48 protein-coding genes, 2 rRNA genes and 1 pseudogene (1 of these 51 only partly in view) are annotated in these 56,427 nt (G+C 66.7%); 35 read left to right on the top strand and 16 right to left on the bottom strand.

Translation table 11 applies throughout. The features are described from left to right. The 3 genes from BLT68_RS02870 to BLT68_RS02880 all read left to right on the top strand — a co-directional run. A 23S ribosomal RNA gene (locus BLT68_RS02870) occupies nucleotides 1–1,738 on the top strand; the annotation flags it as partial. A gap of 188 nt (nucleotides 1,739–1,926) precedes the next feature. After that, nucleotides 1,927–2,043 (top strand): 5S ribosomal RNA (gene rrf / locus BLT68_RS02875). Between the two features lie 398 nt (nucleotides 2,044–2,441). Further along, nucleotides 2,442–2,963, top strand: a complete 522-nt coding sequence (locus tag BLT68_RS02880) for an NADPH-dependent FMN reductase (RefSeq protein WP_074632723.1) — start codon at nucleotides 2,442–2,444, stop codon at nucleotides 2,961–2,963. 120 nt (nucleotides 2,964–3,083) lie between these two features. Here BLT68_RS02880 and BLT68_RS02885 read toward each other — a convergent pair whose 3' ends face one another. After that, nucleotides 3,084–4,802, bottom strand: a complete 1,719-nt coding sequence (locus BLT68_RS02885; RefSeq protein ID WP_232618759.1) for a dolichyl-phosphate-mannose--protein mannosyltransferase — start codon at nucleotides 4,800–4,802, stop codon at nucleotides 3,084–3,086. A 148-nt stretch (nucleotides 4,803–4,950) separates the two neighbouring features. Here BLT68_RS02885 and BLT68_RS02890 point away from each other — a divergent pair. The 5 genes and pseudogenes from BLT68_RS02890 (at nucleotide 4,951) to rsmI (ending at nucleotide 9,463) form a co-directional block, all read left to right on the top strand. Further along, a pseudogene (locus BLT68_RS02890) lies at nucleotides 4,951–6,090 on the top strand (metal ABC transporter substrate-binding protein). Beyond that, a complete protein-coding gene (locus BLT68_RS02895) occupies nucleotides 6,090–6,806 on the top strand; it encodes a metal ABC transporter ATP-binding protein (protein ID WP_050695191.1) in 717 nt (238 codons plus the stop codon). The pseudogene BLT68_RS02890 and the gene BLT68_RS02895 overlap by 1 nt, the downstream one beginning before the upstream one ends. Next, nucleotides 6,803–7,693, top strand: coding sequence for a metal ABC transporter permease (locus BLT68_RS02900; protein WP_074632726.1), 891 nt, complete (start codon nucleotides 6,803–6,805; stop codon nucleotides 7,691–7,693). The genes BLT68_RS02895 and BLT68_RS02900 overlap by 4 nt, the downstream gene beginning before the upstream one ends. Continuing rightward, nucleotides 7,690–8,547 (top strand): metal ABC transporter permease, encoded by an 858-nt coding sequence (locus BLT68_RS02905; protein ID WP_050695189.1) that lies wholly within the window; start codon nucleotides 7,690–7,692, stop codon nucleotides 8,545–8,547. The genes BLT68_RS02900 and BLT68_RS02905 overlap by 4 nt, the downstream gene beginning before the upstream one ends. Nucleotides 8,548–8,557: 10 nt before the next feature. Then, complete coding sequence (gene rsmI, locus BLT68_RS02910; protein WP_082175889.1) at nucleotides 8,558–9,463, top strand: 16S rRNA (cytidine(1402)-2'-O)-methyltransferase; 906 nt, start codon at nucleotides 8,558–8,560, stop codon at nucleotides 9,461–9,463. A 293-nt stretch (nucleotides 9,464–9,756) separates the two neighbouring features. Here the strand turns inward: rsmI and BLT68_RS02915 are convergent, their stop codons facing one another. Continuing rightward, nucleotides 9,757–10,314 carry an isochorismatase family protein gene (locus BLT68_RS02915; protein ID WP_074632728.1) on the bottom strand — a complete coding sequence of 186 codons (558 nt, stop codon included), beginning with the start codon at nucleotides 10,312–10,314 and terminating at the stop codon, nucleotides 9,757–9,759. A 130-nt stretch (nucleotides 10,315–10,444) separates the two neighbouring features. On the opposite strand from BLT68_RS02915, the gene metG reads away from it, so the two are divergent. The 3 genes from metG to BLT68_RS02930 all read left to right on the top strand — a co-directional run bounded on the left by metG (nucleotide 10,445) and on the right by BLT68_RS02930 (nucleotide 16,083). Further along, nucleotides 10,445–12,286: a methionine--tRNA ligase gene (gene metG, locus BLT68_RS02920; protein WP_074632729.1), complete on the top strand. Its 1,842-nt coding sequence runs from the start codon at nucleotides 10,445–10,447 to the stop codon at nucleotides 12,284–12,286. A gap of 102 nt (nucleotides 12,287–12,388) precedes the next feature. Then, nucleotides 12,389–13,858: a glycoside hydrolase family 32 protein gene (locus BLT68_RS02925; protein ID WP_074632731.1), complete on the top strand. Its 1,470-nt coding sequence runs from the start codon at nucleotides 12,389–12,391 to the stop codon at nucleotides 13,856–13,858. Nucleotides 13,859–14,064: 206 nt separating this feature from the next. Next, the gene (locus tag BLT68_RS02930) at nucleotides 14,065–16,083 is read left to right on the top strand and encodes a sucrose-specific PTS transporter subunit IIBC (protein WP_074632732.1); all 2,019 of its coding nucleotides are present in this window, start codon (nucleotides 14,065–14,067) and stop codon (nucleotides 16,081–16,083) included. 67 nt (nucleotides 16,084–16,150) lie between these two features. On the opposite strand, the gene BLT68_RS02935 is transcribed toward BLT68_RS02930, so the two are convergent. After that, the gene (locus BLT68_RS02935) at nucleotides 16,151–17,176 is read right to left on the bottom strand and encodes a LacI family DNA-binding transcriptional regulator (protein WP_050695833.1); all 1,026 of its coding nucleotides are present in this window, start codon (nucleotides 17,174–17,176) and stop codon (nucleotides 16,151–16,153) included. A gap of 277 nt (nucleotides 17,177–17,453) precedes the next feature. Between BLT68_RS02935 and BLT68_RS02940 the strand changes: the two genes are divergently transcribed. Both BLT68_RS02940 and ptsP read left to right on the top strand, forming a co-directional pair. Further along, nucleotides 17,454–17,720 carry an HPr family phosphocarrier protein gene (locus BLT68_RS02940; protein ID WP_050695184.1) on the top strand — a complete coding sequence of 89 codons (267 nt, stop codon included), beginning with the start codon at nucleotides 17,454–17,456 and terminating at the stop codon, nucleotides 17,718–17,720. A gap of 4 nt (nucleotides 17,721–17,724) precedes the next feature. Continuing rightward, nucleotides 17,725–19,407: a phosphoenolpyruvate--protein phosphotransferase gene (gene ptsP / locus BLT68_RS02945; RefSeq protein WP_074632734.1), complete on the top strand. Its 1,683-nt coding sequence runs from the start codon at nucleotides 17,725–17,727 to the stop codon at nucleotides 19,405–19,407. Between the two features lie 82 nt (nucleotides 19,408–19,489). Here ptsP and BLT68_RS02950 read toward each other — a convergent pair whose 3' ends face one another. After that, nucleotides 19,490–20,170 (bottom strand): NfeD family protein, encoded by a 681-nt coding sequence (locus BLT68_RS02950; RefSeq protein ID WP_074632735.1) that lies wholly within the window; start codon nucleotides 20,168–20,170, stop codon nucleotides 19,490–19,492. 11 nt (nucleotides 20,171–20,181) lie between these two features. After that, entirely contained in the window at nucleotides 20,182–21,861 is a 1,680-nt protein-coding gene (locus BLT68_RS02955; protein ID WP_074632737.1) for a PspC domain-containing protein, read from the bottom strand. A 255-nt stretch (nucleotides 21,862–22,116) separates the two neighbouring features. Here BLT68_RS02955 and BLT68_RS02960 point away from each other — a divergent pair, with 255 nt between their 5' ends. The 9 genes from BLT68_RS02960 (at nucleotide 22,117) to guaA (ending at nucleotide 34,913) form a co-directional block, all read left to right on the top strand. Next, nucleotides 22,117–23,307 (top strand): ATP-binding protein, encoded by a 1,191-nt coding sequence (locus BLT68_RS02960; protein ID WP_074632738.1) that lies wholly within the window; start codon nucleotides 22,117–22,119, stop codon nucleotides 23,305–23,307. After that, nucleotides 23,304–23,954 (top strand): response regulator, encoded by a 651-nt coding sequence (locus tag BLT68_RS02965; RefSeq protein ID WP_050695180.1) that lies wholly within the window; start codon nucleotides 23,304–23,306, stop codon nucleotides 23,952–23,954. The genes BLT68_RS02960 and BLT68_RS02965 overlap by 4 nt, the downstream gene beginning before the upstream one ends. 131 nt (nucleotides 23,955–24,085) lie before the next feature. Further along, nucleotides 24,086–25,576 (top strand): DUF1846 domain-containing protein, encoded by a 1,491-nt coding sequence (locus BLT68_RS02970; protein ID WP_074632740.1) that lies wholly within the window; start codon nucleotides 24,086–24,088, stop codon nucleotides 25,574–25,576. 131 nt (nucleotides 25,577–25,707) lie between these two features. After that, nucleotides 25,708–28,425 (top strand): UvrD-helicase domain-containing protein, encoded by a 2,718-nt coding sequence (locus BLT68_RS02975; RefSeq protein WP_074632742.1) that lies wholly within the window; start codon nucleotides 25,708–25,710, stop codon nucleotides 28,423–28,425. 130 nt (nucleotides 28,426–28,555) lie between these two features. Then, nucleotides 28,556–29,743, top strand: a complete 1,188-nt coding sequence (sucC, locus tag BLT68_RS02980; RefSeq protein ID WP_074632744.1) for an ADP-forming succinate--CoA ligase subunit beta — start codon at nucleotides 28,556–28,558, stop codon at nucleotides 29,741–29,743. Between the two features lie 27 nt (nucleotides 29,744–29,770). Then, nucleotides 29,771–30,691 carry a succinate--CoA ligase subunit alpha gene (sucD, locus tag BLT68_RS02985; RefSeq protein WP_074632748.1) on the top strand — a complete coding sequence of 307 codons (921 nt, stop codon included), beginning with the start codon at nucleotides 29,771–29,773 and terminating at the stop codon, nucleotides 30,689–30,691. 82 nt (nucleotides 30,692–30,773) lie between these two features. Continuing rightward, nucleotides 30,774–32,120, top strand: a complete 1,347-nt coding sequence (locus BLT68_RS02990) for a cell division protein PerM (RefSeq protein WP_131800062.1) — start codon at nucleotides 30,774–30,776, stop codon at nucleotides 32,118–32,120. A gap of 143 nt (nucleotides 32,121–32,263) precedes the next feature. After that, nucleotides 32,264–32,851 carry a biotin transporter BioY gene (locus BLT68_RS02995; protein ID WP_074632749.1) on the top strand — a complete coding sequence of 196 codons (588 nt, stop codon included), beginning with the start codon at nucleotides 32,264–32,266 and terminating at the stop codon, nucleotides 32,849–32,851. A gap of 505 nt (nucleotides 32,852–33,356) precedes the next feature. Further along, complete coding sequence (guaA, locus tag BLT68_RS03000) at nucleotides 33,357–34,913, top strand: glutamine-hydrolyzing GMP synthase (protein ID WP_074632751.1); 1,557 nt, start codon at nucleotides 33,357–33,359, stop codon at nucleotides 34,911–34,913. Nucleotides 34,914–35,071: 158 nt separating this feature from the next. On the opposite strand, the gene BLT68_RS03005 is transcribed toward guaA, so the two are convergent. Then, nucleotides 35,072–35,623: a hypothetical protein gene (locus tag BLT68_RS03005; protein ID WP_050695173.1), complete on the bottom strand. Its 552-nt coding sequence runs from the start codon at nucleotides 35,621–35,623 to the stop codon at nucleotides 35,072–35,074. A gap of 231 nt (nucleotides 35,624–35,854) precedes the next feature. Between BLT68_RS03005 and BLT68_RS03010 the strand changes: the two genes are divergently transcribed. The 6 genes from BLT68_RS03010 to BLT68_RS03035 all read left to right on the top strand — a co-directional run bounded on the left by BLT68_RS03010 (nucleotide 35,855) and on the right by BLT68_RS03035 (nucleotide 40,067). Then, nucleotides 35,855–36,451: a TetR family transcriptional regulator gene (locus tag BLT68_RS03010; RefSeq protein WP_074632822.1), complete on the top strand. Its 597-nt coding sequence runs from the start codon at nucleotides 35,855–35,857 to the stop codon at nucleotides 36,449–36,451. After that, nucleotides 36,448–36,906: a hypothetical protein gene (locus tag BLT68_RS03015; protein ID WP_074632753.1), complete on the top strand. Its 459-nt coding sequence runs from the start codon at nucleotides 36,448–36,450 to the stop codon at nucleotides 36,904–36,906. Before BLT68_RS03010 ends, BLT68_RS03015 begins: the two co-directional genes overlap by 4 nt. A 233-nt stretch (nucleotides 36,907–37,139) precedes the next feature. Next, complete coding sequence (locus tag BLT68_RS03020) at nucleotides 37,140–37,589, top strand: DUF3290 domain-containing protein (protein ID WP_074632754.1); 450 nt, start codon at nucleotides 37,140–37,142, stop codon at nucleotides 37,587–37,589. Nucleotide 37,590: 1 nt separating this feature from the next. After that, a complete protein-coding gene (locus BLT68_RS03025) occupies nucleotides 37,591–38,271 on the top strand; it encodes a DUF421 domain-containing protein (protein WP_070779318.1) in 681 nt (226 codons plus the stop codon). Between the two features lie 53 nt (nucleotides 38,272–38,324). Continuing rightward, complete coding sequence (locus BLT68_RS03030; protein WP_070779317.1) at nucleotides 38,325–38,870, top strand: ClbS/DfsB family four-helix bundle protein; 546 nt, start codon at nucleotides 38,325–38,327, stop codon at nucleotides 38,868–38,870. 180 nt (nucleotides 38,871–39,050) lie between these two features. Continuing rightward, nucleotides 39,051–40,067 carry a Fic family protein gene (locus tag BLT68_RS03035; protein WP_074632756.1) on the top strand — a complete coding sequence of 339 codons (1,017 nt, stop codon included), beginning with the start codon at nucleotides 39,051–39,053 and terminating at the stop codon, nucleotides 40,065–40,067. On the opposite strand, the gene BLT68_RS03040 is transcribed toward BLT68_RS03035, so the two are convergent. Both BLT68_RS03040 and BLT68_RS03045 read right to left on the bottom strand, forming a co-directional pair. Continuing rightward, complete coding sequence (locus BLT68_RS03040) at nucleotides 40,015–40,440, bottom strand: SRPBCC family protein (protein WP_074632757.1); 426 nt, start codon at nucleotides 40,438–40,440, stop codon at nucleotides 40,015–40,017. The genes BLT68_RS03035 and BLT68_RS03040 overlap by 53 nt on opposite strands. Before the next feature lie 76 nt (nucleotides 40,441–40,516). Continuing rightward, entirely contained in the window at nucleotides 40,517–41,434 is a 918-nt protein-coding gene (locus BLT68_RS03045) for a DNA repair protein RadC (RefSeq protein ID WP_074632759.1), read from the bottom strand. A gap of 487 nt (nucleotides 41,435–41,921) precedes the next feature. On the opposite strand from BLT68_RS03045, the gene BLT68_RS03050 reads away from it, so the two are divergent. Beyond that, complete coding sequence (locus BLT68_RS03050) at nucleotides 41,922–42,728, top strand: class I SAM-dependent methyltransferase (RefSeq protein ID WP_074632760.1); 807 nt, start codon at nucleotides 41,922–41,924, stop codon at nucleotides 42,726–42,728. A 14-nt stretch (nucleotides 42,729–42,742) separates the two neighbouring features. On the opposite strand, the gene BLT68_RS03055 is transcribed toward BLT68_RS03050, so the two are convergent. The 5 genes from BLT68_RS03055 to BLT68_RS03075 form a co-directional block, all read right to left on the bottom strand. Next, nucleotides 42,743–43,414, bottom strand: coding sequence for a TetR family transcriptional regulator (locus BLT68_RS03055; protein WP_074632762.1), 672 nt, complete (start codon nucleotides 43,412–43,414; stop codon nucleotides 42,743–42,745). 31 nt (nucleotides 43,415–43,445) lie between these two features. Beyond that, entirely contained in the window at nucleotides 43,446–44,201 is a 756-nt protein-coding gene (locus BLT68_RS03060; protein ID WP_074632763.1) for an ABC transporter permease, read from the bottom strand. Beyond that, nucleotides 44,194–45,123, bottom strand: a complete 930-nt coding sequence (locus tag BLT68_RS03065; protein ID WP_074632765.1) for an ABC transporter ATP-binding protein — start codon at nucleotides 45,121–45,123, stop codon at nucleotides 44,194–44,196. Before BLT68_RS03065 ends, BLT68_RS03060 begins: the two co-directional genes overlap by 8 nt. Before the next feature lie 118 nt (nucleotides 45,124–45,241). Beyond that, a complete protein-coding gene (locus BLT68_RS03070; protein ID WP_074632766.1) occupies nucleotides 45,242–46,618 on the bottom strand; it encodes a replication-associated recombination protein A in 1,377 nt (458 codons plus the stop codon). Nucleotides 46,619–46,812: 194 nt separating this feature from the next. Next, entirely contained in the window at nucleotides 46,813–47,844 is a 1,032-nt protein-coding gene (locus BLT68_RS03075) for an alpha/beta hydrolase (protein WP_408641286.1), read from the bottom strand. Between the two features lie 223 nt (nucleotides 47,845–48,067). Here BLT68_RS03075 and BLT68_RS03080 point away from each other — a divergent pair, with 223 nt between their 5' ends. Next, nucleotides 48,068–48,667: a uracil-DNA glycosylase family protein gene (locus BLT68_RS03080; protein WP_050695160.1), complete on the top strand. Its 600-nt coding sequence runs from the start codon at nucleotides 48,068–48,070 to the stop codon at nucleotides 48,665–48,667. A 42-nt stretch (nucleotides 48,668–48,709) separates the two neighbouring features. Beyond that, nucleotides 48,710–49,150 (top strand): alternative ribosome rescue aminoacyl-tRNA hydrolase ArfB, encoded by a 441-nt coding sequence (arfB, locus tag BLT68_RS03085; RefSeq protein ID WP_074632768.1) that lies wholly within the window; start codon nucleotides 48,710–48,712, stop codon nucleotides 49,148–49,150. A 156-nt stretch (nucleotides 49,151–49,306) separates the two neighbouring features. On the opposite strand, the gene BLT68_RS03090 is transcribed toward arfB, so the two are convergent. Next, entirely contained in the window at nucleotides 49,307–50,149 is an 843-nt protein-coding gene (locus BLT68_RS03090) for a class I SAM-dependent methyltransferase (protein WP_074632770.1), read from the bottom strand. Between the two features lie 268 nt (nucleotides 50,150–50,417). Between BLT68_RS03090 and BLT68_RS03095 the strand changes: the two genes are divergently transcribed. The 3 genes from BLT68_RS03095 to BLT68_RS03105 all read left to right on the top strand — a co-directional run bounded on the left by BLT68_RS03095 (nucleotide 50,418) and on the right by BLT68_RS03105 (nucleotide 53,785). Then, the gene (locus tag BLT68_RS03095) at nucleotides 50,418–51,464 is read left to right on the top strand and encodes a threonine aldolase family protein (RefSeq protein ID WP_050695157.1); all 1,047 of its coding nucleotides are present in this window, start codon (nucleotides 50,418–50,420) and stop codon (nucleotides 51,462–51,464) included. A 144-nt stretch (nucleotides 51,465–51,608) separates the two neighbouring features. Next, nucleotides 51,609–52,340, top strand: a complete 732-nt coding sequence (locus tag BLT68_RS03100) for a nitroreductase family protein (protein ID WP_050695156.1) — start codon at nucleotides 51,609–51,611, stop codon at nucleotides 52,338–52,340. Between the two features lie 122 nt (nucleotides 52,341–52,462). Further along, complete coding sequence (locus BLT68_RS03105) at nucleotides 52,463–53,785, top strand: YkvI family membrane protein (RefSeq protein WP_050695155.1); 1,323 nt, start codon at nucleotides 52,463–52,465, stop codon at nucleotides 53,783–53,785. Here the strand turns inward: BLT68_RS03105 and BLT68_RS03110 are convergent. Together BLT68_RS03110 and BLT68_RS03115 are read right to left on the bottom strand one after the other, a co-directional pair. Next, the gene (locus BLT68_RS03110; RefSeq protein ID WP_083332354.1) at nucleotides 53,710–54,393 is read right to left on the bottom strand and encodes a methylated-DNA--[protein]-cysteine S-methyltransferase; all 684 of its coding nucleotides are present in this window, start codon (nucleotides 54,391–54,393) and stop codon (nucleotides 53,710–53,712) included. The genes BLT68_RS03105 and BLT68_RS03110 overlap by 76 nt on opposite strands. A gap of 220 nt (nucleotides 54,394–54,613) precedes the next feature. Next, nucleotides 54,614–55,186, bottom strand: coding sequence for a GNAT family N-acetyltransferase (locus BLT68_RS03115; RefSeq protein ID WP_074632773.1), 573 nt, complete (start codon nucleotides 55,184–55,186; stop codon nucleotides 54,614–54,616). Nucleotides 55,187–55,397: 211 nt separating this feature from the next. Here BLT68_RS03115 and BLT68_RS03120 point away from each other — a divergent pair, with 211 nt between their 5' ends. Beyond that, nucleotides 55,398–56,427 carry the 5' end (the start) of an ABC transporter ATP-binding protein/permease gene (locus BLT68_RS03120; protein ID WP_074632775.1) on the top strand. The gene runs 2,372 nt beyond the window's last position, so the window shows 1,030 of its 3,402 coding nt (coding positions 1–1,030); the start codon lies at nucleotides 55,398–55,400; its stop codon lies beyond the right edge, outside the window.

Raw genomic sequence — 56,427 nt, forward strand, 5'->3', positions numbered from 1 at the left:
CTAAGGGTTCCAGGGCTAGGTTTATCCGCCCTGGGTTAGTCGGGTCCTAAGGCGAGGCCGACAGGCGTAGTCGATGGATAACCAGTTGATATTCTGGTACCGCGTTGTGACCGCCCGTGTTGAAGTCATTGTGCTAACCGGTCCTGCTTCCTTGTGTGTTTGCTGCGCTTTTGTGGTGTGGTGAGCGCGCGGGTGTGGGTCGGGGTCCCGGTGATGGTAGGCAAGCGTGTTAACAGGGGTGACGCAGGAAGGTAGCTGCAGTGCGCCGATGGTTGTGCGTATTTAAGGTTGTGGCCCGTTCTCTTAGGTAAATCCGAGGGGGCTTGTGGGTGAGAACTGATGAGGGACACACGCGTGTGTGGACTTGTGGTGATCCTATGCTGCCAAGAAAAGCCTCGACGTGAGGGCATAACGCGCCCGTACCCGAAACCGACTCAGGTGGTCAGGTAGAGTATACCGAGGCGTTCGAGTGAATCATGGTTAAGGAACTCGGCAAAATTCCTCCGTAACTTCGGGATAAGGAGGACCCCGTGGTTTCTCCCTGCCGTGCGTGGGGTGGGGGCTGTGGGGTCGCAGAGAATAGGGAGAAGCGACTGTTTATCAAAAACACAGGTGCGTGCGAAGCCGTAAGGCGATGTATACGCACTGACGCCTGCCCGGTGCTGGAAGGTTAAGAGGAACTGTTAACACCCCCCGCGGGGTGTGAAGCGGTGAATTTAAGCCCCAGTAAACGGCGGTGGTAACTATAACCATCCTAAGGTAGCGAAATTCCTTGTCGGGTAAGTTCCGACCTGCACGAATGGCGTAACGACTTCTCCGCTGTCTCGACCGTGAACTCGGTGAAATTGCAGTACGAGTAAAGATGCTCGTTTCGCGCAGAAGGACGGAAAGACCCCGGGACCTTTACTATAGCTTGGTATTGGTGTTCGCTTGGGCTTGTGTAGGATAGGTGGGAGACTGTGAAACCATGGCGCCAGCCGTGGTGGAGTCGTCGTTGAAATACCATTCTGGTTCAAGCGGTCACCTTAACCTTGGCCCGTGATCCGGGTTGGGGACAGTGCCTGGTGGGTAGTTTAACTGGGGCGGTTGCCTCCTAAAAAGTAACGGAGGCGCTCAAAGGTTCCCTCAGCCTGGTTGGTCATCAGGTGGCGAGTGCAAGTGTACAAGGGAGCTTGACTGTGAGACCGACGGGTCGAGCAGGTGCGAAAGCAGGAACTAGTGATCCGGCCATGGCACGTGGGTGCGTGGTCGCTCAACGGATAAAAGGTACCCCGGGGATAACAGGCTGATCTTGCCCAAGAGTCCATATCGACGGCATGGTTTGGCACCTCGATGTCGGCTCGTCGCATCCTGGGGCTGGAGTTGGTCCCAAGGGTTGGGCTGTTCGCCCATTAAAGCGGTACGCGAGCTGGGTTCAGAACGTCGTGAGACAGTTCGGTCCCTATCCTCTGCGCGCGCAGGAAACTTGATGGAGGGCCGTCCCTAGTACGAGAGGACCGGGATGGACGAACCTCTGGTGTGCCAGTTGTACCGCCAGGTGCATGGCTGGTTAGCTACGTTCGGAAGGGATAACCGCTGAAAGCATCTAAGCGGGAAGCCTGCTCTAAGATGAGGTTTCCACGCCCCCCCTGGGGGGTGAGAGGCCCCCGCCAGACTAGCGGGTTGATAGGCCAGAGGTGGAAGCACCGCGAGGTGCTCGCGAGCCGACTGGTACTAATTACGGCCGACACTAAACAAAACCCCACACACCCACCCCCACCTGGAACACCAGAAAAAAAAGGGGGGGCGGGAGCGCGTGTGGGACACACATACGCGAACTGTTCGCAACCACTATGCAAACCACGATCAACCCACCCCCCCACGCACACCCACGCACGCGCGCGAGCGTTGGTGGCGTGCGGGATCGGTAAGGTTGGACACAAAGTTTGTGGTGGTCATAGCACCGGGGAAACGCCCAGCAACATTCCGAACCTGGAAGCTAAGCCCGGTAACGCCAATGGTACTGCGATCGACAGGTCGTGGGAGAGTAGGACACCGCCACAACACAACCACACAAAAACAACACGCCCCCCACCCCCCCTCCCAGCCAGGAGACCAGGGTGGGGGGCACCCGCATACCCACACACACCAACACGCGCACCCAGAGCGCACACAACACAACACAGCGAACCCAGAGCACACACAACACAACACCAGCGGGCGCACAACCACAACACGCACACACGCGCACGCACGCACGCGAACGCGCACGGTAACACAAGGGACACCCTCAACAACGACACCAACCCCCAACACCCACCAACCAAATACGCGCGACAACACTTAAGAAGCTATCCGTTGTGCGTGGACCTGTGTTCTAAGAGATACGTGGTGAGCTTGATCGGAGGTTAGTCCCCCACTAGAGTAGTTGATGTTTCAACGATTACTTGAAAGGGAACATCATGACGTCTGTTGCTATCGTTCTTGGCTCCGTTCGCCCCGGTCGCTGGGGCGAACAGGTTGCAAACTGGGTTCAGGGGAGCGCCCAGGAGGCGGGTTTTGAAGCTACGATCATCGACCTGAGGGACTTCGATCTGCCCGTCTTCGCCGAGGAGATGGCCCCGTCGATAGAGGCGCCGACTCAGCCGGAAGGCGTCCGTTTCCGCCAGGCCCTCGAGGCGCGCGACGCCGTCATCTTCGTGACCCCCGAGTACAACCACTCGATTCCCGGGGGCCTGAAGAACGCCATTGACTACCTGCCTCCGTCAACGTTGAAGGACAAGTCGGTCGGCCTGGTGGGCTACTCGTGGTCTGGAGCGAGCAAGCCCCTTCAGCACTTGCGAGAAATCCTGGGTACTTTTGGCACTGCGATTCGCGACCAACAGGTCGGGTTGAACCTCGGCTCCGACTTCGCAGACGGTGTTCTTAGCCCTGATGATGATGCTCGCGGGCAGGTTCGTCGTCTCCTGGCCTCCCTCGTCTAATAGGGGACTCATATAGCCGCCCGCATCCGCATGGGCCGACGCGGCCCTGGCGTGATGTGGACATGACGCGTGTGGGACAGGCAGTGAGCTGCCGGTCCCACACGCGTTTTCGTGGCGGCGCTAGATCCAGGAGGGAAGCCACATGTGTGCGCGCCAGAAGTCGTAGTCGACGACGTCCCCGCGCCACAGCGGCATAAAGTATGCTGCGCAGCCCAGGACCGCGACTGTGAGGAGCGCGGCGAGAACCCACCCGGTAATCCGAGTGTGGCGGGGGAGGGGTGCCGCGGCGGGAGCCCCGTCCGCGGTGACCCATCCGGCCAGCAACGCGACCATCCAGGCGACCGTAAGCGCGACGAAGGGAGCAAAGGCAACGGTGTAGAAGGTGAAGATCGTCCGATGGGCGTATCCCAGCCACGGCACGTAGAGGGCAATGTAGCCCAGCACGATGACTCCCGTCCGCCAGGATCGGTAGTAGCAGGTCGCCCACAGGAGGAGCAGCAGGGCGCCGATGCCAATCCACCAGAGGAGGGGATTACCGAGCGCGACGACGTCGCTCGCACACTTGCCGGAGGCGCATCCCGTGATTGCGTCGCCGTTAGCCCAGTGGAACGACGTGGCGCGGTACTGGAAGAGCCACGTAAAAGGGTTGGACTGATACTTGTGCGGCGTTTCCAATCCGTTGTGGAACGTCCACATCTCTTTGTGGTACAGCCACAGGTCGGCCAGGGCGCCACCGAAACCGTGGATGCCCGAGCGCCCATGTCCGTGCGCGGCCGGATGTGCGAACCATCCGAACCAGGAGGCGATGTAGGTCAGGACGGCGGTGGGGACCATGAGGATGAACGCCCACCAGATGTCGGCGAGGAGCGCACCGCGCACGGGCGCGGGGTGTCCGGCCCGCCACCGGACGGTAACCTCGCGGATGGCGACGAAAATGCCCAGGGCAGCCAGCGCGTAGATCCCGGACCACTTCACGGAACAGGCGAGGCCTGCGAGGAAGCCGGCGGCCAGCAGCCACGGGCGGTTGCCCGCGTTAGGGCCGATCGCGAAAGGACGCCGGTCGTGCAGCGTGAGGGAGGCGCGCAGAGCCGTCAGGCCCACTCTGGGGCTGCCCAGGCCGTCCCACTCGGATAGCTTGCGCTCCAGCATGGGCTGCACCATCTGTTGGTCTTTCACGACGCACAGGAACGCCCCTAGCACAAACATCGCGAGGAAGCCGTCGAGGATGGAAGTGCGGCTCATGACGATCGCCATGCCGTCGGTGGCCAAGAAGAGTCCAGCGAGCAGGGTCAGCGCGGGCGAACGGAAGAGATTCTGGGCGAGGCGGCACAGCAGGAACACCGTGATGACGCCGCATATCGCCGCGGCGATGCGCCAGCCGACGGGGTTGGCCTGCCCGAAGAGCTTTATGCCCAGGGCGACGAGCCATTTGCCGGTGGGCGGGTGGACCGGATAACCGCCCACCATGGACAGCCCGGAGACGTCGCCGGCCACGAAGGAAGCGTCGTATTCCTTGGGCCAGGTCCCCTCGTATCCAAGGGTGAGGAGTGACCAGGCATCTTTGACGTAGTAGGTTTCGTCGAAGATGAGCGTGCGGACATTATCGAGGCCCGGGAGGCGGATGGCTGCCGCAACCAGCGTCGCGATCGCGGTGGCTACCCATCCGGCGGCGGGCGTTCCGAGTGAATCGGTCCAACTGCGCGCGCTGCTGGTGCGTGCGGCGCTGGCGGTTGGGTCCGCGAAAGTCTGCTCGTGACAGGCGTCGACGGTCTCGGGGCCCGGGTCGGCCTGTGGCGCCTCGCCGGCGGGGGACTGGTGTGCGTTCGCTGTATCCATCATGAGTGAGTGTAGCGGGCAAAATGCCTCCGGCAGCATTGCTCGCAAACCTGATCGGGCACATGGGCGAGGACACAAAGAGAGTGTGTTGAGAATAGTTCTCGCCTGTTGTTATAATTTCGTGTACCCGAAAATACCATTAGGAGTATCAGTGATCCCCTCCACAGCTCGCGGCGCGACCGCCGCAGTCTTCAGCTTGGCTCTTCTTTCGCTGGGCGCATGTGCCCCCTCACCTTCGGCCCACGGCCTCAAGGTCGTCGCCACGACCACTCAGATTTGCGATTACGTGACCCAGATTGCGGCCGCCTCCAGCGACATCTCCCTCGATAAGACGGACGCCTCCGGCGCCAAGAGCCATGTCGGCGCGGACTCCAAGGGCGCCGCCCTCGCGATGAGCCTGACCTGCCTGCTCGCCCCCAACGCTTCCGCGCACGAGCACGAGATGACGCCGGCGCAGGCGGGCGCGCTCGCTGAGGCGGACGTCATGGCGGTCTCCGGTGTTGACCTCGAACACTTCCTGGACGACGCTGTTACCTCTTCCGGCTTCCACGGGCGCATGGTCGTCACCTCCGGCGTCCTGACTGCTTCCGACATTGATGACCCGAGCGCCGGGGACGGCGACCACCCCTATACGATCGACCGAGGCGATGAGCGCGTTGAGGTCGCCCCCTGGCCCTTCCCGCCCGAGGACGGCGAGGAAGAACCCGAGTTCCGCTTCGATCCTCACGTGTGGACGTCGCCCAAGCGTGCGCGCATCCAGGTGAGTAACCTCGGCGCTGGCCTCGCCGCCGCCTCTCCCGAGGCCGCATCGTCGATCAAGAAGGCCACGGCTGCGTACCTGGAGGACCTGGACGCCCTCAGCACATGAGTTGCCAACTCCATCGAGACCGTTCCCTCCTCCCAGCGCGTCCTCTTCACCTCGCACGACGCCTTCGGATACTTCTCCTCTGACTACGGCATCCGATTCGTCGGCGCCGCGCTGAGCGACTTCAACGAACAGCAGGACGCCACGGCCGAGCACATCGCGAACGCCGTGAAGCAGGTTCAGGAATCCGGCGCAGTCGCCATCTTCGCTGAGAACTCCAACAACTCCAAGTCCATCGAGGCGATCGCCCGGGCCGCCGGCGTGAAGCCAGTCATCGGTGATGACGCCCTCTACGGCGACTCGCTGGGACCCGACGGCAGCGAGGGAGCCACCTACGTGGGATCGATCATCCACAACGTGCGCGCTGTGACTGATGCGTGGGGAGGTAATGCCCCGCAGCTGCCAGAACGCCTCCAGGATAAGTGATGACGCATCTCGTCTCCTTCCGTGACGCAACGCTGGGTTATGCGACAACCCCGGCGTTGAGTGGCCTGACCCTCGACGTTGACGAGGGTCAGGCCCTCGCCCTCGTCGGCCCCAACGGCGGCGGAAAAACCACGCTCATGCGTGGCATCGCCGGCGGCTGCACGCTCCTGTCCGGCAGCGTTGAGGTGAATGCGAAACGCATCGGTCTGGTACCCCAGAGCGCCGACCTCGATCTGACCTTCCCCGTCAACGCCTCCGAAGTGGTCACGATGGGGCTCATCGCAGAAGCCGGGTGGGGCAGGCGTATCACCGCCGACATGCGACGCCGAGTCGACGAGGCGCTGGAGCGCGTCAACCTGATAGATCGGGCGTCCCACCGCTTCGGCACCCTCAGCGGCGGCCAGCGCCAGCGCGTCCTGGTCGCGCGCGCCCTCGTTGCCCGGCCGCAGCTGGTCATGATGGATGAGCCCTTCAACGGGCTCGACGCGCCCAGCCGCGACATCATCACCCGCCTCATCACGGAGCTCACCGCGGGCGGCGTCGGCATTGTCGTGTCCACACACGACCTCTCCCTCGCGCGCGACGTATGCTCGGATGCCTGCATCCTCGCCTCGCATCAGATCGCCCTCGGCCCCGTCGCCGATACCCTGGTGCCCTCCCACCTGGCACGCGCCTACGGTTCCGGGGCGGACGAAGCGATAGCGGCACTGTCATGATCGCGCCCTATCTGCTGCGTCCGATCATCATCCTCGGGCTGCTCGCCCTGGCCGTCGGCCCGGCCTCGACCCTGGTCAACCTGCGGCGAGCGGAGTTCGGCGCCGAAACGATGGTGCACGGCGTCTTCCCCGGCATCGTCGTCGGGATGGCCGTCGGTGGCCGCGACGCGATCATCCCCGGCGGCGCGCTGTGCGCGGCATTCGTCGCAGCCGCCCTGACGATCACCTCGCGCCGTCAACATTCCTCAGAGGCGACGACGGCCGTCGTCCTGACCGCCTTCTTCTCCCTGGGAATTGTTATCTCCCTGCGCGTCGGCGATTTGTCTGGACAGCTTGAGGCCCTCATGTTTGGCCGCCTTCTGGACATCACGACCTCACGTATGTGGGTCAGCGCGGTGGTGCTGGTCGTCGCTGGACTCTTCCTCATCGCTATGTGGCGCGCCCAGATCGCGGTCGCCTTCGACCGGGAGGCCGCGCGCGTCGGAGGTGTTCCCACGCTGCTGGTCGATGTCGTCTTCAACGCCGCTCTCGGGGCCATCGTGGTCGCTGCCTCGACGGCCGTCGGAGTCCTGCTGGTCGTCGGCTACCTCATCGTGCCCGGCGCGTTCGGTCGCCTTTTGGCGCCGGGAACACGATCCATGGCCTTGCTCGCGATCGGCTGCGCGCTGGTCGGAGGATGGAGCGGCTTCGCCGTCTCCCTCTTGCGCGCACCCAGGCCGCTGTCTCCGCAGGCGTGCGTCGCCCTCGGTGTGCTCATCTGTTTCGCCCTCGGGTGCGCGGCGCGACAGTTCGGTGCGCGGCGTGATCGACCTGCACGATTGGCGCGCGCCGCGCGTGAAACACAGCGTGAAACGACGACGGTCGCGCAGGTGGGGGGCGCGCAATGATCGCCAGCCTCCTCGTCCTTCCCGCGCTCCATGTGGCGCTGATCGGCGCCCTCGGCGGGCTGGTCGGCGCGTTCGCCTACCTCGATCGGAGAATCTTCTTCGCAGAATCCGTCACGCACGGCACGTTCCCCGGAGCGGTGCTGGGCGTCGTCATCGCGGCGGCGGTCGGGCTGGGACACTCGGGCAGGTCCACCGCCCTGTACATCGGCGCGTTCCTCGGAACGATCCCGCTGGTCGCGCTCATGCGCGCCCTGGCCAAGATCCCCGGCATTTCCTCCCAGGGGGCGGCGGGCATCGTCCTCACCGCCGGATTCGCAGCGGGCTACTTCCTGGCAACCTGGTTCAAACCCCTGCCCCTCGCCGTCAACTCCTTCCTGACCGGCTCCGTCATTACCGTCTCACCCGCGGACGTCGTATGGGCGGCGGCCATCCTGGTGCTCACGACGGTGACCGTCAGCGTGGGACACAGGCACCTGCTGGCCCACTGCTTCGATCCTTCGGCGCCAGCCGCTGCTTCTCATACCGCGCGCAACGAACACATCATCCTGACGATCATCCTCGCCGCAGTCACGGTCGCGATCCCCGCCGTCGGAACGGTTTTATCCATCGCGCTCGTAGCGGCCCCCGCCGCCTCCTTGGCCCCCATCGTCTCCAGCTCGCGGGCTTTCCTCATCGGCAGCCCGCTGCTCGGCGCCTTCCTGGGACTCGCGGGACTGGCAATCGCCGTCCCCGCGCGCCTGAGCGCCGGAGGGACGATCGCGCTCCTTTGCGCGGTGAGCGTCTTCGTCTCACGAGTTCCGGCGTGGATCGCCCGCGTCCCTCGCGCTCGTCGTGCGCGCAGACGCTGGGCGTGAGGCGGTGCCAATGGGTGACACCACCGACGCGCCCCCTGCCCCCGGGCCTGCGGGCGTGTCCCCCGTGACGCCCTCGCCGGGGCGCTACCGCCAGGAGCGCGGATCGATCCTGCTGGCAGCCACGCCGATAGGGGATGCGCGCGACGCGTCGGCGCGCCTGGTGTCCGCGCTCGAAGGCGCCGACATCGTTGCTGCGGAGGATACCCGTCGTGCCTTCGCGCTGGCCGCGCGCCTGGGGATCCGGATCGGTGGGCGCGCGATCGCCCTGCACGACCACAACGAGGCAGAGAAAGCCGCGGGAATAGTCGATGCGGCGAGAGGAGGGGCGCGCGTCGTCTACGTCTCTGACGCTGGCATGCCGACCGTGTCGGACCCCGGATTCCGTCTCGCCCGCGCCGCCATTGACGCAGGCGTACCCCTGTCCGCTTTGCCCGGCCCCTCCGCGCCGCTCGTGGCGCTCGCACTGTCGGGGCTGCCCTCGGATCGTTTCGCGTTCGAGGGGTTCTTGCCCCGCAAGGATGGTGAAGCGCGGCGTTACCTGCAGGAATTGGCCACCGATCCGCACACGCTGATCTTCTTCGAGTCGCCCCGGCGGGCCGCCTCAACGCTGGCGCGAATGGCCGACGTGTTCGGTGGTGATCGATGTGCCGCAATGTGCCGCGAGCTCACCAAGGAACACGAGGAGGTGCGTCGCGGAACGCTCGCGACCCTGGCCGCCAGCGACGGTGAGATCCTCGGCGAGGTCACCATCGTCGTGGCCGGGTATGAGAAATCGACCCGCGCCCAGGACCACGTTGGTGCGGTCCTCGCGCTGGCGGCCGAGGGCATGCGCCTCAAGGACGCCGCGGCCGAGGTGGCTGCGGCTACCGGCGCGCGCAAGAACGACCTCTACAAGGCGGCCCTCGCCGCGCGGTAGAGGCGCGGCGGCGCGAGGCTGGGGCTGGAGCGCAACGTGCGCTGGAACCCCGTGGGGGATGCCGAAGGGCATAATCTCGCTGCGCGCGTGGATAGGAAACGATGAACTGGATAGGTTATCGCGTTCTGGATAGGTTAATAACCTATCCAAATGCCCTGTTTCCTATCCAGAACAGCACAACCTATCCAGAAGCGTTCAGCGTCGTCGGCGATGCTCACGACACCGCGGCCTGCGCGCATCGACAGGTAACAGGGTCGTGCAACGTGCGCCGCCCGCGCCGGGCCAGGGGAGCCTCAGGCGAGGACGACTCCCTCCGCGCGCATCTTCTCGCGGGCGGCCACACCCAGCTCCTCGGTCACGGGAGCCGTCAGGTCGCGCAGGACACGCGTGGCAAAGCCCGCGTGCGCCGCGTCGATCGCCGTGCACGCCACGCAGTGAGACTCTGCCAGGCCCACGACATCCACCTCGGTGATTCCGGCGGCGGTCAGCGCCTGCTCCAGCGTCGAACCGTCCTGGCAGGTGCCCTCGAAGCCCGAGTAAGCGGCCTGGTACTGCCCCTTCTTGACGGTCACGTCCGCGCCCACCCGCGCCAGCGCCGGGTGCAGCTCGGCCTGGGCCGTGCCCGCCACGCCGTGCGGGGGCCAGGTGTCCACGAAGTCGGGGGTGTCGGAAAAATGCGCGCCCGGGTCGATGTGCCAATCCTGCGTGGTCGCGATGAGCGCGTAGTCGCCTCGGTGGTCGTCCACGAAGCGGGCCACGGCCTGGGCGACGGCGTTGCCGCCCTCAACGGGCAGAGCACCCCCCTCGCAGAAGGTGGGCTGGACATCGACGATAATGAGCGCGCGGGGCATGCATCCTCCCGGATAATTCGGCATTTTCCCCAGGATATCACTTCGGTCACACCCCGATAAGGGCGGATCGAATCCCGGTGGGATCGGACGGTTCCCCGTTTGTGGCAGGCAGGCAGTATTGTTAGTGGCTATGAGTCGTATTCTGTCCGCCGTCGCATGGCCCTACGCCAACGGCCCCCGTCATATTGGCCACGTCGCGGGGTTCGGTGTCCCCTCCGATGTTTTCTCCCGGTACATGCGCATGGCCGGGCACGACGTTCTCATGGTGTCCGGCACGGACGAGCACGGCACGCCCATCCTGGTGGCCGCGGACGGCGCGGGAGTCAGCGCTCGCGAGCTGGCAGACCGCAACAACCGGCTCATCGTCGAGGACCTGGTGGCCCTGGGTCTCTCCTACGACCTTTTCACCCGCACGACGGCCGGCAACCACTACCGCGTTGTCCAGGACATGTTCGTGACCGTGCGCGACAACGGCTACATGATCGAACAGGTCACGCGCGCCGCCATCTCGCCGTCGACCGGCCGCACCCTGCCCGACCGCTACATCGAGGGCACCTGCCCGATCTGCTCCGCCGAGGGTGCGCGAGGCGACCAGTGCGACAACTGCGGCAACCAGATGGATCCCACCGAACTCATTGACCCGCATTCGCGCATTAACGGCGAAACCCCGCAGTTCGTGGAGTCCACCCACTACTTCCTGGATCTGCCCGCCCTGGCGGGGGCCCTCTCGCAGTGGCTGGACCAGCGCGAGCGCTCGGGCACGTGGCGCCCCAACGTCATCAAGTTCTCCCAGAACTTCCTGAGCGACATCCGCCCGCGCGCCATGACGCGCGACATCGACTGGGGTATCCCGGTTCCCGGCTGGGAGGACCAGCCCACCAAGCGCCTGTACGTGTGGTTCGACGCCGTCATCGGATACCTCAGCGCCTCCATCGAGTGGGCGAGGCGCACCGGCGACCCCGAGGCATGGCGGGCCTGGTGGAACGACCCGGAGGCGCTGTCCTACTATTTCATGGGCAAGGACAACATCGTCTTCCACTCCCAGATCTGGCCCGCCGAGCTGCTCGGATACAACGGGCAGGGTGCGAAGGGCGGGCAGGCCGGGGACCTGGGCGTCCTCAACCTGCCCACCGAGGTGGTCTCCTCCGAGTTCCTCACCATGGAGGGCAAGAAGTTCTCTTCCTCCCACGGCATCGTCATCTACGTGCGCGACTTCCTGGAGCGCTACCAGGCCGACGCCCTGCGCTACTTCATCAGCGCGGCGGGCCCGGAGGCTTCGGACGCAGACTTCACGTGGGCGGAGTTCGTGCGCCGAACGAACGGCGAACTGGTTGCCGGATGGGGCAACCTGGTCAACCGAACGGCCTCCATGATCGCCAAGAAGTTCGCACAGATCCCCGCCCCGGGCGAACTGGAGGACATTGACCGCGCCCTGCTGGATGCCGTTGACGCCGGATTCGCCACGGTCGGCGACCTGATCCGCCGCCACCGCCAGAAGGCCGCCCTGTCCGAGGCGATGCGCCTGGTTGGCGAGGCCAACAAGTATGTGACCGACACGGAGCCCTTCAAGCTCAAGGCGCCCGAGCAGCGCGAACGCCTGGCCACCGTCCTGTGGACCCTGGCTCAGGCGGTCGCCGACCTCAACCTCATGCTCTCACCGTTCCTGCCCCACGCCGCTAACGACGTGGACCGCGTCATGGGAGGCGAGGGGCGGATCGCGCCCATGCCTCGCATCGAGGAGGTGGAGGAGCTGGACCCCCAGGTGTTGCCCGCCGACTTTACGGGCCGGTCCACGTACCCGATCATCACGGGAGACTACGCGAGCGTCCCCACCTGGGGGCGCCATCCGATCACCGTGGGCACCCCGATCGCCAAGCCCACGCCCGTCTTTGTCAAACTGGACGAGGCCATCGTCGAGGAGGAGCTGGCGCGCTATGCGAACGCGCGCCCCGACGACGTCACGGGCGCGTAAAGACGCCACCCCTCCTGTCGAGGCAGGGGGCGGGCTGTTCGCGGGGTGGGACTGGCCGGTCCCGCCCCGCGCGCATGTGGCAGAGGGTGTTAGGTTGAATGCATGGTCGAAGATTTTCTCGCGTCCGCCCTCGAAGCCGAGGCTGCATCACGCGCCCGCCAGGATCCCGACTACCCGCTCTTTCACGTCGCCCCACCTGTGGGGCGCCTCAACGACCCCAACGGGCTCATCGAGGTGGGTGGTACGTACCACGCGTTCTTCCAATACACCCCCCAGCACCCGCGCAAGCTCGTCTATTGGGGGCACGCCACCTCCACGGACCTGACCCGCTGGGACTACCACGATCCAGCGATCCTGCCCGATGAACGCCAGGACCGCAACGGAGCCTACTCCGGCACCGCGATCGACGTCGGCGACCACGTGGAACTGTGGTACACGGGCAACTACAAGGACGCGCAGACGGGGGAGCGTGAGGCGAGTCAGTGCGTCGTCACGACCCGCGACATGGTCCACTTCGACAAGCAGGTGCCCCCGATCATTGAGCGTCAGCCGCCGGGCTACACCGCGCACTTCCGTGACCCGCAGGTGTGGCGCGACTGTGATGGTTCCTACCGGATGCTGCTGGGGGTCCAGCGCGAGAACCTTACGGGCGCGGCCCTGCTCTATCGTTCGACGGACCTGCGCTCGTGGGAGTGCGAGGGGGAGATGAGCTTCCCCGATGCCTGCGGGGCCTTCGAGAGCTTCGGATACATGTGGGAGTGCCCGAACCTCGTGCGCCTCACGGACGAGCAGACCGGGCTGGCTCGCGACGTCCTCATCTTCTGCCCCCAGGGCATCGCCCCGGAGCGTGAGGGCTTCGAGAACGTCTTTCCGTGCGTCGCCGTCGTCGGCGAGCTGGTCGGCACCGAGTTTCGCCGGGCGGACGGTTCCTTCGAGGAAATCGATAGGGGGACGGAGTTCTACGCGCCCCAGATCATGGCACGCTCTTTATCGTCGGCCACCGGTGAGCCGACCATCCTCCTCGGGTGGGCGGGAAACGCGGGCGAGGACGAGCAGCCGTCGATCGCGTCGGGCGGGTGGGTGCACTGCCTCACCGCGCCGCGCGCCCTCGGCCTGCGCGGCGGTCGGCTGATCGCTCGGCCTCACCTTCCCGGCCTGCCGCTGGCCCCCGCGCAGCTAAGCGGAGCGGTGGGGGCCGAGGCCGGGGCGGCCATCGCGCAGCTGGCGGATTCTCGTTCGTGGCGCCTGGCCTTCGATGCGTCCTACGGGGGTGCGCCTTTATCGGTGCGCATCGGCGCAGGCTCGGGGCTGGAGATCACCCTGGAGGAGGAACGCCTGGTCGTGGACCTGACGGGCACGCGTTACCCCCACGGCGGGCGCCGAGTCGTCTCCCTTGCCCCGGGCGAGGCGTCCCGCGTCGAGATCCTCCACGACCGCTCAATCACCGAGGTCTACCTGGGCGATGGTTCCCGCGTCTTCACGACGCGCAGCTTCCTGCGTGGAGCGGGGGCCGGAGTGACGCTCGCCGGCGGAGCTTTAGTGACGAACCTGCGCGCCGCGCGCGCCGACTGACGCGGGGCGAGGACGGGGGCGCTTCGGCGGCCATCGCTTCGCCCGTGTGGGCCGACTCTCACCCTCTGACCTGAGAATACGTCCGAAAGGCCTTGCGCCTGCGAGCTTGCAGGCCCTAATATGTCAATCGATTGCTACACACAGCCCAGCGCGCTGCGTGACGATGACGTCGCGCGTGGAATCATGAGAAAGGAACGTGGTCGGCAATGGATCACGCCAAGGTGGCAGGAGAGGTCGTCGACGCCGTCGGCGGTGCCTCGAACATCAGTGCGGCAGCGCACTGCGCAACGCGGCTTCGCCTGGTGATTGCGGACGAGTCCACGATCAACCAGCAGGCCCTCGACGACAACGAAGACCTGAAGGGGACGTTCGCCGCCGGCGGCATGTTCCAGATCATCGTCGGACCCGGCGACGTCGACCAGGTGTACGCCCACATGGTCTCGGACCACGGCGTGCGCGAGGTATCCAAGGACGAGGCGAAGGAAGAAGCCGAGTCGGGCGGCAATCTCTTTTCTCGCTTCATCAAGATGATCGCCGACATCTTCGTTCCCATCCTCCCGGCCCTGATCGCCGGCGGTCTCCTCATGGCCCTCCACTCGATCCTGACGGCCGAGGGCCTGTTCGCGGAGCAGCCCGTCGTCAAGATGTACCCGTGGCTGGAAGACTACGACTCGCTCATCAACCTGGTGTCCTCCGCGGCCTTCGCCTCCCTGCCGGTCCTCGTCGGCTTCTCCGCCGCCAAGCGCTTCGGCGGCAACACCTACCTGGGTGCCGCCATGGGTGCCGCCATGGTCTCCCCGTCGCTGCTGTCCGCATACTCCGTGGCGAAACCCGAGGTGGCGGCCGGCTTCTGGGCATACACGGACCAGTCCTCCGTGTGGACCCTCTTTGGCCTTGAGGTCACTAAGGTCGGCTACCAGGCGATGGTCATCCCCACCCTGGTCGTCACCTGGATCATGTGCCTCATTGAAAAGAGCCTGCACAAGGTCCTCAAGGGAACCGCGGACTTCCTGCTCACCCCGCTCATCACGCTGCTCGTCACCGGCTTCCTCGCATTCGTGGTCGTCGGGCCCTTCACCCGCGAGGTTTCCAACCACTTAACCGACGGCGTCAACTGGCTCTACACCTCGCTCGGCCTCTTCGGCGGCCTGATCTTCGGCTTCTTCTACAGCGCCATCGTGGTCACCGGCCTGCACCAGTCCTTCCCCGCCATCGAGATCCCGCTGCTGCCCGTCAACGGCGGCGTCGGCGACTTCATCTTCCCGGTCGCCTCCATGGCGAACGTCGCTCAGGGCGCGGCCGCCCTGGCCGTCTTCTTCAAGACCCGCGACGGCAAGCTCAAGGGCCTGGCTGGTGCCGGCGGCGTCTCCGCCGTCTTCGGCATCACCGAGCCGGCGATCTTCGGCGTCAACCTGCGCCTGCGATGGCCCTTCTTCATCGCGATGGGCGCCTCGGCCATCGGCTCGGTGGGCGTCGCCCTGCTGAACGTGCGCGGACAGGCCCTCGGCGCCGCGGGCTTCGTCGGTTTCGTCTCGATCGTCCCCAAGTCAATCCCCGCCTACGTCGCGCTTGAGGTCCTGGTCTTCGCCCTCTCCTTCGGGGTGACCTTCGCCTACGCCGTGACGCGTGGCAAGGCCGACATGGCCGGGCGCGCGGCGGCCGCTCCCGCGAAGGCTCCCGCAGTTGCCGCCGCCCCCGCCTCGTCCGCTTCGACCGCGTCCGCCCCCGCCACTGCCCCTTCCTTCAGCGACGAGGCCGTCGCCGACCTGTCCGTTGGATCGCCCCTGGCGGGCGCCGTGGTCCCGCTCGAACAGGTCAAGGACGAATCCTTCGCCAAGGGAATGCTGGGCCCCGGCATCGGCATCGACCCCGCCGACGGCGTGGTTGTCGCCCCCTTCGACGGGACCGTGACCGTCGCGTTCCCCACTGGACACGCCTACGGCCTGAAGTCCGCCTCCGGTGTGCAGGTCCTCATCCACGTCGGCATGGACACCGTCAAGCTGGACGGCAAGGGCTTCACGCCCCGCGTGGCCAAGGGCGATGTCGTGCGTCGCGGTGACGTGCTCGCCGAGGTCGACCTTGATGTCATTCGGGCGGCCGGCTACGAGACCATCACCCCGGTGGTGGTGACGAACAAGAAGAAGTTCGCGGCCGTAGCCCCCGTCGCGAGCGGCCAGATCCGGCGCGGCGACGCGCTGCTCCAGGTGAGCCCCAAGGAAGCCTGAGACTCGGGCGACCCAGCGGGTGGGCGGCACCGGCGCAATGCCGGTGCCGCCCACCCGTCAAACCGGCTCAGAGCGTCAGCGACCGTCCCCGCAGCAGCGTTCCCGGGAACTCCACGGTGCGAGCGCGCCCCGCCCCGTCCTGGTCGATGGGGGAGCGTGGCTCGGTGCCCTCGATCTGCCCGAGCAGGATCGCGACCGCCGCCCGTGCGATCTGCTCAATGGGCTGGCGAATCGTCGCCAGGTGCGGCAGAGCGCGGCGCATCGTCTCCGTCCCGTCGAAGCCGATGACGGACAGGTCGCCGGGCACCGACAGATCGCGCATGCGTGCCCACTCCAGCACCTCGGCACCCGCCAGGTCATCCGTGGCGAAAACGCCGTCGATGGCTTCGTCGCCGTGAGCGGCATCCAGGGCGTCGCGCACCATCGCGAAGCGCTGCGGCGCGGGGGTGTCGAAGGGGACGGTCACTACCCGAGCGTGCAGCCCCGCGCGCTCGACCTCGGCGCGGTAGCCAGCCTCGCGCAGGTTACGAGGCCCCGAGCGGGACGTGAGCAGCAGCGGATGACGTGAACCCGCCTCGAGAAGCGCGCGCGTGGCCATCGCGCCTGCGTTCTCGTTCGCGCAGCGCACGTTCGGGATCGACGGGCTCAGCTCGCGATCGATCGTCACCAGCGGCATGCGGATCGTGTCGTACTCGCCGAGACCCTCGTTGTGCGCGCCCGAGATGATGCCGTCCACGCGGTTGCCCACCAGGAGGGACAGGTATTCGCGTTCGCGATCCGCCCGCCCCAACGAATTGCAGATGAGGATGCGATATCCCGCCTCGGCCAGCGCGTTCTCGACCTCGACGGCGAGTTCCCCGAAGAACGGCAGCGACACCGTGGGCACGATGAGCCCGACCGTTTGGGTCCGCATCCCGTGCAGCGCCCGAGCCAGTGAGTTCGGGCGGTACCCCAGCGCTTCGATCGCGTCTTTGACGCGCTTCTTCGTCTTTTCCGACAGGTACCCCCGGTTGTTTAACACCCGCGAGACGGTCGTCAGGCTCACTCCGGCCAGCTCAGCGACATCGGCCAGCGTGGGTTCGCGGGAACTCATGCGCGCTTTCCTTTCGTTGGTACCGCTCCATTGTAGTCGGCGCGCGGGCGACGAGCCGGGCGTCACGGTGACGAGGCCGTGGGCCGCCGCGCGCAGCCTCTTTTTGTCCCGGGTGGCCAGGGCGTCGCGCGATGGTTTTTCGGCATGTATCAGGGTGATGTATTCCATGTGGGGCGTGCGTGATATCGGGTTTCAAACGCGCGCCCGACCCCATACGATGGGGCTTACGGGCACCTGTGTCCCACGATGGGCATACCCGCGTTTGAAAGGAACGACCTTGATTTCTCGCACTGTTGCTATTGGTTCCTCCGTTGGCCTCCACGCACGTCCCGCAGCCGTCCTCGCCGAAGCCGTTGATGATTCCGGCGTCGAGGTGACCATCGAGTTTGACGGTGAGGAGGCCGACGCTGCTTCGCTCCTCGAGATCATGACGCTGGGCGCCAAGCACGGCGACGTCGTCACCCTGTCCACCGAGGACGATTCCGCGGGGGAGGTTCTCGATTCCCTCGTGACGCTGCTGTCCCGCGACCTCGATCAGGAGTGAGCCGATGACGACACACGACGTCCTGCACGGGATCGGCGTCTCCGCTGGGACCGCTGCTGCTCCCGCCGCGATCGTTCAGCCCGCGCCCGGTGTCGACACGTCCGAGCCGGGTAGCGTTGACGCCGCCGCCGACGGTGGCCGCGTCAGAGAGGCGCTCGCGGCCGTTTCCGCTCGTCTGAGCGAACGCGTCGAGAGGGCGCCGGAAGAGACGAAGGCCGTCCTGAAGGCGACCGCCCAGCTCGCGGGCGACCGCGGCTTGGCGAAGGCCATCGACAAGAAGCTGAAGAAGGGCCTGGGGCTGACCCAGTCGGTTCAAGATGCCGTTGAGGACTACGCGCAGATGCTGCGTGGTCTCGGCGGCTACATGGCGGAGCGCGCGACCGACCTGTACGACGTGCGCGACCGCGTGATTTGTGAGCTGCGCGGCCTGCCCGAGCCCGGCGTCCCCGCGTTCGACGGCCCCGTCGTCCTGGTGGCCCGCGATCTGGCGCCCGCTGAGACCGCGACGCTGGACCCGCGCACCGTCCTGGGGATCATCACCGAGGTCGGCGGGCCGACGTCGCACACGGCGATCTTGGCCGCCCAGCTGGGTATTCCCGCGATCGTGAAGGCTGTGGGCATCCTGGACGTTGCGGAAGGGACGATGCTGGCTATCGACGGTGGCGTCGGCGAGGTGATCGTCGCCCCCACCGACGAGGAGGTTGATCTGCTCAAGGAACGCTCGCGTCGCCGCGCGCTGGCCCTGGCAGGTTCGACCGGCGAAGGGGCCACTTACGATGGCTACCGCGTGAAGCTCCTGGCCAATATCGGCACGGTCGATGACGCCCTTAAAGCCTCGAAGTTCGACCTGGAGGGTTCCGGGCTGTTCCGCACGGAGTTCCTGTTCCTGGAGCGAGCGCAGGCCCCGTCCCTGGAGGAACAGACCGAGACGTACACGAAGGTCCTCCAGTCCTTTGGGTCGCGCCGCGTCGTCGTGCGCACCCTGGATGCCGGTGCGGACAAGCCGCTGAGCTTCGCGGATCTTGGGGGCGAGGAGAACCCCGCCCTGGGGCGGCGTGGCCTGCGCCTGTGCCAGGTGCGTGAGGATCTCATCGACACACAGCTGCAGGCGCTCGCTGCCGCCCACCGGGCCACGGGTGCGGACCTGTGGGTCATGGCTCCCATGGTTGCCACGGCCGACGAGGCGACGTGGTTCACGGACAAGGCGCGCGCCCTGGGCCTGCCCAAGGTCGGCATCATGATCGAGGTGCCCGCTGCGGCGCTGCGCGCCGAGCAGCTCCTGTCGATCGTCGACTTCGCATCCATCGGCACGAACGACCTGACGCAGTACACAATGGCGGCGGACCGCTTGGACGGCAACCTGGCGTCCCTCCTGGATCCCTGGCAGCCCGCGGTCCTCGAGATGATCCGCCACGCATGCAACGGCGGGCGCGCGACGGGCAAACCCATCGGCGTGTGCGGCGAGGCCGGCGGCGATCCCCTGCTGGCCCTGGTTCTCACCGGCCTGGGGGTGGCCTCCCTGTCGATGGCCCCGACGAAGGTCAACGCCGTTCGTGCGGCCCTGCGTATGCACGACCTGGCGACCTGCCAGCAGATGGCGGCCTTCGCGGTGGATGCGCCCAACGCGCAGGAGGGCCGAGAAAACGTCGTGAAGCTGGTGGCTCCGGCGATGCTGGATCTGCTCTGATCAGGCGGCGCTGAGCCAAACGGCGGGGGCGGGAACCAACAGGTTCCCGCCCCCGCCGCGCTGGGATTGAGGTGCGGATTCCTCAGCCCTCGCGGTTCGCGTTCGTTCCGCCCGCCGTGCCGTTCGCGCGCTTCTTCGAGTGACCCGAGAAGAGCGCAGTGAGGATCAGGACGATTCCCAGGGCGGCAATCGCGCCGATCCCGAGGAGCGGCAGGTTGAAGGACGGTATAAAGGCCTCGGCGATGAGGAAGAGGCCAACCATGCAGACCAGGCAGGCCCACACGAAAGTGCCGACTCTCACGCCTCTGCTGGGGGCCTCGGGCAGCGTTCGCATGTCGATCGGGCCGCGCTGTGCGCTCCACGTCGGCTCTCCATTGCCACCCGCAGGACCCTGACCGCCGAGGCCCGCTCCTGCATCGCGGGGTGGCGGCGTCGATTCGCCCGTGGAGGCGGGGTCAAACGCCGTGCGCGTGGAACCTAGGGGAGTGGAATTGGGAGCCGCCTGCGTTGGCGAGCCCGCCTCACCCTGCCTGCCCGCCGCGCCCGAAGCGTCAGCGTCTGTCCGAAAGGGATCTGAGGGCATCTGGGTGGTCGGGGCTTCGCGGAATATCGCCAGCGGATCCGAGGACAGGCCAGGATCCGAGGTAGGCATCTCCCGCGTCGCATCCTGCGAGGCTCCCACGCTCGGCGCGGGGGCAGCGGGAGACGTGGCCGCCTTCGATTCGGGGAGCTGAGTGGTCGCGTCGTCGTTAGAGGTAGTCATGTTCGTACTCCTTAGTTGCCCGACTGAGAGGCGTCGGAGGGGGGTGCGGAGGGGGACGCGCTGGGGGTGGTCGAGGGGCTTGACGTCGACGGGGTGGAACCCCACGTGTTCGACGTATCCGGCGACTGCATGACGCTCAGCGTATCGAGGGTCGCGCTGTCGTCGATCAGGATGGTGATCCCTCCGAGCGCGGAGTTCCCCCACGAGGGGGAAGACGCCCTCGTCCCTTCCGAGCACATCCTGATGGGAGCCACCCAGCCGTCATCCTTCATGTTCGTGGAAACTGAGCCGATATCCGACTTGCAGACGATCTGTATGGGTTGGCCCTCCGTGATCAGGATGCTCAGATTGGACCAGGCACGCCATCCGACGGTGATCGTCTTGGTGGTTCCCACGGGCGCCCCTCTCAGGTCGAGCGTGGTGCTTCCCGTCGGGTTGCCACCTTGCACGGAATCGGTCTTCCAATCGAGCGTCGTGTTCGCGGAGGTGCCCGGCAGCGAAGGCCCCGCTTGGGTGATGCGCTCGTGGGCGGCCTCTGTGCCGATTGCCGCCGTGGGCAGTGCGAGGATCATGCCGATGATGGACAGGGTCATCAGCCAGCCGGCGCTGCGGTCGCGCAGGGCGGCGATCGCCAGGGAGAAGCCGACGATGAGCAGGCACACGCCCCCGCCGATCACGATGATGCGCGAGTGCGTTTGGGTGATGTCCGCCCCCGCCACGAAGGGGATCGTGTGGCCTTCGCTGGCCACGTACATGGCCCCAAACACGGCGGCGAACACCAGGATGATCAGGCCCGTGATCGCCAGGTTCACGCGGGAGGACACCGTGCGCGGCCGGTGCGTCGGCGCGGGCGGGGCATTCCAGGTACGAGGCCTGGGCGCGCTCGCGGGAGGAGGGGTCCAGCCGGGGTGGGGCTGGGAGGGGGACGCCGGGCCGCCCCCGGCCTGCTGGCTGTACACCCCCGCGGGGGAGGTGGCAAAAGAGGCGCCGTGGGAGGGCAATCCCCCGGCCGCGTTCGTGGGCTGGCCTCCCGGTGCGGGTGTTTCCCTATTCCTCGCGGTTGAGGCCCCCTGCCCAAAAGGGCCGGATGCTCCCCCCTGGGGGCCGGCACCGGGCGTGCCGTACTGCGGGGTCCCGTACTGCGGATTGCCGTACTGGGGGTTTCCATACTGGGGGGTGCCGTACCGCGGGTTGGTCGGACCGGGCATCGGCGCGCCCTGGGGGTTCTTGGCACGGGCGGCGGCCGCTGCGGCGATGCACACGCCCACAATGACCAGGGTCGTAAACGCCCCCCACCCGAGGGCGAAACCGCCGAAGATGCTGACCGATGGGACCACGGAGGACAAGCCCACGACGGCCATGAAGACGCCACCGAGGAAGGCGATATCGAAGCGCCCCTGGGTGGTTTCTTCCGCGTGGATGCGACCGTCGGCGGCCTCGGGCAGGAAGAGCCACGCCAGGGAGTAGGCGACAAGCACGACGGGCGCGAAGAAAGCTGCCAGAACGGTGAGCACACGTATGAGCGACAGGTCCCATCCGGTGCGCGCCGCGACGCCCGAGCACACGCCGCCAATCACGCGCGGGTACGCACGGTACCAACCCGAATTGCGTAGGGAGTCGAAGAAACCGCCGTGGGGCGAACGCTGCTGGTACGCCCCGTTGGGGTCCGAAGGACCGTTCGACCAACTCATGGTGCACATCCTTTCGATGGGATCCGCGGTGTGCGGATCGATACCACTACTCAATCAAAGGGGGAGGCTTTCGCGATAGTAGGGGACCCCCTGAACGCCCCCTGATTGTGTTCGGGGTAGCCCGGGACCACCCGCACGACGTGCGACAATAGGAGGGTGAGCAGACCTGACTACCCCCGGCCGGGGTGGACGCCGCCCATCCCGGCACCCCCCGTTCGGCCTCCGCTCGTGCGCGCGACCTCCTTCAGCCCGGACATGCCGACCCCCTGGATGGGCGGCGTGTGCTCGGGGTTGGCCGTGCACCTGGGGGTGCCCGTCCTGCTGATGCGCGCCGCGCTCACAGCCCTTTCCGTCATCGGCGTCGGTATCATTGCGTACCTGTGGCTGTGGGTGACGGTCCCTGAGGACGCGCCCGAGGCAACCGGATCGGACACGCTGAGCCCCGGCCTCGTCCGCCTGCGCGAGGAGCGCGCCGCGCAGGTATCGCGCAACCGGCTGATCGCCACCGGAGTGGCCCTGTTGGTTGCCGCCTTCGTGGGCGTCATCTTGAACGCGTCCGGAACGATCGACTGGCGCGATATTGGAGCCGTCATGACGATCGTCACCGGCATCGCCCTGGTGTGGAGCCAGAGCCGACAGGTGCGCAACTGGCGTTCCATCCGCTTCATCGGCGCCGTCGTCGGTGGGATCGGCCTGCTCAGCCTGGGCGTCGTCATGGTCGCATCGCGGGACAACCCGCTGATCATCCTGCTTCGCGGCGGGCTCATCGGGGCCGCCCTGGTTGCCGGCATCCTTTTCGCGCTGATCCCCATGTGGCTGCGCACCACGAAGGAGCTTTCTGAATCGGAGGCCCAACGCGTGCGCGAATCCGAGCGCGCCGACATCGCCGCACACCTGCACGATTCCGTCCTGCAGACCCTCACCCTTATTCGCGCCTCCGCGGAAGACCCCACGCGCGTGCGGGCGATCGCCCTCACCGAGGAACGCGAGCTGCGCGCATGGCTCTACACCGGCCATGCCCAGGCCGCCGACTCCCTCGAAGCCGCGGTGACGGAGGCCGTCGTGGGCGTCGAAAGCCGGTACGGCGTTCCCATCAGCGTCGTCGTGGTCGGCGACATGCGGCCCGGCCCCGGGGAACTGGCGCTGGTGGCGGCCCTGGCGGAGGCGTGTCAAAACGCCGTTAGACACGGTGCCCCACCCGTCTCCGTGTACGTCGAGGTGCGTCCCCGCGTCGTCGAGGCCTTCGTCAAGGACAACGGAAAGGGATTCGACCCCGCCCTCATTGCGCCCGACCGACACGGCGTGCGGGACTCGATCCTGGGGCGCATGCGGCGCGCCGGTGGCGAAGGGTCGATCCATTCGCGCTCACGCGGCACCGAAATCGCCCTGAGCATGCCCCGTTCCGATATCCTGGGAGAAACAGCGCCCAACGGGAGGACACAGTGACCATCCGCATCCTCGTCATCGACGATCACCCCATGGTTCGCGCGGGGGTACGAGCCGAGCTCGAAAACTCCGGGGCCGACCTGGAAATCGTTGGGGACGCCTCCGACGTCGAGGGCGCCATCGCCGCGTGCCGCGCCCTCACTCCCGACGTCGCCCTCCTTGACGTGCACCTGCCCGGAGGCAACGGCGGTGGCGGGGCCGAGGTGGCCAGCTCGTGCCGCGACATCGAGGGGCTTAACTTCCTGGCCCTGTCCGTCTCGGATTCCGCCGAGGACGTGGTTCAGGTGATCCGCGCGGGCGCTCGCGGATACGTCACCAAGTCGATCTCCACCCCGGACCTGGTTGAGGCCATCGGCCGCGTGGCCGCCGGGGACGCCGCCTTCAGCCCGCGCCTGGCCGGTTTCGTCCTGGATGCCTTCGGCACCGGCGAGGTCTCCACGACCGACACCGAACTGGATCTGCTCTCCGCCCGCGAGCAGGAGGTGATGCGGCTCATTGCCCGTGGTTACACGTACAAGGAGGTCGCCCACGACCTGTATATCTCGATCAAGACGGTCGAAACCCACGTCAGCGCTGTCCTGCGTAAGCTCCAGCTGTCCAATCGGAACGAGCTGACGCGCTGGGCCATGCAGCGCCATATCGTGTGAGGTCGAACCAGCTTTGCACGCTCACCCGGAATGGCTGGAGCGCGCGTGCCTACAATGGAACCCCGAGAGCGTGAAAGCGCCTGGCCGCTCCCCGCGGGTGGCCCCATTGAAACCGCGACCTCGGAGGATGCATGCACCGCATCGGTTTTGACAGTGATACTTACGTTGAGATGCAGTCTCGACACATTGCCAGGCGGCGCAGAGAGTTCGGCGGCAAGCTGTATTTGGAGTTCGGCGGCAAGCTGATCGACGACATGCACGCCTCGCGCGTGCTCCCCGGTTTTACACCCGACAACAAGGTGCGCATGCTGCGTGAGTTGGCCGACGAGGTAGAGATTATCGTCGCCGTCAACGCCAAGGATTTCGCGCGCCGTAAGATTCGCGCCGACGTGGGCACCACCTACGACGACGAGGTGCTGCGCCAGATCGACGAGTTCCGCGAGCGCGGGCTGTACGTCGGTTCCGTCGTCATCACGCAGTGGACCGACGAGAACCGGGCGGCCCTGGAGGTCAAGGAGCGTTTCGAGAAGCTCGGGATTCGCGTGTATCGTCACTTCCCGATCCCCGGGTATCCCTCCGACGTGGAGCGCATTGTGTCGAGCAAGGGGTATGGAGCCAACGAGTACGTGGAGACCAGCCGCAATCTGATCGTCGTTACCGCCCCCGGGCCGGGTTCTGGCAAGATGGCGACCTGCCTGTCGCAGCTGTACCACGACCACGTGCGTGGCATCGAGTCCGGGTACGCGAAGTGGGAGACGTTCCCGATCTGGAACATTGCGTTGGATCACCCGGTGAATATCGCGTACGAGGCGGCCACAGCCGACCTCGATGATGTCAACATGATCGATCCCTTCCACCTGGAGGCCTACGGGGTGAAGACGGTGAACTACAACCGGGACGTGGAGATCTTCCCGGTGTTGGGGCGCCTGTTCGAAAAGATCCTGGGTGCTTCGCCGTACAAGAGCCCCACGGACATGGGCGTGAACATGGCGGGTCACTGCATCGTCGACGACGAGGCCTGCGTGGAGGCGTCGCGTCAGGAGATCATTCGGCGCTACTACAAGGCTCTCGTGACCGAGAAGAAGGAGATGAGCGAACCGATTCAGTCGGGCCGTATCTCCTTGCTCATGGGCAGGGTCGGGGTCGGACGAATGGACCGTCCCGTCGTTCGCCCGGCCCTCTTGTTGGCCGAGGCCACGGGCGAGCCCGCCGCGGCGATCGAGTTGCCTGACGGCCAGATCGTCACGGGTAAGACCTCCGCCCTGCTGGGGTGCTCGTCGGCGATGCTGCTTAATGCGCTGAAGAAGCTGGCGGGGATTCCAGACGACGTGAAGGTCCTGGCGCCGCAGTCGATCGAGCCGATCCAGCGGCTCAAGACCGCCGACCTGGGATCGCGCAACCCCCGTCTGCACACTGACGAGGTTCTGATCGCCCTGGCCGTCAGTGCTAACGGCGACGATAACGCCCGCCGCGCGCTGGATAAGCTGAGCGCCCTGCGTGGGTGCGACGTGCATGAGTCGGTCATCTTGGGCCCGGTGGACGAGGGGATCTTCCGTTCCCTGGGCATCCAGGTGACGACCGAGCCGGTGTACGCGACGAAGTCCCTGTATCGCAAGAAGTAACGGGCTGAGCCGGGCTGTTCCCGCCCGCGAGGGGTGCGTGGGGAGGACCCGGCCCGGTCGCGCGCCGCGTGGTTGGCGCCACCTCGGGCGGGGCGGGCAGGTGTGGGCGGGTCGGTCTACCCTTGGAAGCGATGAGTGACGCGACTTCTTTGCCCGACCTTGGTTTCCTGATCGGCCCGGATGGGGGCCGCCAGGACGACTATGTGCCGCCGCAGGCACCCGCCTTCGACGTGGAGGATGCACTGGGGGCCGACGCGTGGCCCGAGATCGCCGTTCCCGGCGGGGCGGCGGGGGAGCCGTCGGCGTGGGCAGAGCCCGGCATCGGCTTCGCGCCGCCGCGGGAGGGACACGGGGGCGGCGTGGACCCGGAGTCGCTGACGCGCGGGTTGAATGACCGTCAGCGCGAGGCGGTTGTGCACGCGGGTTCGCCGCTGTTGATTCTGGCGGGTGCGGGCTCTGGAAAGACGCGCGTGCTCACGCACAGGATCGCGTACCTGCTGGCGACGGGACGCGCCCGCGCGGGCCAGATCCTGGCGATCACCTTCACGAACAAGGCGGCGGCGGAGATGCGCGAGCGGGCGGGTGCCCTCGTGGGGGCGGACGCGCGGCGCATGTGGGTGTCCACTTTTCACTCGGCGTGCGTGCGGCTGCTGCGCTACGAACACCAGGCGGCGGGCCTGTCCTCGTCGTTCACGATCTACGACGCGCAGGACAGCCAGCGTCTCATCCAGATGGTGCTCAAGTCCGCGGACGTGGACATTAAGCGTTTCACGCCAAAGATGGTCGCCGCACGCATCTCGGACGCGAAGAACGAGCTGATCGGTCCGGCACGCTACGCCGAGACCGCCGGCAAAGACCCGGTGTCGCGCGTCGTCGCCGACGCTTACGTCGAGTACGACAAGCGGATGCGCGCCTCGAACGCGCTGGATTTCGACGACCTGATCATGCGCACGGTCGAACTGCTGCGCGATAATCCGCTGATCGCCGAGCACTATCACCGGCGTTTCCGCCACATTCTGGTGGACGAGTACCAGGACACGAACCACGCCCAATACGTGCTGGTGCGCGCCCTGGTGGGGGACGGGGCCGACGGCGTTGAGCCCGGCGAGCTGACGGTCGTGGGCGATTCGGACCAGTCGATTTACGCGTTCCGCGGGGCCACGATCCGTAACATCGAGGAGTTCGAGCGCGATTTTGTCGGCGCCCGCACGATCCTGCTGGAACAGAACTATCGCTCGACGCAGAACATTTTGTCGGCCGCGAACGCGGTGATCGCCCGCAACGCGGGCAGGCGGGCGAAGAACCTGTGGACGGCCTCGGGTGACGGCGCGCTCATCACCCTGGACGCCGCGGATTCCGAGCATGACGAGGCGCGTTTCGTCGTCGGCGAGCTCGATCGCCTGGCGGACGCGGGGGTCGAGTGGGGGGACATCGCGGTCTTTTATCGCACGAACGCCCAGTCGCGCGCCCTTGAGGAGCTGCTGGTGCGCCAGGGCATCCCGTACCGCGTGGTTGGTGGCACGCGATTTTACGAGCGCCGCGAAATCAAGGACGCGCTGGCGTACCTGCAGGTCATCGCCAACCCGGACGACACGGTTGCCGCCCGCCGAATCCTGAACGTCCCCAAGCGCGGCATCGGTGCGAAGGCCGAGGAAGCGATTGCCGCACACGCCGCACGCCACGGCATCTCCTTCGGGGCGGCGCTGCGCCACCTGTGGCAACGCGCCGGATCCCCCGCCGGAGAGGGAGCCGGCATCGACGTGGAGGCTCTCGCCCGCCCCGCCGGCGAGACCGGGGCTGGCTCGTCCGCTGCCGCGGCGATGGCGGACGGCGCCAGGGAGAAGAGCCCGGACGCGGCGCCCCCGGCAGGGACCGAGGGTGCACCGGAGGTCCGGGGCATTACCCCTCGTGCCGCGAAGTCGGCGGCCGCCTTCTGGGGACTCATCGAGGCGCTGCGAGACGCGGACTCACGCGGCGCCTCCCAGGCTGACATCCTGGAGGAGGTGTTGGATCGCACGGGCTACCTGGCGCAGCTGCGCCGCAGCGAGGATCCGCAGGACGCCTCGCGCGTGGAGAACCTGGCGGAGCTGCACTCGGTGGCGGGCGCTTTCGCGGCCGACGCCCCGGGCGGTAGCCTCGCGGACTTCCTGGAGCGGGTGGCCCTCGTGGCGGACTCGGACCAGGTGCCATCGCTGGGCGAGCGTGGCGGTTCGGTGACCCTGATGACGGTGCACACCGCGAAAGGACTGGAGTTTCCCGCGGTGTTCGTCACCGGGATGGAGGACGGGACGTTCCCGCACCAGCGCAGCCTCGGTGACGAGAGCGAGCTGGAGGAGGAGCGCCGCCTGGCCTACGTGGCGATCACCCGCGCGCGTGAGCGCCTGTACCTGACGCGCGCGGCTGTGCGCAGCGCGTGGGGGACGCCCCAAGAGATGCCTCCTTCGCGTTTCCTGGATGACATTCCGGCCGAGCTGTTGGACGTGCGGCGTGCGGCTACATCCGGCGAGCGCATGCGCGCCTCCTACGGGCGGGGGCGCGGGAGTCGCGATGGGTACGACCCGTGGGGCGAGCGCGACTGTGGGGCGTTTGGCTCCGGGCGCGGTGGGGGAGCCCAGCCCGGCGGGGTGCGCAAGGTGACGCGCATGGGCGTCGCGCCCGCGGCGAAGGCGGCGGACGACAAGCCCGTGCTGGCGCTCAGCGTCGGGGATCGCATCAAGCACGCGACCCTGGGGGCGGGGACCGTCACGGGCGTCGAGGGTGAGGGGCCGCGCACGGTGGCCCGCATTCGCTTTGGTGGGGCAGAGAAACGCCTCCTGGTGCGCATGGCCCCGATGGAGAAGATCTCCTAGAGCATTGGGGGATACCGCGCGTTTGTCGGCTGTGCAACACCCCGATAGCGCGGGGAGGATGGCCGTGTCCCGCGCTGACGCGCGCTAGAATTATTGCGCTGACCGCACCACGCTCAACGGAGGGAATAAGGTGGATCTCTACGAGTATCAGGCCCGGCAGGTGTTTAAGGAGTACGGCGTGCCCGTGCTGGACTACCGGCTGGCCTCGACCCCCGACGAGGCGCGCGAGGGGGCGCGCGAGCTCCTGGCGGCGGGCGCCTCGCTGCTGGTCGTCAAGGCGCAGGTCAAGACCGGTGGGCGCGGCAAGGCCGGTGGCGTGAAACTGGCCCACACGGCCGACGAGGCGGCCGAGTTGGCGCGGGCGATCCTCGGCCTCGATATCAAGGGCCACGTCGTCAGGCGCGTCATGATCGCTTCCGGTGCGAACATCGCGGCCGAGTACTATTTCTCGATCCTGCTCGACCGCTCGAACCGCCGCCACCTGGCGATGTGTTCGCGCGAGGGCGGGATGGACATCGAGACCCTCGCCAAGGAGCGCCCCGAGGCGCTCGCATGCGTGCCCTTGGACCCCGGGCGCGGCATCGACGCCGACGTGGCCCGCCGCATCGTGAGCCAGGCCGGTTTCGACCAGGCCACGGGCGAGGCCATCGTCCCCGTGGCGCAGGCCCTGTGGGAGGTGTACCGCGGCGAGGACGCCACCCTCGTGGAGGTCAACCCGCTGGTTGCCAGCCCCGACGGTTCCATCTGGGCCGTCGACGGAAAGGTCACCCTGGACGATAACGCGCGCTTCCGTCACCCCGCTCACGCGGAGCTGGTGGACGCGGACGCGCAGGATCCCCGCGAGGCGGCGGCGAAGGACGCGGGACTGAACTACGTGCGCCTGGATGGCCAGGTCGGCGTCATCGGCAACGGCGCGGGCCTGGTCATGTCCACGCTCGACGTGGTGGCGATGGCCGGCCGGGAGTTTGGCGGGGTGAAGCCCGCGAACTTCCTGGACATCGGCGGCGGCGCCTCCGATGCGGTCATGGCTCGCGGCCTCGACATCATCCTGGGGGATGACCAGGTGCGCTCCGTGTTCGTCAACGTGTTCGGCGGCATTACGGCTTGCGATCAGGTCGCCCGCGGCATCGTCGCCGCGCTGGAGAAGCTGGGGGAGGCGGCGTCCAAGCCGATCGTCGTGCGTCTTGACGGCAACAGGGTGGAGGAGGGGCGCGCGATCCTCGCCCAGGCCGCTCACCCGCTCGTGCACATGGAAGAAACGATGGACGGCGCCGCCCGGCGCGCGGCCGAGCTCGCCGCCCAGACCCCCTCGAAGTAACGGCCCGATCAGCGCAGGAGACACATCATGACTATCTTCGTCAACTCTGATACCCGGGTTATCGTCCAGGGCATGACGGGTGCCGAGGGGCGCAAGCACACCCAGCGCATGCTCAGCGCTGGCACCGCCGTCGTGGGTGGTACGAACCCCCGCAAGGCCGGCCAGATGGTGACCTTCGACGTGCACGGATACGGCCCTGCCGCCGGCCGCGTCCCGGAAGGCCCGGTCGAGATTCCCGTCTTTGGGACGGTCGCGGATGCCCGCGAGGCCACGGGAGCGAACGCCTCCGTCATCTTTGTGCCCCCGGCTTTTGCCAAGGGGGCCGCCCTGGAGGCCATCGACGCGGGCATTCAGACCGTCGTGCTCATCACCGAAGGCATCCCCGTGCAGGACTCGACGATCATCGTCGAACGCGCCCTGGAGGCGGGCGTGCGCCTGATCGGCCCCAACTGCCCCGGCATCATCTCGCCCGGGCAGGCGAACCTGGGCATCACGCCGGCAAACATCACGGGCCCGGGGCGGTTGGGCCTCGTCTCCAAGTCGGGCACCCTGACCTACCAGCTCATGTACGAGCTGCGCGACTGCGGGTTCACGACGTGCCTGGGCATCGGCGGCGACCCGGTTGTGGGTACCACCCACATCGACGCGCTGGCCGCCTTCGAGCAGGACCCGCACACCGATCTGGTCATCATGATCGGCGAGATCGGCGGCGACGCCGAAGAGCGCGCGGCCGAGTGGATCTGCCAGAACATGACGAAGCCGGTCGTCGCCTATATCGCGGGCTTCACGGCTCCCGAGGGAAAGACTATGGGGCACGCGGGCGCGATCGTGTCCGGTTCCTCCGGCACGGCCGCCGCGAAGGCTGCCGCGCTCGAGGCCGTGGGCGTTTGCGTGGGCCGCACCCCCACGCAGACCGCGCAGATCGCGCGCGCGTGGCTGACCCGGTAACGTCGCGGCGATTCAGCCCGGGGCGGCGTGCAGCGTCGCGGCCCCGGGGCGATTCTGACACTATGGGGCTGTGAGCGAGCACATGAGAGAAGAAGCTAACCTCCGGCGAACCACGACCACCTACGTGCCGGACCGGGCGACGATCCGCGTCGCCGTGCCCAAGGGCTGGGCCCGCGGCGTTCTCGCGGGCGTGGAGGCGGCCTTCGCCGGCTGGGCGTCCGTCACGGTGCTCACCATGGTCGCCTACCTGACGCTGCGCTCCAACTCGTGGATGAACGACACGACTCCCCGCGACGCGCTCGGCCTCGGCGGCGATCTGTGGTCGGCCGTCGTGGGCGGCACCACGATGGTTGGGGGAGTGTCGTATCGGGCGATACCGACGCTCGCGGGCGCGCTGCTGATCGTGCTCGTGCGTATCCTGCTGCGAACGACCGCAGGCTTTCCCCGCTCTTGCGCGTTTTTTGCCGTGCCCGGTTTCCTGCTGACGTCGTGGCTGCTGGCGGGCGCGTCGGGCCAGAACTCTCACTGGTGGACGGGCACGCTGGGCGCGATCCTCATTCCGCTGATCGGCTCCGTCTGGTTCTTCGCCTCGGGATACTCGCGCGACGATGCGGCGCCCTCGATGCAGCACTGGATTTCGGGGGGCTTCAAGATGGCAGGGCTGCTCGTGGTCGTGCTCGCGTCCGCCTCGGCGGTTGCCTCTGTCGTGGCCCTCGTGCTGGCGTGGGGACGGATGAGCGGCATCCAGGAGCTCCTGGGCGCTTCCTCAAGCATCGACACGGCGTTCATCGTGGGGGCTCAGGTCCTGTTTACCCCGACGGTCATGGCGTGGGCGGCCGCCTGGTGGTCGGGCGCGGGTTTCCTGACGGCCACCGACGCGCTGCATTCGCCCACGGTCGCGGCTGAGGGGCCGATCCCCCCGATCCCCCTCCTCGGGGCGGTCCCCACGACGGCTCCCGGGCTGTGGCTGGTCCTCGTGCCATGTGCCCTCGGCCTGGCGTTCGGCTTCGTGCTTGCGCTGACTTTTCGACGCGAGCACCTGCTCCACCAGGCCGCTCAGGGCCTCCTGGCCGCGGTCGTGTTCGCGGGCGTCACGGCGCTGTGGATGTGGAGTGCGACCATGAGCCTGGGGGCCGTGCGTCTGGCGGCGATGGGCCCGCGCGTCGGCTGGGTGACCCTGGCCCTGGTTGTCGAGATCGCGCTGCCCGCCGTGCTCGTTACACTGGCCACGCACCCGACCACGCTGGCGCTTCTCGGCGAGGGGGTGGGGCGCGTGCGCCATGGGGGCGAGGCGTTGCGTCGGCGCCGAAGCGAGAGCCGCGACCGGAAGGCGGCCGCGGCCTCGTCGACGGTCCAGGAGGGTGCCGAAGGCCAGGGAGGCGAGGACGAGCCGTGGGCGGAGGCCGCGACTGGCGAGGGCCTCGACTAGACCGAGGGGGGCGCGACTGGCGGGGCTGGAGGAGTGAGCGCGTTCCCTCGGGCGATCGGTTTCGCGTGCGGTTGACGGGTGAGTTGCGGCGGTGTTTAATTCAAGTATTGAATTAAACTGTTGTTCCCGTCGAAAGGCTCCCCATGACCACGCTGACCGTTAACCCCGCCGCCTCCGCGCACCCCAATCGTGTCCTCGCCGATCGCTTCGGCGGAACCATTCTGCGCGAGGTCGTGCTCGTGGCCGCCGGAACGCTCGCGCTGATTCTCCTGGCCCGCGTGTCGGTCCCTCTGCCCTTTACGCCGGTCCCCGTCTCCCTGGGCACGCTCGGCGCGCTCTCCGTGGGCACGGTCCTGGGCGCTCGCCGAGGCCTGGTTAGCGTCCTGGCCTACGTGGTTTTGGGCGTGGCGGGCGCTCCCGTCTTTACGGGCACGAATGTCGGCTGGGCCTTCGCGTCCTTCGGCTACGTCCTCGGTTACTTCCTGGTTGCCCTGATCTCGGGGCTTTCCGCCCAGCGCGGCGCTGATCGCCGCGTGGTGACGATGGTCCCCACCGCGCTGGCCTCCCTGGCCTCCGTGTACGTCGCGGGGCTGGCCTGGATGATCCCGTTTGCCCACATGACCCTGGCCGATGGCCTGGCCAAGGGCTTGGTCCCCTTCATCATCGGCGACCTCCTTAAGGCGGCGGTGGCATCCGGTCTCTTCCCCGTCCTGCGTTCGCTGACCCGCTGAGCGCACGCGTCCGAGCGCGAAGAGAAGCGGCCTCGTCCCCAGTCGGGGGTGAGGCCGCTTTCCTGTACAGGCGGGCGTCTGTTGCCACCGGCGTGTGTGTCTCTGTGGACACCTGTCCCTGCGTGTGTGTTGCCGCGGGCGCGCCTCGTTGACGACGGTGAGCTCGTGGCTGGTGGGTTGCTGTGGCTGGGTGAAACCGGGGCCACCCCTGCTGTGGTGGATTGCCGCTGAATCGGCTGTTTTGCTGAGGCGGGGACGCGTGTTGGTTTCAGATACGTGAGCGCCCCCGCGAAGCGGGCCCCGAATCCCACGCCAGCAGCCTGCGGTGATCTCACATCAAGCCTGGGCACGCGAGCGTCGAGATGCTCCGGCGTGACAGCGGTCGGCGTGCTGCGATGCCGCAGACCTGAGCCTCCGCGTGGAGGCTCTTTCGCTTGGTGACATGCGCAGTGGGGCGCGACGGGTGGGGCGCGCGGGTACTATTGGCAGGGTGAACGCTACCGACATGCATCCCGTCCTCGTCGTCGATTTTGGCGCGCAGTATGCCCAGCTGATCGCCCGCCGCGTGCGCGAGGCCAGCGTCTACTCTGAGATCGTCCCCCACACGATGAGCGTGGCGGACATGCTGGCCAAGGCGCCGACCGCGATCATCCTGTCCGGCGGCCCCTCCTCCGTGTACGAGGCGGGCGCCCCCTCCGTGGATCCCGCGATTTTCGAGGCCGGGGTGCCGGTCCTGGGGATCTGCTACGGCTTCCAGACGATGGCCCACGCCCTGGGGGGCACGGTGGGCCGTACGGGCACCCGCGAGTACGGGCACACCGAGGCCGCGGTCGCGGGCGATTCCTGCCTGTTCGCGGGAACGCCGGAGGAACAGATCGTGTGGATGAGTCACGGCGACGCCGTTCAGGGAGCGCCCGAGGGGTTCACCGTCACGGCGTCCACCGCCGAAACCCCGGTCGCCGCCTTCGAGGACCGGGGGCGTCGCCTTTTCGGCCTGCAGTGGCACCCCGAGGTGGGGCACTCGCGCTTCGGCCAGGACGCGCTGCGGAACTTCCTGTACGAGGGTGCCGGGATCGAGCCTACGTGGACGGCCGGCTCCATCGTCGATGAGCAGGTCGCGAGGATCCGCGAGCAGGTCGGCGACGCGCAGGTCATCTGCGCGCTGTCGGGCGGCGTGGACTCTTCCGTGGCCGCGGCGCTGGTGCACAAGGCCGTCGGCGACCAGCTGACCTGCTTCTTTATCGACCACGGCCTGCTGCGCGCGGGCGAGCGCGAGCAGGTGGAGGGCGACTACGCGCGCGGCATGGGCATCCGCGTCATCACGTGTGACGAAACGGATCGTTTCCTCGGCGCGCTGGCGGGCGTGACCGAGCCCGAGGCGAAGCGCAAGATCATCGGCCGCGAATTCATCCGCTCCTTCGAGGCCGCACAGAAGCAGGTCGTCGAACAGGTGGGCGCGTCTGGCGGCGAGGTGAAGTTCCTGGTGCAGGGCACCCTGTACCCCGATGTCGTCGAATCCGGCGGCGGCGAGGGTGCCGCCAACATCAAGAGCCATCACAACGTGGGCGGCCTGCCCGAGGACATGGCCTTCGAGCTGGTGGAGCCGCTGCGTACCCTGTTCAAGGACGAGGTGCGCGCGGTCGGCCGCGAGCTGGGCCTGCCGGACTACCTGGTGAATCGCCAGCCCTTCCCGGGCCCGGGCCTGGGGATCCGCATCATCGGCGAGGTGACGCGCGAGCGCCTGGACATCCTGCGCGCCGCCGACCTGATCGCCCGCCAGGAGCTGACCGCTGCGGGGTTGGACCAGCAGATCTGGCAGTGCCCCGTGGTGTTGCTGGCGGACGTGCGCAGCGTGGGCGTGCAGGGCGACGGGCGCACCTACGGTCACCCGATCGTGCTGCGCCCCGTGTCCTCCGAGGACGCGATGACGGCCGACTGGACGCGCCTGCCCTACGACGTCCTGGCCCGTATCTCGACGCGCATCACGAACTCCGTGCCCGAGGTCAACCGCGTGGTCCTCGACGTCACCTCCAAGCCCCCGGCCACCATCGAATGGGAGTGAGGCGCTTCCAGGGCCGCGCTGATTGACTAGCCCTGGCCTCGTCCCAAGAAACGGGGACGAGGCCGGGGTTATGCTTGTGCGCGGGGGTGCTGGACCGGTCAGGAAGGAGTCGGTCAGCGAAAGTGGCGCATGCGCGCGTGAAGGGTAGGGGAGCGGTCCTAGGCCTCCCTGGGGGGCTCCCCGTGGGTGCTGTCAGCATCCCGTAGAAGCGCGTACAGTTTGGCGGCTGAGATCAGGTCGGCGATGGGCAGAGCGTGCCTCTTGATGTAGGTCTTTGCGACGTCGGCGCTGATGAGCCCTTGTTCGCGTGCGCGACGTGCCGCTGCGAATCCGTAGGAGGAGGTGATGAGCATGAGAAAGTAGGCCGCCGCGAACGTTGGAAACATCAAGATGAATCCCATGATGAAACGACCGATGTCGACGAAGATATACCGTCCCGCCCACTGCGCAAAGAGGAGCGTCTCAAGAAAGATGGGAAGCAAGCATAGCTTCAGGAGTAGATCCCAAAATGCCAGGGCGCGTGGCTGATCCTCGCGTCGAAGCCAGAGTGCGCACGCCAGGTTCGCCGCGCCGGTGGCGAACATCAATGCGGTCCACGCGCTCGTTGGTATCGCATCCGACATGTAACCGATAAGGGGGTGGAGGGGCCAGCCGCAGTAAGTTACGACGACGAACAGGAGGGGCGCTGCGATGCGTACGACCGTGGGCATGAGTGGCCTTCTTTCTGGGGCAAATTGTGTCCCGTCTTCGTTAGACCTCGGCAACGTTGCGGAGGTCCGACGAACAAACGGACAACACGTGCTCACAGGCAAATGTAGCACGGAGCCATAACGGAGGTGATGCGCGAACTCACCTTTATCCCTCTTGACGAGGCGCGAGACGCGCCTATACTGAACACCGTTCATTGTAGGTTGATGTGCGTGGGGAGGCGGCGGATTCGCGTGCCAAAGCAAGTGATTGACAAGGAGAGGTTGATCGACGAGGCCTATGCTATCGCCGCGCGCGAAGGGGTCTCCGCGCTCTCCGTGCGGAAACTCGCCGCGGCGTGCGGAATCGCGGTCGGCTCGGTGTACGTCTATTTCCCGACGAAGGCCGACCTCACCGCCGCCGTGCTGACACGCTTCTTTGAGGAGAACCTCTCCGAGGAGCTGTGCGCCGTGCATCCCGGCGAGTGCTTCACCTCCTACGCCAGGCGCTTCCGCGACGCCTTGAGCGGCGCGGTCGCAGCAATGGATATCGACTGGTTCGCCCAGATGCGGCGCCTGCCCGACAGTGAGCGCAGTGCCCTGGAAGCCGCGCGCGCCCCCGTGATGGCCCACATGGAGGCGGGACTCCGACGGGTTCTTGAGGCCGACCAGGCGGTGGTTCGCGCGCGGCTCGTCGGCTCTCTTCGCCCAGAGTCCCTCTGTCGCTTTACCCTCCGAAGCGTCTTTGCCTCGCTGATCGAGGGGGCCGACTGCGAGACGCTCTTTGCCCTGCTGGACGTGGCCCTATACGACGCCGCACCGCACGCCAACGGAAAGGAAGCCGCGCGATGAAAAGGCTCCGCATCAGGAAAGAAAACCTCATCGTCGTGGCCGGCGTGGTGTGGCTGGTCGCCGGGGTTAACGTCGCCATCCTGGGCGTGCGCGCGGCCATTCACATGAGCGGTGCGGCGCTACTCGTTGCCCTCGCCCTGGCCGCGGGGTCAATCGTGATTTTCTGCGCGTTTCACGCGATGTTCAGCAGGCTCGTGGCAAAGAACTCCGAGCGAATCAGGGGGCTTGAGGGCGAGAGGCACAATCCCCTTCGATTCCTTGACGCGCGGAGCTACGCGACGATGGCGGTCATGATGTCTATCGGCTTTGGGATGAGGGCGGTCGGGCTCATCCCTGAGTGGTTCGTAGCCTTCTTCTACACGGGCCTGGGCCTCGCCCTCGCCCTGGCCGGGGTCAGCTTCCTCCTGCATCGCGCGGCAGGCCAGGGCTGGGCGTTCCATGCGCGCCGCCGCTGAGCGATGCGCGACATCCCCCTGTACGCCATCGGCAACTCGGAAACCTGGGCGTGACGGGCGACGGGGCCAGCTCGCAGGGCTCCGGGGGCTCGTCCATTGACGAGGACAAGGCCAGTGGCGTGCGAAAAGGAGACGATGTGCTCGCCGAGTTCCCGGAACCCTGAGGTGGCGATGAATCACGTGGTGGTACGCTGTCGTCGTTCAAAGCCAATCGGAAACGAGACTGGACGCGCATGGACTTCTACACCCTCGATTACATCGTCTCCCATCAGAGTGCTGATTCGACGCGGCGCGTGGCGGCGATCATCGTCCTGCTTCTGGTTGCTCTCGTTTTCAGTGTTCTCTACCTGCGTGACAGAGCGCGGACCCGTTGGCGTGACGCCGGGGTGGGCCTCCTTGTTCTCTCCCTCGTGCTGCTGGGTATCCAGACCGAGCAGTTCTTCCGATTGAGCAATCAGCTTTCCCAGTCCCAGCTGCTCGTGCACTTCATAGAGGGCGTCGCCACAGACCATGACGTCCCAGCCAGCGAGGTCTTGGTGAACTCGACGTCTCTGCAAGACGGTATCATCGTGCGTTTCAACGAGGAGGACTACCTGGTCCACCTGGGCGACGATAACAACTCCTACACGCTTGAGCGAACCCACATCATTGATCACAACGTCTATGTGAACGGGAAACACTGACATGGATTTCTACACGCTGACGGCCATCAAGTTCGCGCTGGGGATCCTCATGATGATCTTCCAGATCAACATTCTCGGTAAGCGAGACTTCTCGCTCAATACCCCGCTCAACCAGGTCCAGAACTATGTGCTGGGCGGCATCATCGGCGGAGTCATCTACAACTCGTCGATCACGCTGCTGCAGTTCCTGATCATCATCCTCATCTGGTCGCTCGTTGTTGTGGCCACGAAGATCCTCATTGATACCAGCAAGACGTTCAAGAAGCTCGCGGCTTGCCAGCCCGAGCTGCTCATCCGCGACGGAAAAGTGGACATCGCCCGATGCGCGAAAGTCGGGCTGACGGCCCAGGGGCTGAGCAGGAGCCTTCGCGAGCACGGCGTCTCCAGCGTGGCAGACATTGAGGCGGCCATCATGGAAACCAATGGAAGCCTCACGATTCGGGCGCGTGATGATGGTGCCAGGCGTTCGCTCCTGCCGCTGGTGAGCGATGGGCAGATGGTATCCGATGGCCTTGCGCTCGCGGGCAGGGATGCCGCGTGGGTGAAGGAACAGCTGAAGGCGCAGGGCTATTCCTCGGTCAAGCAGGTCTTCCTGGGCGAGCTGGTTGACGGTAAGCTTGAGGTCGTGCCTTTCTCGAAGGCCGCTAAACTCGCGCAGCGAGAGACGCCGCGGGGCAGCTGAGATCGCGAGGGGTCCGGAACAATGTGGTCCTATTGGTATAAGGAGGCCCTTTCATGGCCCGCCCGACGAGCAAAGACGAGCTGATCGCCGCGTCCGCGCGCGGATACGGGAAACTCACGGAGTTTATTGCCTCCATGACCGAGGGTGAGCTGGCGGCCCCCTTCGACTTCTCTGCTGATACGGGCCGGAAGGAGGCGCACTGGAGCCGGGATGAGAACCTGCGCGACGTCCTGGCCCATCTCCACGAGTGGCACCTGCTTCTGCTGGACTGGGCGGGTGCCAACGCGGCCGGGGAGAAACGGCCGTTCCTGCCCAAACCCTACACGTGGCGGACCTACGGCGACATGAACGTCGCCCTGTGGCGAAAACACCAGGAGACGCCCCTGGAGAAGGCCCGCGGGCTGCTAGAAGAGTCCCACAACGCGGTCATGGCCCTGGCGGCGGGGTTCTCCGACGAGGAACTGTTCCATAAAGGACGATTCGACTGGACGGGGACCACGACGCTGGGCTCTTACTTCGTGAGCGCCACGAGTTCCCACTACGACTGGGCGCTCAAGAAACTTTGCGCCCACCGAAGGGCATGCGCGAGGCGCGCCTAGCCGAGCCTGGGTGTACGCGCGGGTCTCGCTCCCACGGGCGGCCCCTCGCGCTCAGGCGCCCGCGGGGCTTCGCTTTTCGCGACGAGGCCGGGTGGGCGCCGATGCGGGAGGCACCCCTTGTGGCGCAGCCGGATTACCGCCAGTGGCGGTATAATTATGGCGGTAATGAAAGGACCGCCCATGCCCTTGGAACCGTCAATCGAACGCAACGACGCGATCGATGCGCTGTGCATGGAGATTGCGGAACTCGTGGGCATGCTTACCCCTCACGCTCCATTGGCGACCAGCCCGACGCTGCATCGAAAGCTGAGGATCGAGACGATTCACTCATCCCTCGTGATAGAGGGAAATAGGCTCGACGAGCGGGCGGTGACCGCAATCCTCGACGGAAAACGAGTGCTCGGTGACCGCAGAGACATCCTGGAAGTTGAGAATGCGCGTCGTGCCTACGATCTCATCCCCGGCTTGGATCCGTATTCGGTGGAGGATCTGCTTCGCGCTCATCGCGCGATGATGGACGGACTCGTGCCTGATGCCGGGCGTTTCCGTTCCGGTAACGTCGGAGTATTCGACGCAGATGTCCTCATTCACGCGGGAACGCCGGCGGCCTACGTGCCGGAGGTGATGGCAGATGTCTTTGGCTGGTTGCGCGCCACGCGCATGCATCCCCTGCTCGCCTCGTGCGTCTTTCACTTCGAGTTCGAGTTCTGTCACCCCTTCTCTGACGGTAACGGCAGGGTGGGCAGGCTCTGGCATACCCTGCTTTTGTCGAGGTGGCGGCCTGTGCTGGCGTGGCTGCCCATCGAGAGTGCGATCAGGAGGAGGCAGGCGGTGTACTACGAGGCCCTCGCTGAGTCGGGCGCAAGCGGCTCAAGCGGGCGTTTCGTCGAGTTCATGCTTGAGGTGGTCAGGGAGTCGATTCTTCCGTTCGCGAGGCCGCCGAGCAAGAGCGATGCGGCTCGGACCCGCGTGCTTGACTTCTTCCGGCAGAACAGCAGGGGCACGCTCACCCAGCTCTCGGAAATCCTCGGGTGCTCGAAGCGGAGCGCCGAGCGGATCGTCGCGGAACTGAAAGAGGAAGGCCTGCTGATCCGGCAGGGAAGTGCGAGGTCCGGCGTGTGGATCGTCCGCGCAGGGGGGAGCCTCACACCTCGGCCTCGCCGTAGCGCCGACGCAACTGCGCGCGCAGATCCCTGAAGTATCGGGCCTGGTATGAGCGCAGGAACAGTCTGGCAAGCCAGCCGGGGACAAACCTGCCCCGCACATCCACGTCCTCCGTGAACTGCAGGTGGCACCCGGAACCCGTCCGCGTGAAGACGCCTCGCCATGATCCCTCCAGGGCCTCCCCGTCGATGGAGAACTCCCACACCTGCTCCTCCTCCCGGCGCACGGTCGTGAAACGAATGGGCGTGCCGCCCTTGGGATACTCGATGAAGTCGTGCTCGCCGACCCTCTCGCATCGCTCCAGATCCGAACGCCACCGCCACTGACCGACATCGGTGACAACACGCCACACCTGGGATACCGACCAGGGCAGGTCGGCCTCGTGAACCACGCGAACTCGTGTCATCGTCTCTCACTATCCCTTCCGCATCGGAGCCCAGGCCCTGGATGAGTGTGTCATGTCCCCGCCCGGCTCCTCCCGGTCACCCTCTCAGGATGCACAACTCCCTGAAGCGGTCGTCGAGCTCGGCGATTCCCTCCAGCGTGTCCGCCAGGGCCTCGTTGTCCTCCGTCAGGGTGTGCAGGTGCGCCTGCCCAAACAGGGAGGCGATCCGCTCCTTGAGCTCTGCCCGCTCCGCGTCGTGTTCGGCCAGGAAACGGGCAGCGTAGATGCTCCTCGCCGCAGCCAGTCGGAAACTGAAGTACTGGTGCATCTGCTTTTGCTGCGAGCTCATTCCGTTGCTGCCGATGGCCTCGGCGTAGGCGCGGATGACGCCCGACTCGCCCTGCTCGTAGCGCTTCCTCATGATCGACGAGACCTCCCGGTAGACCTCCTCGCGCCCCGGCTCCCTCACCCGCGTGAAGTTGCCCCACATGGAGAAGGCACCCCTCTTGTAGGAGATTGCCCGCGCTTCCCAGGCCTTCGCGAAGGCCTGGAACTCCATGCTCATACAGGGGAATCCCGCCGGATCGTGCAGGTGGATCCGGCCGCCGGTAAGGCCGAAGACGCAGACGAAGTGGTCGACCCCGCCCAGGCCCTGAAAGTTCGGGTTGTAGGTGAGCAGTCCCATGTCCAGGGGGCCCACCACCACGGGGCCGCTCTCCAGCATGCCCGCGAGCCGATCCCGGACCTCGGCGAGATCGCAGCCGGGTTCTTCGGCGAAGAAGTCCTCCCATTCGAAGCCGAGCATGCGCAGGCAGTTACTGATGGACACGTCGGGCTCCCCGTTGTCGAAGAAGACGAGCGGATGCCGAGGGTCGTCTTCCATGACGCTCGCGCCGTTGCCCATGACCATGAGTGCCTCCAGGCGCTCGGGCCGCACGGGAAACCCGTAAGAATCCAGGGCCATCGCCAGGGAGTTGGTGTAGCACAGCGACACGTCTCCGAAGTACAGGCTCATGCGTTCGCCTCGCTTTCTGCGCGTATGGGATCGATCCGTACCGGTCAATCCCGGAATCGTGGAGGGACAAGCCGCGATGCGCCCTCGCTCGCCCCCGGAGACAGAATGACTGCGGCCGGTGGCCAGGGGAGCGGTCGGTGCTCACTCAGCCCTTCACTCACGATAGCGGTGAGAAAAAATCCCGTCAACACAAGGAAAAATCGGGTTTGCATCGCAGGGGCTCACCGATAAAATCCCCGGTCGGTAAGGAAGTATGATCCTCGGTGCGGCCTCGCTTCGCCTCGTCTCGGGCGCCGCCCTCGCTGATGATCCAGAAGGCCCGCGCCCGCGCCCGGCTGATTTGGCCCAGCGGCCAGGTCACCTCGCCGCAATCGGAACGGCCAGCCTCGCGGCATTGTGGCCGGGACCTTGACACCTTGCGAGTTGGCGCCCGATGGTGTTCCCTGTGAGCAGTGACCGTTCCTGCGATGCAAAGGAGAGAAAGGCCATGGCCGAACTGAGCGAGCTGTCGATGACCCTGTACATTCCCCTCGTGGGGCGCATCTATGCGTCGAAACACTATCCCGATATGATCGCCGACTCCAAGGTGCTGGACCTCGAACCTGCCCTGCCCTCGGACGCCGCGAAGATGTGCGACGCGCAAAATGAATACACGATGCTCTCGAGCGTCGCGCGTTCCGTCAACATGGACCGCCGGATCCGGGAGTTCCTCGCGGCGCACGCTGACGCGACGGTCGTGAACGTCGGATGTGGCCTGGAGACGACGTACTGGCGCTGCGACAACGGTCGCGCACTCTGGTTCGAACTGGACCTGCCCGAGGTCATTGACGTGCGCAGGGAACTCCTCAAGCCCGGCGATCGGCAGTTCCTGATCCCGGGGGACATGTTCGACTACTCGTGGATCGAACGGGTGAAGGAGCACGGTGAGCGCCCCACCATTGTCGTCGTCTCGGGCGTCTTCCACTTCTTCGAAGAGGAACGCGTCGTCGACTTCATCAACCATCTGGCCGCTTTCGACGACGTGCGAGTGATCTTCGATGTGACCTCGTCGAGGGGCCTGAAGATGTCGCAGCGCTACGTGAAGCATTTGAAAAACGCCTCGGTCATGCGCTTTTCGATCGATGACCCCCACGCGTTCGCCGACAGGCTCATCGATCAGGCGCGCCTGATCGAACACACCCCCTACTACCGGGACATCCACGTGCGCGGGACGAGACTGTCGACCAGGGCCGCCATGCGTATCTCCGACCTGTTCCGCATGGTGTTCATGACCACCATCGATATTCAGAGGTAGTGAGGGGGTTCCCCTCAGCGCCATCCCCTCAGGAAGGCGTCGAGGCCTCGTTCGAATTGGGCGTTGAAGTCCCAGTTCCCCTCCATCATGTCGCCTATGAGGCCCCTGAGGGCGGCCAGGTCGCCCTCAGGCAGGGTCGCTATCGCATCGGCGAGGCCATCGTCGGGTTTGCCCGACGCGCCGCCGACCGGAGGAACGACCTCGGCCGCCGCGAATCCCGTGGTGTACACGGAGACAGCGGAGATGACGGCGAGTATGTCCAGGGGCGCCTCGAAACCAGCCTCCGTCAGGCGCGCCATGACTTTGGCGAGAAGCGCGAACTGGCCCGGCGTCGAAACGGGGTGCGTGAGCACCAGGATCACGGTGCCCGGGTGGGCCAGGAGGGTCGTGTGGAGGGCGATGGCGTATTCGCGCGCGAAACTCCGCCAGTCGCCGTCCGCTAGGCCGTCTTCGACGCGCGCGAGGAAAGAATCGAAGGCGATCCGCAGCACCTCCTCGGCGACGCCCTCAAGCAATGCGGCCTTGTCGGGCACGTGTCGGTAGAAAGCCGTTTGGGACACGCCGAGGCGTTTGCCGAGGGCGCGCAACGACAGGGAGGGCAGGCCCTCCTCGTCGACGAGCGTGAGCGCCGCCGCGAGGATCTTCCCCCTCGTGAGCGTCCGTGTTCTGGGCGCGCCACCGGGCATGGCCTCTCCTCCCTGGCTTCGCGTGAAAAGTTTACTCCTTCTTTACCGCGAATCGTACCATCGCCAGCGTGGCCAGGCCGACGAAGAACGCCGCGAGGACGCCAACGGCTGGGAGCACGCCGACGACGCCCGCCCCGTCCAGACTCACCGAGTGGATGGCGTCGATTGCCCAGTACGCGGGGGAGAAGCGCGCGGCGCGCTGCGCCCAGTCGGGGAAGCTCGACACCGTGCAGAACGCCCCACCGATTCCGGCGGCGAGCATGCCGATGATGTTCGACAGGGAGAGCGCAACATCGTGGGAGGGCGCCCACAGGGCGATCGCCACGCCCAGCGCGGCCAGGACGGCGGAGAAGGCGAGTATCGCCAGCAGGAGCGCGGTCACCGATCCTTTCGGCCTGTACCCGAAGATGAGTGCACCGAGGGCGAGCACGGCGAGCACCTGGACGAACTGTAGGAGGTAGGCGACCAGTGCCTTACCGGCGAGCACGGCGCCGCGTGGAGTGGCCGAGGCGGCCAGCCTGGGCCACGTCCCCCACGCGTGCTCGTTGATGAAGGAGTTGATGATGGTCTGCACGGACAGGAACGAGAAGAGCACCGCCATCGATGGTACCGCCTGCTCCGCCCCGGTCGCGTCCACGTACCCGTCCGCTACCAGCATGGATTTGAACGCGGGGGTCATGAAGGGGATGAGGATCAGGGGGATGACCGTGAGGATGAGTGTGGAGGCTGGGTCCGTGAGCTGGAGGCGGATGTTGAGCCGGATGACGGCCGATAGTTTCTTAAGCATTGTCCTCTTCTTCCTTTCCGACGATGGAGAGATAGGCGCTCTGTATGCCCGCCTGCCCGATGTGGATGTCCTCCAGGTGGTTGTCCTTCAGTGCTGGGGAGGCCAGGGCCTGTGCGATGAGCGCACCGGGATTGGGGATGTCGCCTTCTTGATAAAGCCACCCGTCCTGGATCCTCCAGCCGTCCAGGGGTGGGGGCGTGTGGGCGAAACTCAGGGCGATGGAGGCGCGGGCGTGGTCGGCGATAATGCGGTCGAGTGTCCCCGACACGACGATGCGCCCGCCATAGAGGATGGCGATGTCCGCCCCGAGCTCCTCGAACTCAGCGAGGTAGTGCGAGGTGTAGATGACGGCAGCGCCCGATTGGGCGAGTGAGCGCACCGCGCGAAGAATCTGGCTCCGGGCCTCGACGTCAGCGCCGACCGTTGGCTCGTCCATGAAGACCACCTCCGGGCGGTGCATGATCGCCATGCCCGCGTGCAGCCTGCGCCGCTGGCCGCCGGACAGGTGCTTCGCCCGCTTGGAGCACTGCTCCTTCAGGCCGAGGAGCTCCATGACCTCGTCGGTCCTGGCCCTGGCCTGTTTCCGGGGAACGCCCCCGAGCTGCCCGTAGAACGAGAGGTTCTGGGCGACGGTGAGGTCGGGGTAGACGCCGAGGTCCTGCGGGGCGTACCCGATGTGCTGGCCGACTCGCTCTTTGGCGGGGTCTGCGCCGCACACGGACACCGTTCCCGAGTCGGCGCTCCTCAGTCCGCACATGACCTCGATGAGGGTTGACTTCCCGGCGCCGTTGCGCCCGAGGAGGCCGAGCACTTGGCCCCGCGCGACGTCGAGGTTCACTCCGCGCAGGACCTCGTGGTCCCCGTAACTCTTGTGCACCGAACGCAGGCGCAGCGCCGACGCGTTCGTTTTTGATCTAGGCATGTGACAGCCCTCCATAAGTTGACGCTGTTAACTTGTTCTGACGGTTGATAGGTTAACAGTGTTAACTTAGGGTTGCAAGCCCGAGAGAAAAGGAATGAATCGCCCGGCTTGCCTTTGGTTACGCCGGGTTCGCGCCGCCAGATGTGCCGCGGGGTGCGGCTGCTCGCGCCCGATCGCGCAAGCCGCGCAGCCACGCCAGGCGTTCCTTGAAGCGCCTCTCGTTGCCCTGCTCGGTGGGCCTGTAGTACTCGGCGCCCGCGAGCGAGTCGGGCAGGCACCGCATGTCGGCGGCCACCTTATCCGCCTCGTGGTGGGCCAGCCGGTACCCCTGCCCGTATCCCAGGTTCCTCATGAGGTGGGTCGGGGCGTTGCGGATGGCGAGGGGGACAGGGTCGGCCTGGGTGCGCAGCGCGTCCTTCTTTGCCCTCTCGTAGGCGACGTAGGAGCTGTTCGACTTCGGCGCCAGCGACAGGTAGATGACGGCCTCGGCCAGGTGGACCGAGCACTCGGGCATGCCGATGAAATGCGCCGCTTGGAAGGCGTTGATCGCCACGCCCAGCGCGTTCGTGTCCGCCAGGCCCACGTCCTCGGAGGCGAAGCGCGTGATGCGCCGCGCCACGTACAGGGGATCCTCGCCGCCCTCGAGCATGCGGGCCAGCCAGTACACGGCCGCGTCCGGGTCCGAGTTGCGCATCGACTTGTGCAGGGCCGAGATGATGTTGTAGTGTTCCTCGCCGTCCTTGTCGTAGAGCAGGCTCTTGCGCGAGGTGCACTGCTGGACCGTCTCGGCGCTGACCGTGGTCGCCCTGCCGTGCTCGTCGCCGTTGAGGACCGCCATTTCCAGGGTGGACAGGGCCACGCGTGCGTCCCCGTTGCTGAACACCGCGATGGCGTGCAGCAGGTTCTCCTCAATGCGCACCTTCTGCTCGCCGAAGCCGCGGGGGTCGGCCAGGGCGCGGCGCAGCAAGGCGGTGATGTCGTCCTCGGCCAGGGTGTTGAGGACGAACACCTTGCAGCGTGACAGGAGCGCGTTGTTGACCTCGAAGGAGGGGTTCTCGGTGGTCGCGCCGATCAGGATGATCGACCCCTTCTCCACGAAGGGCAAGAAAGCGTCCTGCTGCGCCTTGTTGAAGCGGTGGATCTCATCGACGAAGACGATGGTGCGCCTGCCCATGGACGCCTGCGCGTCAGCCTGCTTCATCACCTCGCGGATCTCTTTGATGCCGCTGGTCACCGCGGAAAAATCGATGAACGAGGCGCAGGTGTGGCGGGCGATCACGCGTGCGAGGGTGGTCTTGCCGACCCCGGGAGGCCCCCAGAAGATCATGGAGGGGGTGCGGTCGGCCTCGATCATAGAGCGCAGGGCCTTGCCGGGCCCGAGCTGGTGGGATTGCCCCACGACCTCGGCGAGAGAAGTTGGGCGCATGCGGTCGGCGAGGGGGCGTGCCTCCTCACCGGAATCCTCGAACAAAGAGCGCTGTTGAACGCCAGACATGGACCGTCCCTCCTGCGTGGGGCGCGGGCCGCCTCGCGTGGCTCGCGTCTGTCTCCAGGGTAGGACCGCCCGCCCTCGTCTGTGTCCCGCGTGGGGCGTGGATGTTGACAGGGGCGAAGGACAGATGGCGGTAAACGCGTCGCCAGCCGTACGGTTCTGGTATGTCGCGAGCCTATTTTGCCGGGAGGATACGCCTAGGCCGACGGAAACAGGCGCGGCAGGTTGTGTGCCACCTGATTTTGGACGGAGGCCATGGAGTGGGTCTCTCCCTCGTCGATCCACACCTGCAGGCTCTCCGGGGTCATCAGGTTCGGGTAGTCCATGCGGAGCTCGTCCACTTGAAGACTCATGTCCCACAGGGCCGGGTCTTTCGATCCGACGGAAGCCAGGATCTGGAAGTCGTCAGGCCCGTAGTCCGCGCTCTCGGAACCGGCGGTAATGAGCTGCGCGAGCTGATCGAGGTCCGCGTCCGTATCGCGTCCGATCCATGACTCGCCGGCCATCGGCATGTACCCGTAGAAATGCTGCGGGCGCATGGAAAAGACGTCCCACGTGGTGGTCGCTCCCATCGAGAAACCACCGAAGGCGCGGTGCGTGCGGGAAGCCTGCAAGGACTGATCCGAGGTGTCGCCGTGGGCGAACGTCGTGTAGCGCGATTCAACGCGGTCGGTGATCGTGTCGATCTCGGTGGTTGCGAAGAAACGATTGAGCTCGTAATCGTCCTCGTAATCATCTCCCGCGAAGGAGCGATCCGGATAGTAGGTCGTGAAAACGACGAGCGTCGGAGAGAGCTGGTCCGAGGTCGTGAGGTTGTCGACGACGGGGGCAAGCACCTCCGCCAGCCCGTCGGCGCTGCCCCGCCAGCCGTGCGTCAGGTAGACGATGTTCGCGGGAGTGTCCGGCGAGTAGGTGCTGGGAACGTAGACGTACGCTTCCTTGTCGTAAGTGACACCCCGGTAGGTCTGCTGGTAGGCCACCGTGTCAATGGAGCCGTACAGCTCCGATGCCATGGCCGAGAAGGGCACAAACACCGACAGGGCGCTCTCCTCGTCGTCCACGTAGTTCAGTGCGCGCACCGCCTGGTCGAAGGTGTACGAGGCGATGCCCAGGAGGGGAAGGACGATGGCGAGCGTCGCGCCGATCAGGGCGGTCCTCCTGACCGGTGACCTGAGTAATCTGGTGTTCATCGCATGCACCTCGCGTCCCCCCTCGTCCTTTGCCTTCATGGCCTCCACTGTAGTTCCTGTACCCCCGCAGACGCTAACGAGTGTGGGATGTCCCGCCTTTGGTACGCGAGAGGCGTAACCGCTCTCAGTCTCTGCCTGCGGCGCGAGGGGCATAGGCGAGGATCCACTGCCTTCGCGTGCAGTTGCCGCTTCCTCAGCGTTAGTGGGCGGCGGTGGCAAACCGAGGGGGTGCATTCGCGCGCGGCGGGCCTACCCTGAAGGCATGACCCCCGAGATCACCAACCCTGCCATCCGAGCGATCGCCGACGCGATCGCCGCCGACCCGGCCAACGCCTCGTACACAGCGCGTGGGGTGAAACCGCTGTTCTACGCGGACCCGCGATGTCGCGTCATGATCGTCGGCCAGGCTCCTGGGCGCGTCGCCGAAGAGAGCGGCATCGCGTGGAATGACCGCAGCGGCGACCGGCTGCGCGACTGGATGGGTGTCGACCGGGAGGCGTTCTACGACTCGGGCAAGATCGCGATCGTCCCCATGGACTTCTACTTCCCCGGCACTGGAAGAAGCGGCGACCTGCCCCCGCGCAAGGGCTTCGCCGAGAAATGGCACCCGCGTATCCTCGAACTCATGCCACGCCTGGACCTGACGATCCTCGTCGGTGCCTACGCGGCCAGGCGCTACCTGCACCTGCCATCATCCGCCTCGCTCACCCAGATCGTGCGCGGCTATCGCGACTACCTGCCCGCTTACTTCCCCCTGGTCCACCCCTCGCCCCGCAACCAAATATGGATGAAGAAGAACCCCTGGTTCGCCGCCGATGTACTGCCGGAGCTTAAGGATCGGGTCGGAGTGCTGCTCGCCTGACAGGGTCGCAGCCGTGGCCGACTTGATGGCACACTGGATGCCATGGACGACCTGCGCATCCCGCCCGGCCCCGGCTGCCCGCGCGGATTGGTCGTGCCCGCAGGCGAGCTGGGGGAGCGCTTCTCCCACGCCTCGGGTCCCGGCGGACAGGGCGTGAACACCGCGGACTCGCGCGTGCAACTCAGCCTGGACCTGGCCACGACCACCGCCCTGGACGGCGGTCAGCGCGAGCGGGCGCTGACCCGCCTGCGCGAGCGCCTGGCGGGCACCGTCCTCACCATCGTGGCCACCGAGCACCGCTCCCAGCGGCGCAACCGCGTGGCCGCGCGCGAACGGCTGGCGGCACTCCTGCGCGGCTCGCTGGCACCGCCCAGGCCTCGCCGCCCCACCAAGCCGCCCCACGGATCCAAGCTGCGCCGCCTGGCGGACAAGAAAAAACGCGCCGAGGTCAAGGCGCGCCGACGCCGCCCCGACGCGGAGTGACCCCCGAGCCTTGGGCACGAACCCTGGGCGTCGCGCGATCTGTTGAGGGACACGTCGGCCGCAATCCTCTCGGGCACACCCCGGGCATCGCGCCCGCCGAGCCCTCTCCGCCGCGCGCGGTGGCCCGCCCGGTCGCGCCCCACGCAGCCCCCGCTGCTACCGCACCTCCCCCCACTGGTCCCCGTCCGTGCGCCAGCCGATGAATGTCCAGGTCACGGGAAGCCTGTAGTCCAGCGTCCAATACTCCGAAGAAGCATCGTCAGTCTCCGAGCGCGGCACGCGCGCAACATGGTCCGCGGCGTAGGCGTCGAAAAGCCGCTGTTCCCGCGCGGTGAAGGGCTCAGGGCCAGCCAGGCGCCTCAGGTCGGCCCGGGCCTCGTCAAAAGAGGGGAAGCGCATCGGACGAAACGTCCTGGTGGTCGCGGAGAAGGGAACCCGGCCCATGGCCGACAGCGCCCGCTCCACGTCCCGGACGATGCGGGGCCTCCGTGCGGCGCGCCCCAGGTAGTTCAGCAGGCGCGGGTCGCAGGAGGGCAGGGCGCTGGCGGACACGACGACCGCCGCCTTCGAGCGGGCAGCCCGGTCGAGCTTGGTGACGTGGGCCTGCACCCCATCGGCCACCAGGGAGCGCGAGGCGAAGGCGACGTCCACGCTGTTCTCGCCCAGGCCCGCCGCCTCCCAGTCGTCGTCCCACGCGAGCAGGTGCGAGGAAATGGGGAGGCGCTCCTGGGCGGTGCGCTCGTCGAGGATGGTTAGCATCGCCTGGGCGAAATCGCAGGCGTGCACGCGGTGGCCCCGTTTCGCCAGGGGGACCGCCAGCGTGCCGGTCGCGCAGCCCATGTCGAGCACCGTGTCCGCCTCCTCGAGCGCGAGGAGTTCCAGGAGCCAGCTTTCGTAGGCGCTGGTGGCGACGCGGGTGAATCTGGCGGCTCGCTTATTCCAGTATTCCCTGGAATCGTGGTTGTTCGAGTCTGTGCGGTTGCTGCTGCGTGTTGGCATTGGCCGGTGCCCCTTGATTTTCCTGTCCAGGCCGGGCGGTGGCGCCCGACTCCCGATATGTTACGTCCCCATTGACGATCCGCGTGGAAAGCGGAGCCTTTGCAACGGGGATCGCGTGCGCAGCGGGAGCAGTGACGCGCACGGGGCATCGGCCTGACGGGCGCGGGGAGAGCGCGCCTGGCGGGGCGCGAAACGCGCTCCCCGCGGGGCAAACAGTCCTGACGGTGTAACAGGAACCACTGAGCGCTGCGCGTGCGATAATGGCGCAATGACGTTTTCTCCCGGGCTGCCCAATTTCTCCAGCGATTACCAGGAGGGCGCACACCAGCGCGTGCTGGACGCCCTCGTCGCGACAAACATGGAACAAACCAGCGGCTACGGCACCGACGCCCACTGCGCGCGTGCGCGCGACCTGATCCGTGCCGCATGCGAGGCCCCCGACGCCGACGTGTACTTCCTGGTCGGCGGAACGCAGACGAACGCGACCGTCATTGACGCGATCCTGCTGCCCTGGCAGGGCGTCATTGCCCCGAACACGGGCCACATCAACATGCACGAGGCGGGCATCGTTGAGCGCGGAGGCCACAAGATCCTGGACGTTCCTGCCCTCGACGGCAAGATCAACGCTGCCGACGTAGAGCGTATCTGCTCCGCGTGGGAGGGCGACGGCGCGCGCGACCACATGATCGCCCCCGCGCTGGTCTACATCTCCCAGCCCACCGAATACGGCACCCTGTACACACGCCGTGAACTGGAGGGCCTCTCGCGCGTGTGCCGGGCGCGCGGCCTCAAGCTCTTCGTCGACGGGGCGCGCCTGGCATACGCGCTGGCCTCGCCCGCCAACGACGTGACGCTGGCCGACCTGGCGCGCCTGACGGACGTGTTCTACATCGGCGGCACCAAGTGCGGAGCCCTCTTCGGCGAAGCCGTGGTCATTCCGAACAGTGGTTCGATCCGTCAGTTCGTCACGCAGATGAAGCAGCACGGCGCGCTCCTGGCAAAGGGGCGCCTGCTCGGCGTCCAGTTCGAGGCCCTCTTCGAGGACGACCTCTACCTGACGATCGGCGCGCCCGCGGTCCAGGCCACCGCGCGGATCCGCGCCTCCCTCATACGCGCCGGGTACGTCGTTACCATGAACTCTCCCACGAACCTGACCTTTGTCGCCCTGGACCAGGCCGGGCACGATCGCCTGTCCCGCAAGGTTAGCTACGGCATCTGGGAGACGCTGCCCGACGGGCGCCTGCTTGCTCGCCTGGGCACCTCCTGGGCCACCTTAGAACAGGCGGTGGCCGCCTTCGAGGAAGCGCTGGCCTGAGCAGGCAGGTGGCTCTGGTCGCGGCCAATCGACCAGAGGCCCCGCCCGGGCTATCGCGCGGGCAAAGGCGCGTCGGCCCCTCTCGCGTCGCACTCGCTACCGGGACCATTGACCCGGGGGACGGGCGGCGGCTATCCTGGTCGCATGGTACTCAACGAAGAGATGAAGGATTTTTCAGCCCTGGCATCGTCCAGGAGGTCGATCCGCGCCTATGTAGACCGCGAGATCCCCGCCGACGTTTTGGAGGCCATCCTCGCGGATGCGGCGACCGCGCCCAGCTGGTCCAACACCCGCGCCTTCCGCGTCGCGCTGGCCACCGGGGAGCGGGCGCGGCGCCTTCGCGCCGAATACGTGCGACTCTTTGACCAGAGCCTGGAAGCACAGCGCAACAAGGACGCAGCTGCCGCCCCGAAGGATCAGCGCAGCGGGCTGCCGGACGGCGACTTCCCCGTGTGGAAGCGATACCCGGAGGAGGTGCGACCGGCCCAGATTGAGGTCGCCAAGCTCCTCTACGGGATCTGCGGCGTCGAGCGGCACGACTATGAGGGGCGCGACCGCGTTAACCGCCGCAACGTCGTCGCCTTCGATGCGCCCGTCATGGGCTTCGTGTTCGTCCACGAAGAGATGCTGCCGTGGAGCGCCATGGACGTGGGCTTCATGCTGCAGACCCTCTTCCTCTCCGCCAAGTCCCGAGGCGTGGACTCCTGCGCGGTCGGGCTGCTCTCCACGTGGCGCAGCCCCGTCGATGACGAGTTCGAGGTCCCCGAGCACTATAAGCTCATCACCGGCTTTGCCCTGGGCTACGCGGATGCGGGTGCGCCCGTCAACTCGATGGCCGCGCCCCGGCCGCCCATCCAGCTCCTGGAAGGGAAGTAAGCGGGCGGGATTCTTTACCTTTTCGTGAACAATCACGCACAGACGCGCCCGCCTGACGGGTGAGCGCTACCGTGGGGTGGGGCTACGGCCCCGGCAGTTGTTCGCAATCGGAAGGACCCCACGTGTCCCAGAGGTACCTCTCTGTCGCCTTCGCCTACGTCGGCGTCATCGTCGGCGCGGGACTGGCCAGCGGCCAGGATCTGTTGCAGTACTTCCTGTCCTTCGGGGCGCCCGGCCTGGTGGGCATCGCGGCCCTGGGGGTGCTCAACGTCATTTTCGGCGCCGTTGCCCTGCAGCTGGGCTCCTACTACCGTTCGGGCCACCACGACGAGGTGTTCGAGCGCATTACCCACCCCGCCTTCAGGCGCATCATTGACGCGGTTCTGGTGTTCTCAGGATTCGCCATGGGATTCGTGATGCTGGCGGGCGCCGGGGCGAACCTTGAGCAGCAGTTCGGTCTGCCGGCGTGGGCGGGCAGCGCCCTGTGCGCCGCGCTGGTGATCCTCACGGCCTTCCTGGACTTCGACCGGATCATGCAGGTCATCGGCGTCTTCACCCCCATGATCATCGGTGCCATCGCGGTCCTCACAGTCTACTCGGTGACGCGCCCGCACCCCGGCGTGTCCGAGCTGAGCGCCGTCGCGACCCGGATTACCCCGGCGCTGCCGAACCTGTGGCTGTCGACGATCAACTATTTCGCGCTGTGCGTCGTCAACGGCATCGCGATGGCCTTCGTGCTGGGCGGGTCCGTGCTGCGCATCGGTGAGGCCAGGCGCGCGGGTCGCATCGGCGGCACGATCATTGCCCTGGTGATCGGTGCCGACGCTGTGAGCCTGTACCTGAACATGGACCGCATCTGGGACGTGGACGTGCCGGCCCTGGAGGTCGCGCGCAGCGTCCATCCGGCCTTCGCCCTGGTCTACACGCTCATCATTTTCGCGCTGATCTACAACACCGTCTTCTCCCTGTTTTACTCCACGGCGCGCCGCTTTTCCGGCGGTTCCACCTCGCGTATGCGCCTGGTGCTCACGGGCGTGGTCCTGGTCGGCTACGGGGCTTCGCTCATGGGCTTCAAGAAGCTCATCGGGGGCATGTACCCGATCATCGGTTACCTGGGCATCGCCCTCCTGGCGGTCCTGGCCTTCGGGTGGCTGCGCGAGCGGTCCTCCGTTTTGCGCGAGGAGAACCTGCGTCGCAAACTGATTCGCGTCCTGGTGCGCAAGCACGCCGACGAGCTGGAATACACCGACGAGCATCGCGCCCAGGTGCGCACTCTCGCTCGCGCCTCCGTCGTAGGCGGGGTGGAACTGCGCCGCGACGCCAGCTCGATCGCCCAGGAAATCGTCGTCACGCAAGACGATGCCGCGGCCTACGTCAGTGCCGTGCTTCCCGTCAACGAGGCCCTGGTCGCCGAGGCGCTCGGCGCTGAGCGCGGCGAATCCTGAGCGGCGCTACTCGACGAGGCAGTGGCTGCCTCGAACTCTAAAAGCCACCGTTTGCGCCGCGCTCCGGCAGCGTAGCCGCCCGTGCCGCCGGCGGCGACGACGCGGTGGCAGGGCAGGATCAGCAGTAGGGGATTGCGTGCTACGGCCCCGCCGACCGCGCGCGGGGACGCCAGCACGCCGCCCTCGCGCAGGAGCTTCGCCAGGCGCCCGTAGGTGAGCGTGGTCCCGTATGGGATGGAACCCATGGCGGCCCAGACGCGCCGCTGAAAATCGCTTCCCCGTGGCGCGATGGGCACGCGATCCACGGTGGGATTGCGGCCCGCAAAATAGTCATCGAGCCAGAGCGCGGCGGCGTTCAGCGCGGCCGCGTCGCCTGCGCGGGCCTCTGCTCGCACATGCCCGCCGTCCTCCCCTTGACACCGGGAGCCCGGGGGTGGCATCAAGGCTGCCTCGGTCTGGCAGACGCCGTAGGGGTGGCCGAAGAATCGCTGCCCGTGCGCCCATATCCCCACGAGGGCGCCGTCGAGCGCCGCCAGGGTGATGCGCGCGATCGGAGAATCGTAGGCGGCCAGCGTCACGTTTGAACTGGCTGGGGTCGTAGTGGGCATGGATCCACACTGTCACGGCGATGCGTGCCGCGCGAGTCCAGGAATCGTCCGCGCCGCAAAATGAGACGGGAACGCCGCCGGGGTCCCGCGGGAAAACACCGCTGTTCCTCTTTCCCCGGGCAACGCGATGGGAACGGGGCCGGTGGCCGGCGTCAACGGGGACGACGGCGAGGGGAGCACCGACCCGCAGGCACCGTCGAAGACCGGCACGGTCGGCGCCTCAGTCCGTCGTGACCCTCGAGGCGTACGCGGGGTCGCCCCCCATAGAGTTCAGCGCCTCCTCCAAGCGGGCGGGGGACACCACGCCCCCGCGGGCCAGCACCCGGTAGGTCTGGCCGGCCTCGTGGGTGATCATGTTCGTCGTCGTAAAGCCGTTGCGCTCGTAGAACGCCAGGCGGCGCACGCGCTGCTGGTAGTTCGGGGCCTCGCGCGTGACCGGTTCGATCTCGAGCAGATGGGGCACGTGCGGGTGGCGCTCGCGGATGTAGGTGAGGATGCGCGACCCGTAGCCCGCGCCGCGCGTGCGCCCGTCGATCGCCAGGAAACCCAGGAAAAACAGGTCCGGCAGGGCCAGGGAAAAAGTCAGGCCGATGACGTGGCTTGCCCCGGTCTCTTCGACGGGGAGCGCGGCGTTTGTCCACGCATCGAAGGACACCCCGGGTTTTTCGCACGCCTGGAAGAGGTCGGGGAGCGGGATGCGCTCTTCGGCCGGGAAGGAACGCTCGTAGATCTCCCGGATCCTGTCGGTGATCGGCCCCTTGACGGGCACGGGGATTGGGGCGAGGTCGGTCATGGGACAGATTGTACCCGTTCGCCGATGGGTCCCGGATCGCGACGGCCATGAGGCCGGGCGGTGTTTCGGGTGCTTTCCCCGGATACGGAGGGTCACATGTGGGGAACAATCAGGGTATGTTCAGGGGGTTGTTTGGTGAGAATGGTATTTTATGCGACCGCGCGTTCGGTTAGGCTGGTGTGAACAGGGAAAACGCGAGCGAGGAGGAAGCGTGCTTGAACTCAAGGGGATCGTCAAGGCCTATGAGACGGCAAACCTGGTGCAGGTCGCGCTCAACAGGGTCTCCGTCGCCTTCCGGGACAACGAGTTCGTGGCCGTCCTGGGGCAGTCGGGCTCGGGTAAGACCACGATGCTCAACGTCATTGGTGGCCTGGACCGTTTCCAAAGCGGTGACCTGGTTATCGATGGCATCTCCACGAAGGATTACAAGGCCCGCGACTGGGACGCCTACCGCAACAACCGAATCGGATTCGTCTTCCAGTCCTACAACCTGATCCCGCACCAGAGCGTGCTCTCCAACGTCGAACTGGCCCTGACCCTCTCGGGCGTGTCGCGTTCGGAGCGCCGCGCGCGGGCGTTGGAGGCCCTGGAGCGCGTGGGCCTGGGGGATCACGTTCATAAGAAGCCCTCGCAGCTGTCGGGCGGGCAGATGCAGCGCGTGGCCATCGCCCGGGCGCTTATCAACGACCCGGAGATCCTGCTGGCCGATGAGCCGACGGGGGCGCTGGATTCCAAGACCAGCGTCCAGGTGATGGATCTGCTGCGCGACGTGGCGCACGATCGCCTGGTCATCATGGTGACCCACAATCCCGACCTGGCGCACCAGTACGCGACCCGAATCGTTGAGCTGGCCGACGGGGCCATCATTTCCGACTCCGCGCCCTTCGCGCCTGCCGCTCAGGACCGGCGCGTCGCCAGGGCCGTGCGACGCACGTCGATGGGGTTCCTGACGGCCCTGTCCCTGTCGTTCAACAACCTGATGACCAAGAAGGGGCGCACGCTGATGACCTCCTTCGCGGGGTCGATCGGCATCATCGGCATCGCCGCGATCCTGGCGCTGGCCAACGGGACGAACGCTTACATCGCGAAGACCGAAGAGGAGACCCTGGGCTCCTATCCTCTGACGATCCGAAAGAGCGGCCTCGACATGGCCGATGCCCTGTCGATGGGCAATAACGACGCGAAGAATACGAAGGGTGCCCCCGACGGCAAGGTCGGCATCTCTCAGATGCGCACCATCG

Source organism: Schaalia meyeri, assembly GCF_900105015.1.
Taxonomy (GTDB): domain Bacteria; phylum Actinomycetota; class Actinomycetes; order Actinomycetales; family Actinomycetaceae; genus Pauljensenia; species Pauljensenia meyeri.

What these genes read in the sequence shown, in the direction of transcription:
- BLT68_RS02880 (WP_074632723.1), top strand. Translation starts at nt 2,442, where the DNA reads ATGACGTCTGTTGCTATCGTTCTTGGCTCCGTTCGCCCCGGTCGCTGG.
- BLT68_RS02885 (WP_232618759.1), bottom strand. Translation starts at nt 4,802, where the DNA reads ATGATGGATACAGCGAACGCACACCAGTCCCCCGCCGGCGAGGCGCCA.
- BLT68_RS02895 (WP_050695191.1), top strand. Translation starts at nt 6,090, where the DNA reads ATGACGCATCTCGTCTCCTTCCGTGACGCAACGCTGGGTTATGCGACA.
- BLT68_RS02900 (WP_074632726.1), top strand. Translation starts at nt 6,803, where the DNA reads ATGATCGCGCCCTATCTGCTGCGTCCGATCATCATCCTCGGGCTGCTC.
- BLT68_RS02905 (WP_050695189.1), top strand. Translation starts at nt 7,690, where the DNA reads ATGATCGCCAGCCTCCTCGTCCTTCCCGCGCTCCATGTGGCGCTGATC.
- rsmI (WP_082175889.1), top strand. Translation starts at nt 8,558, where the DNA reads ATGGGTGACACCACCGACGCGCCCCCTGCCCCCGGGCCTGCGGGCGTG.
- BLT68_RS02915 (WP_074632728.1), bottom strand. Translation starts at nt 10,314, where the DNA reads ATGCCCCGCGCGCTCATTATCGTCGATGTCCAGCCCACCTTCTGCGAG.
- metG (WP_074632729.1), top strand. Translation starts at nt 10,445, where the DNA reads ATGAGTCGTATTCTGTCCGCCGTCGCATGGCCCTACGCCAACGGCCCC.
- BLT68_RS02925 (WP_074632731.1), top strand. Translation starts at nt 12,389, where the DNA reads ATGGTCGAAGATTTTCTCGCGTCCGCCCTCGAAGCCGAGGCTGCATCA.
- BLT68_RS02930 (WP_074632732.1), top strand. Translation starts at nt 14,065, where the DNA reads ATGGATCACGCCAAGGTGGCAGGAGAGGTCGTCGACGCCGTCGGCGGT.
- BLT68_RS02935 (WP_050695833.1), bottom strand. Translation starts at nt 17,176, where the DNA reads ATGAGTTCCCGCGAACCCACGCTGGCCGATGTCGCTGAGCTGGCCGGA.
- ptsP (WP_074632734.1), top strand. Translation starts at nt 17,725, where the DNA reads ATGACGACACACGACGTCCTGCACGGGATCGGCGTCTCCGCTGGGACC.
- BLT68_RS02950 (WP_074632735.1), bottom strand. Translation starts at nt 20,170, where the DNA reads ATGACTACCTCTAACGACGACGCGACCACTCAGCTCCCCGAATCGAAG.
- BLT68_RS02955 (WP_074632737.1), bottom strand. Translation starts at nt 21,861, where the DNA reads ATGAGTTGGTCGAACGGTCCTTCGGACCCCAACGGGGCGTACCAGCAG.
- BLT68_RS02960 (WP_074632738.1), top strand. Translation starts at nt 22,117, where the DNA reads ATGCCGACCCCCTGGATGGGCGGCGTGTGCTCGGGGTTGGCCGTGCAC.
- BLT68_RS02970 (WP_074632740.1), top strand. Translation starts at nt 24,086, where the DNA reads ATGCACCGCATCGGTTTTGACAGTGATACTTACGTTGAGATGCAGTCT.
- BLT68_RS02975 (WP_074632742.1), top strand. Translation starts at nt 25,708, where the DNA reads ATGAGTGACGCGACTTCTTTGCCCGACCTTGGTTTCCTGATCGGCCCG.
- sucD (WP_074632748.1), top strand. Translation starts at nt 29,771, where the DNA reads ATGACTATCTTCGTCAACTCTGATACCCGGGTTATCGTCCAGGGCATG.
- BLT68_RS02990 (WP_131800062.1), top strand. Translation starts at nt 30,774, where the DNA reads ATGAGAGAAGAAGCTAACCTCCGGCGAACCACGACCACCTACGTGCCG.
- BLT68_RS02995 (WP_074632749.1), top strand. Translation starts at nt 32,264, where the DNA reads ATGACCACGCTGACCGTTAACCCCGCCGCCTCCGCGCACCCCAATCGT.
- guaA (WP_074632751.1), top strand. Translation starts at nt 33,357, where the DNA reads ATGCATCCCGTCCTCGTCGTCGATTTTGGCGCGCAGTATGCCCAGCTG.
- BLT68_RS03005 (WP_050695173.1), bottom strand. Translation starts at nt 35,623, where the DNA reads ATGCCCACGGTCGTACGCATCGCAGCGCCCCTCCTGTTCGTCGTCGTA.
- BLT68_RS03015 (WP_074632753.1), top strand. Translation starts at nt 36,448, where the DNA reads ATGAAAAGGCTCCGCATCAGGAAAGAAAACCTCATCGTCGTGGCCGGC.
- BLT68_RS03020 (WP_074632754.1), top strand. Translation starts at nt 37,140, where the DNA reads ATGGACTTCTACACCCTCGATTACATCGTCTCCCATCAGAGTGCTGAT.
- BLT68_RS03025 (WP_070779318.1), top strand. Translation starts at nt 37,591, where the DNA reads ATGGATTTCTACACGCTGACGGCCATCAAGTTCGCGCTGGGGATCCTC.
- BLT68_RS03030 (WP_070779317.1), top strand. Translation starts at nt 38,325, where the DNA reads ATGGCCCGCCCGACGAGCAAAGACGAGCTGATCGCCGCGTCCGCGCGC.
- BLT68_RS03035 (WP_074632756.1), top strand. Translation starts at nt 39,051, where the DNA reads ATGCCCTTGGAACCGTCAATCGAACGCAACGACGCGATCGATGCGCTG.
- BLT68_RS03040 (WP_074632757.1), bottom strand. Translation starts at nt 40,440, where the DNA reads ATGACACGAGTTCGCGTGGTTCACGAGGCCGACCTGCCCTGGTCGGTA.
- BLT68_RS03045 (WP_074632759.1), bottom strand. Translation starts at nt 41,434, where the DNA reads ATGAGCCTGTACTTCGGAGACGTGTCGCTGTGCTACACCAACTCCCTG.
- BLT68_RS03050 (WP_074632760.1), top strand. Translation starts at nt 41,922, where the DNA reads ATGGCCGAACTGAGCGAGCTGTCGATGACCCTGTACATTCCCCTCGTG.
- BLT68_RS03055 (WP_074632762.1), bottom strand. Translation starts at nt 43,414, where the DNA reads ATGCCCGGTGGCGCGCCCAGAACACGGACGCTCACGAGGGGGAAGATC.
- BLT68_RS03060 (WP_074632763.1), bottom strand. Translation starts at nt 44,201, where the DNA reads ATGCTTAAGAAACTATCGGCCGTCATCCGGCTCAACATCCGCCTCCAG.
- BLT68_RS03065 (WP_074632765.1), bottom strand. Translation starts at nt 45,123, where the DNA reads ATGCCTAGATCAAAAACGAACGCGTCGGCGCTGCGCCTGCGTTCGGTG.
- BLT68_RS03070 (WP_074632766.1), bottom strand. Translation starts at nt 46,618, where the DNA reads ATGTCTGGCGTTCAACAGCGCTCTTTGTTCGAGGATTCCGGTGAGGAG.
- BLT68_RS03075 (WP_408641286.1), bottom strand. Translation starts at nt 47,844, where the DNA reads ATGAAGGCAAAGGACGAGGGGGGACGCGAGGTGCATGCGATGAACACC.
- BLT68_RS03080 (WP_050695160.1), top strand. Translation starts at nt 48,068, where the DNA reads ATGACCCCCGAGATCACCAACCCTGCCATCCGAGCGATCGCCGACGCG.
- arfB (WP_074632768.1), top strand. Translation starts at nt 48,710, where the DNA reads ATGGACGACCTGCGCATCCCGCCCGGCCCCGGCTGCCCGCGCGGATTG.
- BLT68_RS03090 (WP_074632770.1), bottom strand. Translation starts at nt 50,149, where the DNA reads ATGCCAACACGCAGCAGCAACCGCACAGACTCGAACAACCACGATTCC.
- BLT68_RS03095 (WP_050695157.1), top strand. Translation starts at nt 50,418, where the DNA reads ATGACGTTTTCTCCCGGGCTGCCCAATTTCTCCAGCGATTACCAGGAG.
- BLT68_RS03100 (WP_050695156.1), top strand. Translation starts at nt 51,609, where the DNA reads ATGGTACTCAACGAAGAGATGAAGGATTTTTCAGCCCTGGCATCGTCC.
- BLT68_RS03110 (WP_083332354.1), bottom strand. Translation starts at nt 54,393, where the DNA reads ATGCCCACTACGACCCCAGCCAGTTCAAACGTGACGCTGGCCGCCTAC.
- BLT68_RS03115 (WP_074632773.1), bottom strand. Translation starts at nt 55,186, where the DNA reads ATGACCGACCTCGCCCCAATCCCCGTGCCCGTCAAGGGGCCGATCACC.